At 69.4% G+C, this 50,690-nt stretch carries 36 protein-coding genes and 2 pseudogenes (1 of these 38 only partly in view); 17 read left to right on the top strand and 21 right to left on the bottom strand.

Features of this window, described 5'->3' with window-relative positions; genetic code table 11:
- The first annotated feature begins 816 nt into the window (after nt 1–816).
- From LXN57_RS38550 to LXN57_RS38530, 5 genes are all read left to right on the top strand, one after another.
- Nucleotides 817–1,896: a hypothetical protein gene (locus LXN57_RS38550; RefSeq protein ID WP_251803163.1), complete on the top strand. Its 1,080-nt coding sequence runs from the start codon at nt 817–819 to the stop codon at nt 1,894–1,896.
- A gap of 13 nt (nt 1,897–1,909) precedes the next feature.
- Nucleotides 1,910–3,505: a hypothetical protein gene (locus LXN57_RS38545; RefSeq protein ID WP_251803162.1), complete on the top strand. Its 1,596-nt coding sequence runs from the start codon at nt 1,910–1,912 to the stop codon at nt 3,503–3,505.
- 38 nt (nt 3,506–3,543) lie between these two features.
- Nucleotides 3,544–5,871 (top strand): hypothetical protein, encoded by a 2,328-nt coding sequence (locus LXN57_RS38540; RefSeq protein WP_251803161.1) that lies wholly within the window; start codon nt 3,544–3,546, stop codon nt 5,869–5,871.
- Complete coding sequence (locus tag LXN57_RS38535; protein WP_251803160.1) at nt 5,868–9,149, top strand: right-handed parallel beta-helix repeat-containing protein; 3,282 nt, start codon at nt 5,868–5,870, stop codon at nt 9,147–9,149. The genes LXN57_RS38540 and LXN57_RS38535 overlap by 4 nt, the downstream gene beginning before the upstream one ends.
- A 133-nt stretch (nt 9,150–9,282) precedes the next feature.
- Nucleotides 9,283–10,347: a MinD/ParA family ATP-binding protein gene (locus tag LXN57_RS38530; protein WP_251803159.1), complete on the top strand. Its 1,065-nt coding sequence runs from the start codon at nt 9,283–9,285 to the stop codon at nt 10,345–10,347.
- 263 nt (nt 10,348–10,610) lie between these two features.
- Here LXN57_RS38530 and LXN57_RS38525 read toward each other — a convergent pair whose 3' ends face one another.
- The 6 genes from LXN57_RS38525 to LXN57_RS38500 form a co-directional block, all read right to left on the bottom strand.
- Complete coding sequence (locus LXN57_RS38525; protein ID WP_251803158.1) at nt 10,611–11,777, bottom strand: hypothetical protein; 1,167 nt, start codon at nt 11,775–11,777, stop codon at nt 10,611–10,613.
- A 43-nt stretch (nt 11,778–11,820) separates the two neighbouring features.
- Nucleotides 11,821–13,764: a GDSL-type esterase/lipase family protein gene (locus tag LXN57_RS38520; protein ID WP_251803157.1), complete on the bottom strand. Its 1,944-nt coding sequence runs from the start codon at nt 13,762–13,764 to the stop codon at nt 11,821–11,823.
- 131 nt (nt 13,765–13,895) lie between these two features.
- Nucleotides 13,896–15,563 carry a hypothetical protein gene (locus tag LXN57_RS38515; protein ID WP_251803156.1) on the bottom strand — a complete coding sequence of 556 codons (1,668 nt, stop codon included), beginning with the start codon at nt 15,561–15,563 and terminating at the stop codon, nt 13,896–13,898.
- 342 nt (nt 15,564–15,905) lie between these two features.
- Entirely contained in the window at nt 15,906–21,107 is a 5,202-nt protein-coding gene (locus tag LXN57_RS38510) for a diguanylate cyclase (protein ID WP_251803155.1), read from the bottom strand.
- 185 nt (nt 21,108–21,292) lie between these two features.
- Nucleotides 21,293–23,116 carry an AMP-dependent synthetase/ligase gene (locus LXN57_RS38505; RefSeq protein WP_251803154.1) on the bottom strand — a complete coding sequence of 608 codons (1,824 nt, stop codon included), beginning with the start codon at nt 23,114–23,116 and terminating at the stop codon, nt 21,293–21,295.
- A gap of 54 nt (nt 23,117–23,170) precedes the next feature.
- The gene (locus LXN57_RS38500) at nt 23,171–24,874 is read right to left on the bottom strand and encodes an MFS transporter (RefSeq protein WP_251803153.1); all 1,704 of its coding nucleotides are present in this window, start codon (nt 24,872–24,874) and stop codon (nt 23,171–23,173) included.
- Between the two features lie 153 nt (nt 24,875–25,027).
- Here LXN57_RS38500 and LXN57_RS38495 point away from each other — a divergent pair, with 153 nt between their 5' ends.
- On the top strand, nt 25,028–25,678 hold the full coding sequence (locus LXN57_RS38495) for a TetR/AcrR family transcriptional regulator (RefSeq protein ID WP_251803152.1): 651 nt from the start codon (nt 25,028–25,030) through the stop codon (nt 25,676–25,678).
- A 388-nt stretch (nt 25,679–26,066) separates the two neighbouring features.
- Here the strand turns inward: LXN57_RS38495 and LXN57_RS38490 are convergent, their stop codons facing one another.
- Nucleotides 26,067–26,465, bottom strand: coding sequence for a hypothetical protein (locus LXN57_RS38490; RefSeq protein WP_251803151.1), 399 nt, complete (start codon nt 26,463–26,465; stop codon nt 26,067–26,069).
- A gap of 72 nt (nt 26,466–26,537) precedes the next feature.
- Nucleotides 26,538–27,488, bottom strand: coding sequence for an esterase-like activity of phytase family protein (locus LXN57_RS38485; RefSeq protein ID WP_251803150.1), 951 nt, complete (start codon nt 27,486–27,488; stop codon nt 26,538–26,540).
- 407 nt (nt 27,489–27,895) lie between these two features.
- Here LXN57_RS38485 and LXN57_RS38480 point away from each other — a divergent pair, with 407 nt between their 5' ends.
- The 7 genes and pseudogenes from LXN57_RS38480 to LXN57_RS38450 all read left to right on the top strand — a co-directional run bounded on the left by LXN57_RS38480 (nt 27,896) and on the right by LXN57_RS38450 (nt 33,816).
- The gene (locus LXN57_RS38480) at nt 27,896–28,438 is read left to right on the top strand and encodes a hypothetical protein (protein ID WP_251803149.1); all 543 of its coding nucleotides are present in this window, start codon (nt 27,896–27,898) and stop codon (nt 28,436–28,438) included.
- A 28-nt stretch (nt 28,439–28,466) separates the two neighbouring features.
- Nucleotides 28,467–28,652 (top strand): annotated as a pseudogene (locus LXN57_RS38475) (phospho-N-acetylmuramoyl-pentapeptide-transferase); the annotation flags it as partial.
- 277 nt (nt 28,653–28,929) lie between these two features.
- Entirely contained in the window at nt 28,930–29,367 is a 438-nt protein-coding gene (locus LXN57_RS38470) for an ester cyclase (RefSeq protein ID WP_251803148.1), read from the top strand.
- A gap of 197 nt (nt 29,368–29,564) precedes the next feature.
- On the top strand, nt 29,565–29,993 hold the full coding sequence (locus tag LXN57_RS38465; RefSeq protein ID WP_251803147.1) for an HIT family protein: 429 nt from the start codon (nt 29,565–29,567) through the stop codon (nt 29,991–29,993).
- Nucleotides 29,994–30,202: 209 nt separating this feature from the next.
- Nucleotides 30,203–30,346, top strand: a complete 144-nt coding sequence (locus LXN57_RS38460; protein ID WP_251803146.1) for a hypothetical protein — start codon at nt 30,203–30,205, stop codon at nt 30,344–30,346.
- Nucleotides 30,347–30,407: 61 nt separating this feature from the next.
- Nucleotides 30,408–30,734 carry a hypothetical protein gene (locus LXN57_RS38455; protein ID WP_251803145.1) on the top strand — a complete coding sequence of 109 codons (327 nt, stop codon included), beginning with the start codon at nt 30,408–30,410 and terminating at the stop codon, nt 30,732–30,734.
- Between the two features lie 202 nt (nt 30,735–30,936).
- Nucleotides 30,937–33,816 (top strand): AfsR/SARP family transcriptional regulator, encoded by a 2,880-nt coding sequence (locus tag LXN57_RS38450; RefSeq protein WP_251803144.1) that lies wholly within the window; start codon nt 30,937–30,939, stop codon nt 33,814–33,816.
- Between the two features lie 124 nt (nt 33,817–33,940).
- On the opposite strand, the gene LXN57_RS38445 is transcribed toward LXN57_RS38450, so the two are convergent.
- The 3 genes and pseudogenes from LXN57_RS38445 to LXN57_RS48430 all read right to left on the bottom strand — a co-directional run.
- On the bottom strand, nt 33,941–34,537 hold the full coding sequence (locus LXN57_RS38445; protein WP_251803143.1) for a DUF1345 domain-containing protein: 597 nt from the start codon (nt 34,535–34,537) through the stop codon (nt 33,941–33,943).
- An 88-nt stretch (nt 34,538–34,625) separates the two neighbouring features.
- Nucleotides 34,626–35,150, bottom strand: a complete 525-nt coding sequence (locus tag LXN57_RS38440) for a sigma-70 family RNA polymerase sigma factor (RefSeq protein ID WP_251803142.1) — start codon at nt 35,148–35,150, stop codon at nt 34,626–34,628.
- A 45-nt stretch (nt 35,151–35,195) separates the two neighbouring features.
- A pseudogene (locus tag LXN57_RS48430) lies at nt 35,196–35,654 on the bottom strand (GMC family oxidoreductase N-terminal domain-containing protein); the annotation flags it as partial.
- A gap of 86 nt (nt 35,655–35,740) precedes the next feature.
- On the opposite strand from LXN57_RS48430, the gene LXN57_RS38430 reads away from it, so the two are divergent.
- Nucleotides 35,741–36,031 (top strand): hypothetical protein, encoded by a 291-nt coding sequence (locus LXN57_RS38430; protein ID WP_251803141.1) that lies wholly within the window; start codon nt 35,741–35,743, stop codon nt 36,029–36,031.
- 9 nt (nt 36,032–36,040) lie between these two features.
- On the opposite strand, the gene LXN57_RS38425 is transcribed toward LXN57_RS38430, so the two are convergent.
- A complete protein-coding gene (locus tag LXN57_RS38425) occupies nt 36,041–36,271 on the bottom strand; it encodes a hypothetical protein (protein WP_251803140.1) in 231 nt (76 codons plus the stop codon).
- A gap of 253 nt (nt 36,272–36,524) precedes the next feature.
- Between LXN57_RS38425 and LXN57_RS38420 the strand changes: the two genes are divergently transcribed.
- From LXN57_RS38420 to LXN57_RS38410, 3 genes are all read left to right on the top strand, one after another.
- Nucleotides 36,525–37,778: a cytochrome P450 family protein gene (locus LXN57_RS38420; RefSeq protein WP_251803139.1), complete on the top strand. Its 1,254-nt coding sequence runs from the start codon at nt 36,525–36,527 to the stop codon at nt 37,776–37,778.
- Nucleotides 37,775–38,623, top strand: a complete 849-nt coding sequence (locus tag LXN57_RS38415; protein WP_251803138.1) for a sulfurtransferase — start codon at nt 37,775–37,777, stop codon at nt 38,621–38,623. The genes LXN57_RS38420 and LXN57_RS38415 overlap by 4 nt, the downstream gene beginning before the upstream one ends.
- Before the next feature lie 176 nt (nt 38,624–38,799).
- Nucleotides 38,800–39,378 carry a ferritin-like domain-containing protein gene (locus LXN57_RS38410; RefSeq protein WP_251803137.1) on the top strand — a complete coding sequence of 193 codons (579 nt, stop codon included), beginning with the start codon at nt 38,800–38,802 and terminating at the stop codon, nt 39,376–39,378.
- Here the strand turns inward: LXN57_RS38410 and LXN57_RS38405 are convergent.
- The 9 genes from LXN57_RS38405 to LXN57_RS38365 form a co-directional block, all read right to left on the bottom strand.
- On the bottom strand, nt 39,329–42,100 hold the full coding sequence (locus LXN57_RS38405) for an ATP-binding protein (protein ID WP_251803136.1): 2,772 nt from the start codon (nt 42,098–42,100) through the stop codon (nt 39,329–39,331). The genes LXN57_RS38410 and LXN57_RS38405 overlap by 50 nt on opposite strands.
- A 173-nt stretch (nt 42,101–42,273) precedes the next feature.
- Nucleotides 42,274–42,798 (bottom strand): sigma-70 family RNA polymerase sigma factor, encoded by a 525-nt coding sequence (locus tag LXN57_RS38400; protein WP_251803135.1) that lies wholly within the window; start codon nt 42,796–42,798, stop codon nt 42,274–42,276.
- A 293-nt stretch (nt 42,799–43,091) separates the two neighbouring features.
- Nucleotides 43,092–43,400 (bottom strand): hypothetical protein, encoded by a 309-nt coding sequence (locus LXN57_RS38395; protein WP_251803134.1) that lies wholly within the window; start codon nt 43,398–43,400, stop codon nt 43,092–43,094.
- A 12-nt stretch (nt 43,401–43,412) separates the two neighbouring features.
- Complete coding sequence (locus tag LXN57_RS38390; protein ID WP_251803133.1) at nt 43,413–43,622, bottom strand: hypothetical protein; 210 nt, start codon at nt 43,620–43,622, stop codon at nt 43,413–43,415.
- On the bottom strand, nt 43,623–46,529 hold the full coding sequence (locus LXN57_RS38385; protein WP_251803132.1) for an AfsR/SARP family transcriptional regulator: 2,907 nt from the start codon (nt 46,527–46,529) through the stop codon (nt 43,623–43,625).
- 84 nt (nt 46,530–46,613) lie between these two features.
- Entirely contained in the window at nt 46,614–47,222 is a 609-nt protein-coding gene (locus LXN57_RS38380; RefSeq protein WP_251803131.1) for a hypothetical protein, read from the bottom strand.
- Nucleotides 47,223–47,682: 460 nt separating this feature from the next.
- Entirely contained in the window at nt 47,683–48,573 is an 891-nt protein-coding gene (locus LXN57_RS38375; RefSeq protein WP_251803130.1) for an AraC family transcriptional regulator, read from the bottom strand.
- 334 nt (nt 48,574–48,907) lie between these two features.
- Nucleotides 48,908–50,119: an FAD-dependent monooxygenase gene (locus LXN57_RS38370; RefSeq protein ID WP_251803129.1), complete on the bottom strand. Its 1,212-nt coding sequence runs from the start codon at nt 50,117–50,119 to the stop codon at nt 48,908–48,910.
- Nucleotides 50,116–50,690 carry the final stretch of an MFS transporter gene (locus tag LXN57_RS38365; RefSeq protein ID WP_251803128.1) on the bottom strand. It continues 823 nt past the right edge of the window, so the window shows 575 of its 1,398 coding nt (coding positions 824–1,398); its start codon lies off the right edge, out of view; its stop codon occupies nt 50,116–50,118. Before LXN57_RS38365 ends, LXN57_RS38370 begins: the two co-directional genes overlap by 4 nt.

Genomic DNA, 50,690 nt, shown 5'->3' with positions numbered 1-50,690 from the left:
ACATCGTCACCGCCGCGCTGCACCTCACCCATTTCGAATACAAATACCTAACCGGATCTTGCTGAGATCAGCTCACTACACGCTGCCGACGTCTTTCGACAGAAGCCCCGATCCCCATCCGGTGGCGCCCCGTCCCACAGCCCTCGACGGTGCAGAACGGGACCGAGTCCGTCCGCTACCACCGGTACCGTCCGGCTCGAGACCGGGCGGCGCACGACGAAGAGATCCGGCTCGGGACGTCTCGGGCCGTGATGCGACGATCCGTGAGCTGACGAGTCCCGCGTCGTCGCGGCGGACGGAGTCGCCTGAGGACCGATCGAGCGCTGGACGGCCGGCGCCGTCCGCCCTGCGCCCGCGTGGCAGTCCGATCGGCCGAGGCGGGGCCAGCAGCACGGTCGGTGGCAGAGCCGGCCACAGGGATCGTGGCGGGGACGAGGGCAGCATCCAGCGGCAGGCGGAGGGCGTGGCCGGGGGATGCTCCCGGCTCCTTCGGCGGGCTTTCAGCTGCCGGTGCCAGTCCCGTCGGCCGGGTCTTTTCCGCCCCATGTCCCGCAGGCGGGGTTCATCCCGTACGCCCCGCCCGATCAGCCGGGGCCGTCCTCCGGCGCGGGTCCGTCATCCGCACAGGTGCAGTACCCGGACTGGTACCGGCGGCCGTAGCACCGTTTGTCGGCCGGTGAACTCTTCGTTCAAGGTCTACGCGCGTGCCGTTGAAGAGCCCGCCGTCGCATCCGTCATCAAGGTGTCGGGTCCATACGGCTGGCCGGTAGGCCGGCGGACCGGACCCCGCCCCTCGAACACAGGAAGGCCGCGGCCATGACCCAGGCGGTAACGGCGTCGAGCGATCGGCTCGGCGCCTTCCACCGGTTGCTGCTGCGGCTCGCGGGCCGGACGCCTGACGAGCTGATCACCACCTGCCGGCGCTGGCTCGCCGAGGGCGAGGACCTGGAGATCGCCCAGGCGGTCGTCTTCGCCGCCCTCGTCAGCCGGGTGGAGATGACGGACGACGACGTCGCGTTGCTGACCGCCACGCTGGTCGAGGCGGGGGAGGACACCGCGGGGCTCGACGACATCGAGCGTACGGACACCGATCCGCCACCGCCGTACGGGCTGGCCCCGGTCAGCCCCGCCGACCTTGCGGAGCACGGTGACGCAGTGCCGTACTGCATCGACCTGACCGCGCCATACGACGGGCCCGGAGCCGCGGACGAGTTCGACCGGGCCGCGATCGCCGTGATGGCCGCACAGCACGATAACGGCGTGGCGGTGGCCGCTCTGTGGCGGGCGTGGCGCTTCCCGTCGGCCGCCGCGTCGTGGCCGCCGCCGCGCCGGATGTACCTGGTGCAGGGCGCCGAGGAGGCGCAGCTCGCCGCCCGCACGCAGGCTGCCCTAGAGGCCGTGGGAGAGACGGACCCGCAGGTCGAGGCCTTCCTCGACCCGGAGGAACTGCCGGCCTTCCAGCGCACCGCGCTCGGGTTCTCCACTCTGCTCTGGACGGCCGCGCCGCCGGCCCCGCTGACCGTCGCGCGGGTGTACGACACGGTCTACCCGGAGAGCGGGCCACTTTTCGCCCCGGACCATCCGCTGCTTGAGGGTGCGGAGCGCGACCGGGTGCTGAGCTATCTGAGCGGCAGCACGCCGCTGCTGATCACGGCGGCCCGGAGCCCGGACGTGGTGAATCCGGCCGCCGGTGACGTGGTGCCCGCCGGGTTCTTCACTGACGGCCGGTGGATCTGGACCGAGGCCGTCGGGTACTACCTGGACGTGCACGGGCTGGCCCCCGATCCCGGCCTGCTGGCCGCGATCCGGGCCGCTGACCATCAGCCGCCGCAGGTCGACGCCGTGGTGCTGCACCGAGCTCTGTCCATTTTGTACGCACCGGTAACGGCCGGCTGAGGGAGATCGAACTGTGGCTGTCACATCGCCCGGCAGGGCGCGTCGAGTCTGGGACCGGCTGGATCCGGTGCGGCGCCGGCTCGCCGTCGGAATTCTGGTCGTGGCTCTCGCAGGGGCCGGTATCGTGGCGGGCGCCGGTTTCGGGACCGCCTCGGCGCAGGAGACCGGGCTCGCGGGTCGCCCGGTGCCGGCCGGGCAGGTCGAGGCGATCGCGGCGGCAGCTCACGCCTGCCCGGTGCTGAGCCCGGCCCGGCTCGCCGCGCAGCTCATGGCCGCCTCCGGATTCGACGCGAATGCGACGTCGGCCAACGGCGGCAGCGGCATCTCCGGGCTCACCGACGCGGCATGGGAGCAGTGGAAGCCCCGGACGACGTCGGCGCGCACCGATCCGGCCGCGAACATCGCCGCGCTCGCCCGGCTCACCTGCGACCTGGTCGGTCAGGTGCGGCAGGCCGGGATCGGCGGCGATCTCTGGCGGCTCGCGGTCGCCGCCCACCACTCCGGGGTCGAGGCGGTGCGTGCCGCCAAGGGGATTCCGGGACCCGCCGCCGGGTTCGTCGAGCGGGTCTCCGGCTTCGCCACCTGGTACGCCCGGCTGTCCGGCGCCGGTGCGAAGCCGGCCGCACCGACCGGGCCGATCGGCGTGGTGCCGAGCCCGGGGACGCCGCCGAAGCCGGTGCCGGACAGCTACCTCGCCGCGGTGCTCGCGGCCGGCCGGTCCTGCCCGGGGCTCACCCCGGCCCGGGTCGCCGCGCAACTGATGGCCGCCTCCGCCTTCAACCCGAACCTGTTCGGGGCGCGTTCGGCGCAGGGCATCGCCCAGTTCAGCCCGCAGATCTGGACTCGGTACGCGCCGTCGGTAGCCGGCGCCACGCCGTGGGACCCGAGCGCGGCGATCCCGGCGCTCGGCCGGACCATGTGCGCCCTCCTCGACGGGGTGGACGGCCTGGGCAAGGACCGGTACCGGCTGGCGCTGGCCGCGTTCCGGGTCGGGCCGGACGCGGTCCGGCGGGCCGGTGGGCTGCCGGACGACGCCGACGTCCGGCGCTTCGTCGACCTGACCGCGGCGTACGCCGATCACTACCAGCGGGACCCGAAGCTGGGCGGGCCGGCCGTACCCGCGCGCCCCGGCACGCCGCGGGCCGGCGTGACGCCGGGCAAGCCCGGTCCGGCCGCGGGAGGCGACGTCCCGGGCGCAGGCAAGCCGGGGTCCGGGGCATCCCCCTCCCGGTCACCGAGGGCCCGGCCCAGCACCTCGCCGCCGAAGCGGAATTGGCAGACCCGGGTCGTCAACGCCACGTCGACCCTGCGGCTCGGACAGTCCTGGGCCACCGACCGGCTCACGCTGGTGTTGGCCAACGAGGGCAACGTGATCCTCTACGACCGGGGTAAGGCGGTCTGGCAGACCGGCACGAAGGGCAAGGGCGGACACCATCTGGTCTTCCAGGCCGACGGCAACCTGGTGCTCTACACCGCGTCCAACGCGACGGTCTGGACCTCCGGCACCCCGGGTAACGACGGCGCCATCCTGGTGCTGCAGGCCGACGGCAACGTGAGCATCTCGAACGGCGGGCGTGGGATCTGGCACACCGGAACGATGAAGGGCTGAGGAACTTTGCACGCGAGGCACGAACGTCAGTGACCGCCATGGCAGCCGGAGGATCGCCCGGTGGCGGCGTCCGGCCGGTCGCGCCCGTCGTCGCGGAGTTCGCGGGGGCGACGCTGGTCCTGCGGACCGAGGCGGACGCGGTCCTGCCGCTTCATCGGGTGGCGGGTGGCCTGCCGGCCGAGGCCGGGAGGCGGGCGGTGCTGTGCGCGCCGTCGGTGACGGCTCGGCCGGAGCTGTTCGAGGTGCTGCTGGAGGCGCTGACCGAACACCTGGGCGGTGCGGCGGCGGGGATTCGGCTGGTGCCGCTGGGCGGGTACGCCACCTCGGTCGATCCGCCCGCGGAGGCGGGCATCGTGGCCGAGTGGATCGGTCAGGAGGTCGCCGTCCCGCGGTCGGCCTTCGCGGTGCCGGCGGGCGACGTGCTCGATCCGGCGCCGTGGGTGGTGTCCCACCCGGACGGCACGGTCCGTGCCGAGCCGCCATGGCCGTCGTCGCCACTGCCACCGCCCTCGCCCTCGCCCCCTTCGCCGCCGCCGCCGCCGCCGCCGCCGCCGTCGCCGTCGCCGGTGCCGACTGTGGCGATGCCCGCGGTCGTGACGGCCGGGGGGCGTGCCGTGCTGCGCACCAACGGAGGCTTCGCCGATCTGCCGGTGCGGCGCCCGGGCCAGACCTGGCACCCGCCACGCCCGTGGGCCCGTGACCGGCCCGCGACGCCGGACGTAGCCGCAGGCGCGCTCGCCACGACGCCGGGGCGGCGAACCGTTGCGGGCTGGTCGTTCGTGGACGAGCCGGGGCTGGGCGGCGGTTGTGTCCTGGCCGGATTCCTGGTGGAGATCGCCACGAGTGTCACCGGGTTCCGGGTTGCCGGCCGGCCGGTGACGCCGCGCGCGCTGGCCACCCTGCTCGCCGCGTGCCGGGCGGGGGACACCCGCCCACTGGTGCTCGTGCCCTCCGGTGTGCCGGTCCGCGGGCCCGCCGCGGATCTGCTGTTCGCCGGTCTCGCGGAGGCGATCGCCACCCCGGTCTACGCCCCCGACGGGCCGGTCACGCGTACCGCCACCGGGCTGCTGCGGTCGTCCGGCACGTTCCTGCGCTGGAGCGGGCGGCGAACGGGCGGGCAACGGCGTGGGCAGAACGCCGGGCCCGTGCTCCCGCCCCTTCCGGCGCCACGGGCCCGTCCGCGCTCCTCCGGCCCGGCGCGGACCGACACCGCCGTCCCCGCGGCGCCGTCGCCATCCTCACCCGGCGGCGGCGCGTTGGGACCGGAGGTCGCCGGCTCGGTGGGACCAGCGATCGCCGAACTGCTGGGGCCGGAGATCGCGGCACTGCTCTCGCCCGCACGCTGGACGAGCCTGCTACTTCCCGCCGTGCCGTCACCGGCCGACGCGGCGCCCCCCGCCGTCCCGCAGGAGGAGGGCCAGGCCACCGAGGGCGCCGTTCCCACGGCGGGTCCGCCCCCGCCCGACGCCGCCATGCCGGCACCGGCCACAGCCGCCGCCGACCCGGCCGGGGGAGCCGAGCCGCCCCCGGCGGATCACTTGCAGGACTCCCCGGCCCGCCCGGCGCCACGCCGCCTCGCCGACGACGGCCGGGACCTGACCATGGCGGACCGGGCGGCGCTGCGACAGGCGCTCGGCAGCCGGTACGACGCGCACGCCCGGGTGGTGGTGCGCACCCTGGCCCAGTCGCCCGGCCTGCGGGCGGTGGCCGGAGCCGCGGGAGAGCTCACGACCGGGCTGGTCGCCGTCCGGGCCTACTGCGACGACCAGCGCGAACCCGTGAACGCCTTCCTGCGTGGCGCGGGCCCGGAGGCCGACGCGGACCGGCTCACGGTGGTCGCCCGATCCGTCGCGTACGGGTTGCGGCGGCTGCCGTCGGTGCTCGGGCCGGTCTTCCAGTACGGGCTGGGCGCGACGCCGGCCAGCGCGTACCGCCCGGGTGACCTGGTCGTCGAACCGGCCTTCCTCGACGTCGGCCTGGCAGCGGGCGCGGGCACCGCGCCCGCCGGGACACGGTTCGTCATCTGGTCCGTCAGCGCACGCCGGCTGGACGGCTTGGACGCCGCCGCCCGAGCCTCCGCGATCTTCCCACCGGGCAGCCGCTTCCAGGTGCTCGCGGTCGAGAACGGCGCCGCCGACCGGGTGGCCCGGGTGCTGCTGCGGGACCTCGCCGCCTCCGTCCGGGGTGGCCAGGAGGACGCCGAGCGGATCATCGAGCGACTGCGCGCCGCCGACCGGCCCGCAGCGCCGGCCGCCGGTGCTCCGGCGCCGTTGTCGTTCGCGCCCGGCCTGGACGACGCGGGCCTGCCTTTCCCCGTGCCGGCGGTCGCCGGCACTGTCATCGCTGATGAGGATGGACGAGCGTGACCAACCTGCTGTCGGTCTCCGAGACCGAGCCCGGATGCCTGCCGAGCATCGCGGCGGCGCTGGCGGCGGCCGGTCCCGCCGCCATGATCGTGGTCCAGCCGGGCACGTACCGGGAGCAGCTGCGCCTCACCGGGAACGTGACGCTGGTCGCCGAGGACGGCCCGGGAACGGTGACCATCGACGGCGGCGACGGGGTGGCGGTCTTCATCGGCGGGGGAGACGTGACCCTCCGCGGGCTCACCGTGCGTGGTGGTTCCCCCAACCTGCCCGCGGTCCAGGTCGGTCGGGGAATGCTGCGGGCGATCGGTTGCGCGATCACCGGGCGGGGCGTGGTCGCGGTGCACGTGCCCGGCGGCCAGGTCGACATCCGCGACTGCCAGGTGGCCAACCCGGCCGGCGCCGGCTTCCTCTTCGAGCGGAACGGGGCCGGCACGGTCAGCGCCACGACCGTCCGGGACACGGGCAGCGCGGGAGCGGTGATCGTCGGCGGCGCGGACCCGGTCCTGCGCGGCTGCACGTTCACCGACATCCGCAGCGCCGGGATCCTGTCCACCCGGGGCGGCCGGGGCACCGTGGAGGACTGCGAGATCACCGCGACCGACGGGCCCGCCGTCGCGGTCGAGGAGGACAGCGCGCTCCGCGTGATCCGCAGCCGGATGCACCACCTGCCCGGAGCCGCCGTGGTGATCACCGGTGGCCGGCCGGCGCTGGAGGACTGCGAGGTCCGGGCGGTCGGCGGCCACGCCTTGGTCGTCTCCGGGACGGCCGCCCCGACACTGCGTGGCTGCCGGGTACGCGACGCCGCCGGTCACGGTCTGATCGTGCTGGAGCAGGCGACCGGCACGTTCACCGACTGCGACATCGCCGGCACCGAAGCGGCCGCGGTCGCGGTCACCGGATCGGCCGCGCCGCTGATCGAGGGCGGCACGTTCACCGGCGGGCCGCGTGAGGCTCTGATGTTTCAGGAGGAGGCGACGGGAACGGCGCGCCGGCTGACCGTACGCGGCGGGCCGGCCGGCATCGTGGTCGGCGGCTCGGCCGCGCCCCTGGTCGAGGACTGCGTGATCGAGGACGCCGCAGACTACGGGGTGCGGCTGCTCGACGGTGCGCGGCCGGTGATTCAGGCTACCCGGATCGACCGGTGCGCGGCCGGCGGCTTCCTGGTCGAGGCCGGGGCGACGCTCACCGCCGATCAGACGACGGTGCACGGCTGCGGAGTCGGACTGCAGATCGACGGTACGGCGACGGTGACCGGATCGGATGTCGGTGCTGCCCGCGGTGCCGGGATCATGGTGCGGCGCAAGGCGAACCTGACCCTGCTCCGCACCCGGGTGCATCGCAGCGGCGGACCGGGGGTGTGGTTCGCGGCCGGCTCGTCCGGCCGGGTGGACGGCTGCGAACTGATCGAGAACGCGGGGGAGGGTCTGCTCCGGGAGACGGCCGAACCGATCCAGGTGGACGCGACGACGATGGTCGGCAACGGTGGTGACGGGGCCGGCCGGAGCTTCCTGCCGAGCCCGGCCGTCCCGGCGTCTGACGGCGCTCGGGTCCGCGATGAACCGGCGCTTCCGTTCCCGGCCACTGATCCGGCGGGTCCTGGCGAGGGTCCCTCCGACAGGGCCGCTGCGCTGCTGGGCGAGCTGACCGGGCTGGTCGGGCTCGCGGGAGTCAAGCGCGAGGTGGCGACGCTGGTCGGGCTGCACCGGGTCGGTCAGCGCCGGGCGGCGGCCGGTCTGCCGGCCCCGCCGATGTCGCGGCACATGGTCTTTGCCGGGGCGCCGGGCACCGGCAAGACCACGGTGGCCCGCCTGTACGGGAAGATCCTCGCCGCGCTCGGCGTGCTCACCACCGGTCAGATGGTCGAGGTGGCTCGCGCCGACCTGGTCGCGGAGCACATCGGCGGCACGGCCATGAAGACGACCGAGAAGTTCACCGAGGCGCTGGGCGGCGTGCTCTTCCTCGACGAGGCGTACACCCTTTCCCCGGTGGACGGCGGTGGCAGCGGGCACGACTTCGGCCGGGAGGCGATCGACACGCTGGTCAAGCTGATGGAGGACCATCGCGACGAGATCGTGGTGATCGTGGCCGGCTACTCGCCTCAGATGCGCGCGTTCCTGGACTCCAACCCGGGTCTGTCGTCCCGGTTCTCCAAGACGGTGGAGTTCGAGAGCTACTCGACCGAGGAGCTGGTGACCATTGTGGAGCGGCTGTGCAGCACCCACCACTACTCCCTGGAGTACGACACCCGGCTCGCCCTGGCCCGGCTGTTCGACGGGATGACCAGGGACGCGACCTTCGGCAACGCCCGGGTGGCCCGCAAGGTGTTCGAGGAGATGATCGGGCGGCAGGCGTATCGGCTGGCCGAGGCGTCCTCCTCGGACGGGGTGGAGCTCGCCCGGCTGCAGCCGCAGGATCTCGGCGCCGCGACCACGGGTCAGGCCGGCCAGGCGCGGACGGCCGAGGTCGATCAGCTGCTGGCGCGCCTGCACGGCATGATCGGTCTGGGCGGGGTGAAGCGCGAGGTGTCCGACATGATCGATCTGCTGTCCACCATCCGGACCCGGATCAGCGCCGGCCTCCCGGCCCCGGCCATCTCGCGGCATCTGGTCTTCTCCGGGCCGCCCGGCACCGGCAAGACCACCGTCGCCCGCCTGTACGGGCAGCTGCTGACCGCCCTCGGCGTGCTGCCCGGTGGCCAGCTGGTCGAGGTGGCGCGGGCCGACCTCGTCGGCGAGTACGTCGGGCACACCGCCCAGCGGACCCGGGAGGCATTCCAGCAGGCCCGTGGCGGCGTGCTGTTCATCGACGAGGCGTACACCCTGGCACCGCCCGACGCCCGGCAGGACTTCGGCCGGGAGGCGATCGACACGCTGGTGAAGCTGATGGAGGACCACCGCGACGAGGTGGTGGTCATCGCCGCCGGGTACGAGCAGGAGATCGAGGTGTTCCTCGCCGCGAACGCCGGCTTGGCTTCCCGCTTCTCGCGCCGGATCCACTTCGCCAACTACAGCCCGGACGAACTGGTGGCGATCTTCCAGGGGCTCGCCTCGGCCGGCGGATATGAATGTCCGGGCGGCACGCTGGTCGTGCTGCGGGAACACTTCGAACGCGTGCCGAAGGGTCGAGCCTTCGGCAACGGGCGGTACGCCCGCCAGCTGCTGGAGGACTCCATCACCCGCCAGGCAACCCGGCTGCGGACCGTGGGCGCGCCGACGGTCGACCAGCTGCGGACGCTGCTCGTCGAGGACATCACCCAGGCGGTGGCTCCGGCGATGTGAGAGCTACGCCGAGCCGCACGATCGCCGACCCGCCACCGCCGCCGGCGCGTCGATGCCGGCGCCGAGAGGGAAACGGTCCTGGTTGTAGAGAGCGGCCGGCTCGATGAGCCGACCGGAGGTAAGGGGTAGGCGCATGGGTGACAGGAACAGGATGAGCCTCGGAGACGCGCGGCCGGTCGACGCCGCGAATGGTGGGCAGACCGCGCCGATCACGCTCCCAGCGGTGGCCCCGCCGGCCGCTGCAAATCAGCCTGCCGCGGGTGGTTCCACTGGTTCCACTGGTTCCCCTGGCGCCCCGGGCGGGCCCGCGACGTGGGGCTGGCGTGGGCGCGCGAACCGGCTCGGTCACGGCGCGCTGGAGATCTCCCCGACCCGCGACGAGCTGGTGCACCGAGCGGCCCGCCGGCGGTTGCTCCACTCCTTCAGCCGGACGATGTCGATCGTGGTGGCGAACCCGAAGGGCGGCGCGGCCAAGACCCCGAGCGCCCTCATCGCCGCGGCCACGCTCGGCTTCTACCGGGGTGGCTACTCGCTGGCCTGGGACAACAACGAGACACGTGGCACTCTCGGGACACGCGCCGAACAAGCACCCCACGAGCGGACCGTCGTCGACCTCCTGCACCACATCGACGAGTTTCTCGCCAGCACCGGCAGCATCGGGCAGATGGCGGGGTTTCTGCGGCCGCAGGGCGCGCGGTTCGACGTGCTCGCCTCCGACGACGCGGCCGGCGGCATGGAGATCATCGACGATGTGGCCTTCGGCAAGCTGTGGACCGCCTTGTGCCGCTTCTACCGGTTGATCGTGATCGACACCGGCAACAATGTCAGGGCGCTGAACTGGCGGGCCGCGACTGCGGTGGCCGACTGCCTGGTGGTACCCACCACCGTGCAGCAGGACGTCGCCGAGAGCGGACTCTGGATGCTGGACCACCTTCGCCGTACCGGCCGTGACCACCTGGCCGAGAACGCGGTGGCAATCGTCTCCTGCGCCGACGCGAAGCCGGACCGGGCGCTCCTCGACAACATCGTGGAGCGCTATCGCGCGGTGGTGCGAGACGTGGCGGTCATCCCCTATGACGGCCTTATCCGTGCCGGCGGGCGGATCGAGTACGACCGGCTCGCCGTGCCGACCCGCCGGGCGTGGCTCATGGCGTGCAGCTCGATCATCGACTCGCTCGTCCTGCGCGACCAGGGCTGAACGGCGCCGCGCCGGCCTTCCACCACTGTGCCGAGGTCACGGCGGGCGGCGCAGGGGAGTCGCTCACCCCGGGGCAGCTCGCTTCTGCGAGGCCCGAGGATCCCCCGGCTTCAGCGCTTCAGCGAGATGACCGCGTTCGGCGCCATCGACCAGCCGCCTGGCAGACCGCCGTATTGGCGGAGGTTCATCACCACGGTGTTGGCCAGCCCTGCTGATGGGTCTTGACCAGCTCTTCCGGATCGGTGAGGGCACTGCCAGGACAATCACGTCGCCGGTGCCGGCCAGGCGCCGGCGCCGGGGCTACGCCGGACCGCGCCGACTGCCCGGCGTAGCGCTGTGCGGGCTTGCCGGTCCAGCACCGCGGCGGGGACCGATGCGGCAGTATGGGCGGTCCCGGCGCCGGCATCCGGAGCGACCTCCCGCAGGAGCACGAGCGCCGCATCGTCGCGACCGCGGTGTGCGACGTCGACCACTCTCATCCGGGTGCCGGGGGCGAAACGTACCCGTTCACTTCCCCACCCGGCCTCGCGGAGGCCGTTGACCGACCAGATCACCACCTCCGGGCCCGCGGGAACCGGGTCCCCCGACAGTGGTGGTTCCGGCGCGGTCGTGGCGGTCAGGGCGGCCGGCGCGCTTACCTCCTCCCCGGTTCGCCAGTGCGGCGGCTGCGCGAGGTGCCAGCCGCTGAAAACGGCTCCCGTGTAGAGCCCGGGCCGGCCGAGCCTGGGTGGGTTCGCTTCGGTGGTCTCGCCGCTGCCGTACGGCGTCAGGATCATCCGGCGTCGCAGCGCCCGGGGGAGCGACTCCAGCACCGAGTAGACGGTTGCTTGCGCCAGCTCCCGGCCTGGCCGTCCCAGCATCACGCTCAGTCGCGCGGGGTCCACCGGGGCGGACAACACCTCCGTGGGTAGTGACGACGCCGGTGATGCCGCCTCATAAAGCCACAACCCGGCCGGCACGGTGGTCGCCACGACTCCGTCCGGTAGGGCATGCAGGGTGAGCGGGAGCAGCCGCTCCCAGGGCGGCGCCGGATGCCGCGGACCCTGCCGCTCTCCCGGTTCGCCCGGCCGGAACCGCCACCACTGGCCGTCCACGACGAACACCATCCCACTGGGCAGTAGTACCACCGGCCCGGCCGGGGCGATCACCTCGACACCGAGCTCGCCGGCGATCACCGGTGCGACGCCCGCCCGGCCCGACTCGGAGAGCACGAGGCGGATCGATGTGCATCGCACCGGTAGGTGCCGGCGAAGCAACGCGGTCAGAGCAGCCACGTCCAACTCCGGCTCGGCGGCCACCATGACCGTGTGCCGGTCCTGTTCCCGGGGCAGAAGCGCGGGGGTGAAGCCGGGAGGCAGCACATCGCCTCGAACGATCATGGTGAGCCGGTCGTATCCGTGCACCCTGGGACGATCGAGACGGTTACCCATGACAGTCATCCTCGTCGCACGCGGCCCGGCCATGCGAGACGGGTCAGCGGGAGATCACCTGGAAGGCGTCGATCATGCCGATCCGCGGGACCGCGGCGGTGGACACGATCGTCATCCGGTGTCGCTGCGTGGGGTTCAGTCCCGTCGCGGTGAACACCGTCTGCCGCACCTGCCGGGCGCCGGTGGTGTGCAGGTCGACGACCGTGGCCGGGCCGCCGTCGATGGAGACGTCCATCGTGCCCTCGTCCCCGTTCCTCTCGCTGAGCAGGTGGATGTCGGTGCCGTAGAAGAAGAACTCGGCGGTCGACCCGGGAACCAAGGTGTAGTGGACGTCGTCATCGACGTCGCCGAGTCCGCGGCCGGCTGGGTGCCGCCAGCCGCTGTCGTACTCGGCGCCGGTGTCGTTGACGGTGCGGTCGGACAGGATCCGCAGCGCGTCGACCATGGCGATCCGGCCCGCCGTACCGCTGACGATCCGGATCGTGTGCGTGCCGTGCGCCAGGCCGGTGGACCGGAACACCACCTGCCGCACCTGCCGGGGGCCGGTGCTGCGCAGGTCCACCGTGGACCGGAAGACGTCGTCGACGTAGATGTCCATGGTGCCGCCGTCGCCGTTGGTCTCCGCCCACAGCTCGGCGCCGGTGCCGGTGAAGGTGTGGTGTGCGACGGCGCCGGCCGTGCTGGTGAAGTGGATGTTGTCTTGCCAGTCGCCCAGTCCGCGGTTGCCGGAGGGCCGCCAGCCGGCGTCGTAGGTGAGACCGGTGTCATCGACCATCGGGTTGCTGATCGGGGCCGGCCCGGCCGGGGTTCCGAAGAGGCTGAGCGGGACGGCGTCGGCGATGGCCTGCAGGCCCGCGTCGTTCGGGTGCAGGTGGTCGCCGGAGTCGTAGGCCGGCCGGAACATTTCCGGGTCGGCCGGGTCGCCCGTCGCGGCGGCCTGGTCGACGATGCCGTCGCAGCCACTCGACGGGCTGCGCAGGAAGGCGTTGACGGCCTGCCGCGATGCCTCCTTCGCCGGGGTCCAGGAGGGGAGCCCTTTGACCGGGGTCAGCGTGGAACAGATGAACTTGACGTTTCGCGCGTGCGCTGCGGCGATGAGCCGGCTGAGCCCGTCGGTGAGCAGCGTGACCGGCGGGTTGTAGTTGTTGATGTCGTTGATCGGGTCGTCGGAGAAGATGACCCAGCGCACGCCCGGCTGATCGAGAGCGTCGTGTTGAAAACGGGTCACCGCCGCCGGGCCCCCGCCGTCCCGGAGCAGGTTGTTGCCGCTGATCCCCTGGTTGAGCACGCCGACCTGGTAGCCGGCGTCGTTCAGCCGGGTGGCGAGGCGGTTGGGCCAGCGCCGGTTCAGGTTCTCGGTCGCACTGGTGCCGTCGGTGATCGAGGCGCCGAAGGCCACCACCGTTCCGGTCACCCGGGGGTTGCGGACGTCGAGACCCGACAGGAAGACGTACGAGAATCTCGGCTGCCGGCCGGTCAGCGTGGCCGCGGCGCTCTGGTTGCCGGGCGCGGCGTAGTTGACCTGCCGGGCAGCCCCGTGCTGGGTGGCCACCGCGGTGCCGGGGACGTGGAAACTCACCGAGACGTCCGCGTCCGGGGCGACGGCGAAGGTCGCCGGATCGCTGGCCACCTCCCCGCCGGCCGGGATCGTCACCGAGGCCGAGCCGTCGAAGGTGAGCCGGGTGCTCGTCCCGGGGACGATGTCGGAGGTGTGCAGGGTCTCCGCGACATGGACGTCGGCGAGCGTGACCGGCGCCGGACCGAACCGGTTGGACAGGCGGACACGGACGGCCGGTCCGCCGACGCTCGTGTGCACGATCTGGCGGATGGTCTGGTCGGTCACGGCCGGTCCGGTGCCTTGCATCGCGGTGGCCCAGGTGCCGGCCCAGGGGAGGTCGTCCGCGGCCGCGTGCGCCGGGCCGGCAACCGCGGGTATCACCAGAACGGCCGTCACCGCGGCCAGCACCTGTCGAAGGGTGCGCAACATATGTGTCTCCTCGCCTTCGCGACAGCAACCCGATGGGTGGGTTCATCGCGAATGACGGGCGCGAAGCTCTCGGCTTCAATCGCGAGGGCGATCAGTCTCCGCCGGCGGGGGAGTGCCGGTGCGGCGCGGCGTCACGAGCGTGTGCCGGTCTGCCAGAGCACACGTCCCGGCTTGGTGATGCTCAGGTTGCCGTCCCCGCCGAGCTTCAGGGTGGCGCCGTCGTTGCCCGGCGTGCCGGAGCTCCAGACGGTGCTGTTGTCGTGGGCGTACAGGACGAGGTTGCCGTCCGCCTGGAAGACGAGGTCACGGGCATTCCGGCCCGCGGTGCCGCTCCTCCACACCGGGCGGCCCCGGTCGTGCAGCACGACGTTGCCGTCGCCGGTCAGGGCCAGGCGCAGCCGGTCGGTCGACCACGACTGGCCGACCTTCAGCACCGAGGTCGCGGTGATGAGCCTGGTCTGTCCGGCCGGCGTCGCGGCGGTCCGGGGGCGTGCGGACGCGGAGCCGCTCTTCGACGCCGGGGCCGGCGCCGGCTTGCGGCGGGCCGGCGCCGAGGACGACGTGCGGGGAGCGGCCGGGCCGCTCGCCGGTGCGGTGCCGGCCGCCGGGACCGGTGCACCGGTTCCGGTCGGAGTGGTCGCGGGGGCCGGGATCGACTCGAGAACGCCCCGCGGTCGTTCGGCGGCCGGCGGCGAACCGTACTCGGCCGCGGCTCCGGCGGCGCCCGTACCACCGATGATGATGAGCGCCGCCACGACCAGGACCGACCGCCGCCGGCCGATGCGGCGTCGGGACGTCGCCTGGCCGGCCCGCGACGCGGCCACCGGCCGGTACAGCACGCAGAGTGCCCGGTGCGCGGCGACCGCGTCCACCGCGCTGGGCTGGTAGAAGCGGTCACGGATGTGCGCGAGGAGCGGTCCGGCGGGGTCCTGGCGGCTCTCCCGTACGTCATCGCCGGCGGTCACGGGCCAGATCCACGTGCCGTCGGTGCGGTGGGCCCGCTCGGCCCGTTCACCCAGAGAGTCCTTCATGACGGTCAGCGGCCGGCCGGCGTCGAGATAGGCCGCCACCCAGACCCGGTCGGCCAGGTCGGGGTCAGCCGTGACCGCGCCGGGCGCGATCCCCGGCTCCTCCGCCGGAGTGGCCGCCCATAGCAGCGCGGAGTAGCTGAGGGCCCGTGACTGATATGCCGGTAACCGGCTTTCCTCGACGAAGGACTCCACCTGTGGGGCACGTTCCCCGCAGGTCTCCAGCGTTGCCTGCAGACCGGCGGTCACCGTGCTCAGCGCGGCCTCGGCGGTCACCTGGACCAGGTACAACCGCCGGACCGGGCCCGATGGTGTGCCCTCCGCCGGATATCGCCACGACCGCCACAGGGCGACGGTGTGCTCATCGGCCGTGCACCACGCCACCGCGGCCGAGTCCACCGCGTCCGGCCCACCGGGAACGTCCGTCCGGGCGGACAGGTCCATCCGGAAGGGGATGTCTTCCTCGTGTTCGGCCAGGACGTCGGCTCCGGCCGGCGCCATGCCGTACGGCGGCGCCACGCCGAGGACGTCCCGCCCGGCGGTGACCGGCTCGAGCGCCTCCCTGGTCCCTTCGCCGAGCGCGGCAGCCAGTTGCGCCACCTCGTCGTCGGTGATGGCGACGTGGTGGGCGAGCGCCGCTGACACGACCGCCTGAGCGACCGTCGCGGTCCGGCCGGCGGCCAGCCATGCCCGGGACTCGGTGATCACCTGGTCCGGCAGCCGTCCCGCGAGTGCGAGCAGAAGCCGGTGCCAGTCGGCCACATCGCTCATCTGATTCGTCCTCGCCCCTCGTCCGTACGATCCTGGCTCCCCCCTGGAGGAGACGAACGCGGGCCGTCTTCCTTCACCACCCCGGGTTACAACTCCGCAAACGGGCACCCGCGGCAGATGTTCATCGCCGGACGCGACGAATCCGGACCCGTTCGTGGCCGGGTACGAGGCGCCGCAGAAGGTCGGTGACGATGGATTCGTTGCCCAGCGGTACGCGCTGGCACACCCCGAGCCGAAGGCCGGGCTGATCCTCTACGACACTGCGCACTGACGACACTGCGCACTGACCGGCCCGGAACTGGGCGCGGAGGCGCGCCCGACATCAGAATTCGGCCGTTCACCTCAAAGTTTGGCCATTTCCACGCGATTGCGGCCATTCCGCTTTGCTGAATAAAGTGCCTCGTCGGCGCTTTCCAACAATCCTGACAAGGAGAGTTCGGTGCTGCGTGCGGCGCCGATGCTTACGGTTACGTGAAGCGGTCCGGCAGCGGTGCTGATCGGCGTGGTGGCCACCGTCTGCCGAATTCTTTCAGCAGCTGATGACACTCCCGCCTCACTGGTTTCGGCCAAAATCACGGCAAATTCTTCACCGCCGTAGCGGCTGATCAGATCCGCGTCCCGCAGTACGGAGGTGATCCGATCAGCGACTGCCCGAATGACTTCGTCGCCGATCGAGTGCCCGTACGTGTCGTTGACATTCTTGAAATTATCTATATCGAGCATCAGTGCCGCTACGGCCCGTCCCTCGTGCACGTCGTCGCGCACCTGACGGTCGCCGAGTTGGTGGAAGTGCCGACGGTTGAACAATTCGGTGAGGCCGTCCCGTGCGGCGAGCTCTTGAATGCGGCGGAATAGCAGCGCGTTATCCAGGGCGGCGGCGCCTTGTCCAGCGAGGGCGGCGGTCACTCGCAGTTCGGTGTCGGAGAAGGACCCTGTGTGGCGTACTGCCACGACGAAACCGTGGTCTTCGTCGCGAATCGTCATGGAAGCGGCCAGCCAGGCGGTCGCTCGGGCATCGAGCAGTCGGCGTACTGGCGCGGGGGCGTCGTCCATGCTGCCGGAGAGGAATTCGCTGTCCATGCCCGATCCGGCGGGCAGCACGGTCACCTCGGCATCCGGGAGCGCTGCTCTCAGCCGGGCCGCAAGTACCTCGCGAACGTTATCAGGGTCGAGGCTTGCGGTCAGCGCGGTGAGGCCCTCGCGCAGTGAATCGGCCAGGTCGCGTTCGCTTTCGGCAACGTGCACGGCGAGTTCGAGCTGGGCGACACGGGTGGTTTCGAGAGCGGCGGCGACCTGACTCGTGATGGCGACCAGCAAGTCGACGTCATCGGTCGTGAAGATACCCCTTGCGGTTCGACTGTCCAGGTAGACGACGCCGAGTAGCCGCCCTCGGTGCTGCAGCGGCGCCACCATGATGCTGCGCAGACCGTGCATCATCATGCTGCGAGAACCCAGCGCTTCACCTTGTTCGTCGCCGGTGACCACAAGGGCGGCTCGCTCACGTCGAACGCGATCGACCAGTGTGGAGCCGTACTCGGTCAGCTGGATGACGTCGGCACCGGTATGGTCGCGGCCGACGAATGGTTTCAACCCGTCTTCTTCGACGAGAAAGAGGAAGGCACGTTCGGCCGAGAAGATGCGGTTGATCTCGTCGAGCGCCACGCGTGCGAGTACGTCCGGTTGTAACACCGTCGCAGACGCGAGGCTGACCTGCTGAAGGGCGGCGAGGCGGCGGTTGTCCTGAAGACCGGAAGTGCTTGAGCCACCGGCTGAGGGAGGGCCGATCGAAGGCTCCGCCGGACTCAGGCCGAACTCGCTGCGGATCCAGTCCATGCGTGTCCGCCAGCCGTCGGCGACGGCCAGCGACAGCGCGGTCGACGCCTCTTGCTGTGCCTCCGCGGGGCAGCCGAGGTCACGCCAGGCCCGCGCCCGAACGCGAGCGATCTCGAAACGCAACAGCGGTAGATCCAGACCACCCGATTGTGTGATCAGCCTCGCGGTGCGTTCGATAGCGCGGCGGTGGTCTCCGGTGAGTTGTTCAAGCGATGCTCGGACCAGCTCGTGGAATGCCCTCAGGACGGGACCGCGAGCCCGGGAACGCAACGCTCGGACGGCTTCGCGTGCTTGCCGGGTGCGGTTCGGCAGATCAGCGTCTGATGCTGCGGACAACTGCGCCAGTCGGCCGAACGCGATCCACACCCAGACGGACTGTTGGAAATTCCATAGACCTCGTGTGTTGATGGGCAACTCCATGAACTCATCGATGACGCGGTCGAGATCAGATCCTGTCTCGCCGCTTTCGACGGCTAGGTGAATGGCAGCGATCAGGCAGCTGAGTAGCTGAGGCAGATTTTGTGCGAATCGTTCGGCATGGGCGCGGGCGTCGCGCAAACTTGCGGCGGCGAGAGCATGATCCCCGCTGAGCGCACAGGTTTGTGCCTGGAGCGTGAGGAACATTCCACCCATGTGATCGTGGGCATTGTCGGCAAGTTCCGTTCCACGCCGGTGTATCGCCGCGGCCTCGTCAGTGTGCCCGCGGAGAATCGCTATGGGGCCGACCTGGATGTAGGTCGTCAGCCGCTCACCCATCGACATCGCCGGACCAAACGTCTCCGCGATCCTCCGGGCCAGCTGACCGGACGTGCGGTGCATGGGCGGCGCGATGTCGTTCGCGATGCCGTGAACCCACTGAAGATGGGCGATCACCAGAGGGTCCTTGGTTTCCCCGGCGGCTTGGGCAGCCCGAGACAGCAGCCGATCAGCCCACCTGTGGGCTCCGCTGAGCCGGGCGGCCACGGCCAGGCCACTTTGCACCACGGCGTACTCGGCCTGACGTCCCAACCGACGTGCGTGGGGGAGCCCCAAGAGAATGTAGGCCAGCATCCTGGGCTGCTCAAAGATGAACCCGTATCCATGTGCCGCTGCCGCGAGCAGGTTGCATCGCACGGCGAGGACGTCTCGGCGACCGGCCGCGAGGGTGATCCGCTCCGGCAGCCAGCCGATCAGGACGCCCCTGGCCAGGGCGGACAAGGCGGCGATCGCCAGCCCAGGCGCACTACGGGGCGGCTCGCTGCCGATTTCCGCCAAGCCGCGCCGGGCCATCTCGATGGACTCCACGGCCTGCCAGCGCTCGTGGCGAGACTGGGCCAGCCGGCTGTAGATACGTGCTCGGCGCAGCGGATCTCGCTCAATACGCAGCGCGGTGATGAAGTGTTCGTCACTGGTCGCGTACCGGCCGGTCAACGCGGCAGCCGTCCCCAACGCGACGTACAGGGTGGCGGACGGCGTTGTCTTGGCGGGCCCGGCCAGGTCGAGAGCGGTGCTCAGGTAGTTGAAGGCTTCCGTCGGCAGATGCTCTGCAAGCGCTCGCTCGCCCGCGACAATGGCCGCGACGTACACCTTGCCGGGCGTGCGGTCGACGTTGCCGGCAAGATAGTGGTGGGCGATGGCGTACGCATCCTGTGAGGTTCGGGCATCCGGCGGGGAAGCCGCGGTCAGAGCGTCGGCGACACGCTGATGCACCCAACGGACGTCTCGCCCGGCAAGCAGTGCCTCCCGGATGCGGTCGTGCAAGAAGACCAGGACGCCATCCCGGCCGGTCTCCACCAACCGCAGGGCTGTGGCCTCGGCAAAGGCCTCGGCAACCTCGGCGGGGTGAGTGCTGCTGGCGGCAGCCACGACAGGCACCTGGAACCGTGTGCCGCAGACGGCGGCCACGACGAGCACTTCTCGCGCGTTGCAACCAAGGGAATCGACACGGCGCAAGATGAGCTCGATGACGTCTTCAGGCAATGCGAGGGCGTCGAGCCCGGCCGTGTCCAGACGCCACCGCCCCCAATGCGGGGTGAGCAGCCCCGCGTCGATCACCGAGCGGACGTATTCGTGGGCGGCGAGTGGATTGCCTCCGCTGCGGGCAGCCAGGCGGTCGATCAGCTCGGCCGGGACGACTCCCGCGCCGAGGCGGTCGGCAAGCAGCGCCCGGATGGCTGTCCGGTCCAGCGGGGGGACTGTGAGCCGGGTGTCGAGCGCACTCCCGGTCAGATCGGCGAAGGCGGTGACCGCGGCCGCGCTCGCATGATCATCGCGTGCGGTCGCAGTCAGCAACAGCCCACTTTCGCGCAAGCGTGGAGCTAGCTTGCCGAGGACCTGCAGCGTCGCTTGATCACACCACTGAACGTCGTCCAGGTGCAGCACCGCGGGGCCGAGGCGGGCGAGGAACGCCGCCACCGCGTCCCCGAACTGATTCTCGTCCGCGTCCTGCCCGCCATTGTCCAAGCCCAGCAATGCTGCGAGAGCGGGTGAGAGAGCCTGCAGCATCGGCGCCGTGGTCCCGGCCGCGGCACGTAGCCGCTCAACGGCGACGTCGTGATGCTCTTCCGGACCGAGCCGGCGTATCGAGGTCACGTGCTGGTCGATCAGACGGCGTAGGACCGCCAGCGGGACGTCGTCCGCGGAGGCCTTGCCGTGAAGAACCAGCGTGCCTTCAGCGCTGACAAGGGAGGTGAACTCACGAACCAGTCGCGATTTGCCGTTGCCGGGCGCCCCTTCGACCAACACCACCCCGCCGCGGGCACGCCTCCACCGACCGACCAGACAGGCGAGCTGCTCATGGCGGCCGACCAGGTCGGGGTCTGTCCTGACCGCTCCGTCCTGCGCACCCGGCCTGAAGCGGTCAGACTCGCCGCGGGCGATGGTCAGCAGATCCTGGCGCAGGCCTTCGGCGCTCTCGTACCGGTCGTCGGGATCCTTCGCGAGCAGCCTGCCGATGACGGCAGCGAATGCGGAACTCACGTACGCGGGTAGCTCAGGTGGCCGGCTCGACAGATGCATCCGGATCAATTCTCCGGCGTCTGCAGCGGTGAACGGCAGACGGCCGGCGAGGCATTCGTAGAGAACCACGCCGAGTGCGTACAAGTCGCTGCGGCCGTCGACGGCCCGGTGAAGGACACCGGTCTGCTCTGGCGCGGAGTAATGCAATGTGCCCGCAGCGGTTTCACCCGCGACTGAGCCCGCGTGCCCGGCCAGCCCGAAGTCGATCAGATGCACGTGACCGCCCGGGTCGACCAGGATGTTGTCTGGCTTGACGTCGCGATGCACCACCCCGGCCCGGTGCGCGACCGCCAGAGCACCGGCAACCTCCGCCCCGATCGCGGCGAGATCGGCCTCGCTGTGCTCACCCGTGAGTGGCGAGCCGGCGCTGCGGTCCATGATCAGGTAGGGGCGCCCGTCCACCTCGCCGACCTCGTGAATGCTCGGGAGTGCTGGGTGAACGAGGCAGGCCAGCGTCGCGGCCTCTCGGCAAAAGGCCGTCGCTTCGTCTGGTCCGCCGAGCTCTAGCAGAACCTTGACCGCATACTCGTGACCGTCACGAACCCCGAGATAAACCACCGACCGTGCGCCGCGGCCGAGTTCTCCCCGAAACGTCATACCGAGCACCGCGAACCCTGCCTGCGCATGAACCACACTCATCCGATCGGCTGGCGGCGATCGATTCTGAATCCTGAAGAGGTGCCGGTCGCCGGTCGCCGATCCCATGACGGTCATCCGCCGGAATTTCATCGGATGCCGCGGAAATCTCCCGCCGGGGCGGACAAAAGGTCCGAAAAGCCCGTAATTCTTCACACCGCAGTCTGGCGAACCGCGGGCATCGGAGGCCGCGGTTGATTCCAGCGTCCCGTTCAGATCGGGCCCTCAGCACAGAGGCGCACGATGACCGCCCGCCGGCGCGGTCACATCTGCGCGAGCGAGCCCGCGTACATCGTGTCGATCTGGTCGGCGAAGTTGGTCTCCACGCTGCGCCGCTTGATCTTCATGGACGGGGTGATCTCGCCGGCCTCGATGCTGAGGTCGCGCGGGAGGATCGTGAACCTCTTGACGGTCTCCCAGCGGTTCAGCTTCCCGTTGAGCTGCCGCACGTAGCCGTCGATCAGCTCGGTGGTCTCCGGGGCCGCCACCACATCGGTGTAGGACCGGCCGGTCAGCGAGGTGCCCGCCGCCCAGCCGAGGATCGCGTCCTCGTCCAGCGAGATCAGCATGGTCACGAAGTTGCGGGCCTGGCCGACCACCACCGCCTGGGACGTGTAGGGGCAGACCGCCTTGAACATGCCCTCGATCGCCGACGGCGCGACGTACTTGCCGCCGGACGTCTTGAACAGGTCCTTCTTGCGGTCGGTGATGCGCAGGTAGCCCTCGTCGTCGAGTTCGCCGATGTCGCCGGTACGCAGCCAGCCGTCCGCGGTGAACGCCTCCGCGGTCGCCGTCTCCAGACCGTGGTAGCCCCGCATGATCGGTGCGCCGCGCAACAGCACCTCGCCGTCGGTGTCGATGCGGCACTCCAGGTCGCCCAGCGGATGCCCGACCGTGCCGATCCTGATCTTGCCGAGCCGGTTGACGAAGTTGACCGCGCTGCCCTCCGTGAGGCCGTACCCCTCCATGATCGGCAGGTTGGCCGCGGCGAAGAACTCGGCGATGTCGCGGCTCAGCGGCGCCGAGCCGCAGGCCAGCTTGCGCAGCCGGCCGCCGAGCCGCTCTTGGATCTTCGCGAAGACCAGCCGCTCGGCCAACGCGTACTTGACCCTCAGGAGTGCGGGTAGCGGCTTACCGGCCTGCTCGAGCGCGACCTTCGCCAGGCCGACCGACCGGGCCCAGCCGAAGATCCGGACCGTGGCGCCGCCGGCGCTCAGCGCAGTGGTCACCGTGCGGTTGTAGATCTTCTCGAAGATGCGGGGCGCGGCGCACATCAGCGTCGGCCGGACCACCGGCAGCATGTCGACCAGCTTGTCGACACGGCCGTCGACGTAGGTCGGCACGCCCACATGGATGATTCCGCACAGCAGCGCCTTGCCGAACGAATGAGACAACGGCAGCCACAGATACTGCAGATCGGCGGAGGTGAACATCCCGTCGACCTCTTGGGCGACGCCCTCCCAGGTCCAGCCGCGGTGCAGCAGTTGAACGCCCTTGGGACGACCGGTGGTGCCGGAGGTGTAGATCAGCGTGGCGAGGTGATCCGGGCCGATGGTCTCGGCCACCCGATCGATCAGGTCGGGGTCCTCCCGCAGGACGGCCGCGCCGCGCTGCTCCAGATCGGCCAAGGTCAGTTGCGGCGGGCTGGCGCCCGGGTCGGCCGGGCCGTCGATCAGCACGACGTGGGTCACGCTGGTCCGCGCGCCGGAGATCTTCGAGGCCTGCTGCGGGTTCTCCGCGACGAGGACCTTCGAGCCGGAGTCGGACACGATGAAACTCGCGTCCTCCTGGCCCGTCGTCGGATACACGGTCGTGGTGGCGCCGCCGGCGCAGTTGATGCCGACATCGGCCAGCACCCACTCGAGGCGGGTGCCGGAGAGGATGGCGACCCGGTCCTCCAAGCCCACACCCAGCTCCCGCAGACCGGCGGCGATCGCCGTGGTCCGCTCGGCCACCTGGGCCCAGGTGTACCAGAGCAGGCCGGAGTCGTCGGCGCCGGGCACGGCGAACGCCCGGCCGTCCGGGGTCGCCGCCACGCGCTTCAGGAACATGTCAGGGATCGACCGGTAGGGATTCTCTGTTGTCATCAGCTGCCTTCGTGTTCGGTCCGGATGAGTGATGCGGTCAGCGCGCCGCAACGGTCAGTGCGCCGCAACGGTCGGCTCGGCCGCAGGTCGGGTCGCACCGTGAATCTCGTCCTGAGTCGCCGGCGTGGCGGGTCGCGAGGTGTGCGCACGACGGGGCAGCAGTACTGCCAGCAGCACCGTCCCCACGCCGAGGATCACGGCGCCGACGAGGCTCGTGTGCGCCACCGCCTCGGCGAAGGAGGCGCCGACCGCGTCGGCCATCTGACGCGCGCTCTCGGCGAGCCGGCCCGCCTCGGCGTACAGCGATGCGGCCTGCCCGGCATTGCCCGCGGCCGTCGCCTGCTCGGCCGCCTCACGCGCCAGGTCGCCGGTCTGCTGGGCGACCGCGTAACCGGCGCCGACGGATTCCTGGGCCTGGCTCAGCGCTGCGGCGGGAATCCGGCTGTCTGCCGTCGCGTCCGCCAGACCGGAGGAGTACGAGGTGGACAGCAGCGATCCGAGAACGGCGATACCAATGGCGCCGCCCAGCTCGGTGGATGTGTCGTTGACGGCGCCGCCCACGCCCAGTTCGGACTCCGGGAACGCGCCCATGATCACATCGGTGCAGGGCGAGATCGCCAGGCCGATCGCCAGGCCCAGGATGACCAGGGGGAGGACGAAGTCGCCGTACGACGAGGTCTCGTCGACCGGGGTCAGCAACGCGAGCGCCGTTGTGCCGGCGACCATGCCCGTGAGGATGGTGGTCCTGCTGCCGAGGCGGGGAGTCAGGAGGGCGGTCAGCGCCGAGCCGGCGAAGACGGCGACGGCGAGCGGCAGCATGCGGATGCCGGTCTGCAGCGCGTCGTATCCCAGGACGAACTGGAGGTGCTGGGTGAGGTAGAGGAATGCGCCGAAGACCACCAGGAACAGGAGCACGACGGCGATGTTCGCGCCGGTGAACGCCCGGGCGGCGAAGCGACGGACGTCGAGGACCGGGTGCGGGTGGACCAGTTCCCACAGCACGAACCCGACCAGCCCGGCCGCGGCGACGGCCGCCGCGACGACGGCGGTCGCGTCCCAGCCGGTCTGGGGGACCTCGATGACCGTGTAGACCAGCGCGCCGATGCACAACACCGACAGCAGCCCTCCGACATAGTCGATCCGGTTGTGGGCGGCGGCCTTGGACGGCGGGACGAGCGTGAGGGTGCCGACGATGGCGAGGGCGACGACCGGAAGGTTGATCAGGAAGGTGGACGCCCACCCGTACCGCGTCAGCAGCAAGCCGGCGACCAGCGGTCCGGCGGCGATGGCGAGGCCGGCGGTACTGGCCCACAGGGTGATCGCCTTTGCCCGCTCGGCGCGGGGAAAGGTCGCCGCGAGCAGCGAGAGCGTGGCGGGCATGATCAGCGCCGCGCCGACGCCCATCACGGCGCGGGCCGCGATGACCCCGGCGGAGCTGTCCATCAGCGAGCCGGCGATCGCGGCGGCGCCGAAGACGACCAGCCCGCCGACGAGCGCGGCGCGCCGGCTGTACTTGTCGCCGATCGCGGCGAACAGCAGCATCAGAGCGGCGTACGGGATGGTGTAGCCGTCGATGACCCATTGCAGGCCGCTGCTGGACAGGCCGAGATCGCTGGTCATGGCGGGTGCGGCGACGGTGAGGGCGGTGTTGGCCATCACGATCATCAGCAGGCTCAGGCAGAGCACCAGCAGCGCCCACCATCGGCGCGGGTAGGGCCCGTCCATGTCGTCGACCGGTTCGTTCATCACGAGACGCATGGGTTGGTGACGCCTTCCTCGGTTTACCCAGCTTGCACATGGCTGTGTAATTGCACAACAATGTGCAAGTTACGTCACCGCCCAGAAGTGTGCAAGATCGTGCGACGCCGCACGACGAAATGCGGCGCTTGGAGGTGGGACAGAATGGCAGCCATGACCACGCGTGACACCAGCCGCGCCGCCGCCAACCGTCGCCGCATCCTCGACGTCGCTCTCGCCGAGTTGCTGCACGATCCGGACGCGTCCATGGACCAGATCGCGCGTGCGGCGGGCGTAGTCCGCAGGACGGTGTACGGGCACTTCCCGAGCCGCGAGGCCCTGGTCGGCGCCCTTCTCGACGGTGCCGTGGAAATGGTCGCGGCGGCCCGGGCGACGGGCCTGGAGGGTGTGACGGACCCGGCGGAGTCACTTGCGCGCGCGACGCTCGCGGCCTGGCAGGTCGCCGACCGCTACCGGATCCTGATCGCGCTCGCACAGCGCAGCGTCACCGTGCAAGGCATCCGCGACCGTCTCGCCCCCGTTCGGGAAGCCTCCCTGGAGACTCTTCAACGCGGTCTCGATCAGGGGATGTTCACCTCCCCGCTGTCAGCACGGGCCCTGATGTTCCTCCACGAGCAGATGCTCATCGCCCTCATGGAGGCGGTGAACGACGGCCTGCTCAGGCCCAGCACGGCAGGCTCCGCCGCTGCCGTCGCCATCCTGACCGTCTCGGGCGTGCCGACCACCCGTGCCACCCAACTCGTCGCGAGGCTGGGCGCTGGGGACGGTCTCGGCGCGACCGGGTCGACGGCTTCCTCGGCGTGATCTTCCGGTCGACGTACGGGCAGGGCGCTACCTCATTCAGGCACCGGCCGGGCCGCTACGCAGGATGAAAAACGCTCAGTGAATGGGCCAGCGACTCCGTGGTGGCCCATTTCCCCACCGTCGACGGTTCCTGCACAACCTTCCCCGCGAAGGCCACGGTCCTGATCGGCTGTAGCGGAGTGCTGGACGTCCGCGCTTGGCGCACTGCCGACTGCAGCGGCCAGGAGCACGGCCTCGGCACATCGGTCACCTTCGCGGCCGGCGAGTACCGAAGCTTCAAGGCCTTCCCGCAGCCCTGACAAATGCGGGCCGGCGGCAACGCGGACTCCGCCTCACCGCTGTACTTTTTGGGGCCGGGCGGCAATATTCACCGCCCGGCCGACAAACGTCAGTCTCGATTCCAACGCCAGCTAGCGGTTGCCGCGCTATTCGCCCTGGAGCCGAAGGTGTACACCTTCCAGCCGGGATTGTCCTGGGCGGAGGCCCAGAAACCTCCCATGTTGAAGGTCGAGCCATTACTCCAGGAGCCGACGACGTCGATCCTGGTCGTGCCGGCGGGAATGTCCACCTTCACGCAGGTGCCGGCTGCCGCGATGAAGGAACTGAACCCGCCAGTACCGGCGAATTCGAGTTGAGACGGATAGTCGCCCTGGGAGCAGATCTGCGCGCGGCCTTTACCCATGGCGGCAACGGCGGGAGCAGCAGCCGCCGTCACGATGGCCGGAGTCAGCACTGCCGTCGTGACGATCCCCACGACCGCCCGGCGTGCCACACCTGAAATTTTCACTTTGTTCTCTCCTGTTCCGTCGTTGAGAGGTGCCTTGTTGCGCCCTCGGATCGAGGATTGCGCGCTCTTGCGCTACGCCGGATCCGGGAGTTCGATGCGGAGGCGAAGGAAGCGCGTGATCTGCACCTCGCTGTCATTGTCGTCCGAGGCCACCAGAAGGCGGATCGACCCGTCCGCGAGGTGTTCGGTAACCGCCATCGCCTCATAGTTCTGCATCAGCGGGTTCTTCTGCGGCTGCTTGGCCACCGCGCCGGACGGCGGCAGGTCCGCCAGATCCCCGAGAAGCTGTTTGGGAAGTACCGGCGCGCCGGCCTCCAGCTCGGCGATCTCACTCACATCGCCAACGCCAGTGAAGTCCGTCAGGTAGAGCCGGACGATGTTGCCCGTGGCCTTGTCGAACCCGCGTTCCAGAACGAGCAGACGGCCGTCCCCGGTGGCGGCGATGTCGGACACCAGCAGGCCGGGCTCGACCTGGTAGCAGTACTGCGTGGTGGGCTTGAACTCGGCCGTCGCGTCGCTGCGCTCCCAGCACTGGAATCGCAGCAGGCCCTTCTCGTCGGTGAGCAGCGAGTTCTCCAGCGAAGCCACCAGCGTGAAGTCATCGAGCAGGGTCATGCCCTCGAACACCTCGTTGAGGCGGGCATCCCCGACGGGCGTCACGCGGTACCGGCTCGGCATCGGCAGGATGCCGAGCATCTTCCCCGCGGCGTCGTACCGGAGAATCTCCGGTTTCTCGGTGGCGATCAGAATGTTGCCCTGATCGATGGTGACCGCTTCGCAATCGACACGCTGCCGAAGTTCGTCGCGCAGGCGGATCGCCTGAACCGGATCGAGGGTCTCGGCATCCAGATAGAACATCACCGACCGATCGCTGACCGCACCGATACGGCCGTCCGGTGCCTTGGTCAAGCCGGAGAAGCCACCCACGACTTCTTCCTGGAACGTCGTCTTGTCCAAGTGATCGGTGTAGCTCTCCAGCCTGATCCAGTTCTTGCCGGAGCTGTCCGAGTACGACTGTGACATCTTCCCACCTGCAATCTGCTGTCGGGGTTTGCATCCCTGACAACGGACTGCCGGACCGATGCTTCAAAAACGGATGCTTCAAAAACGGAGCCGCGCAGCAGACAGCAAGGGCTCGATGGGCCAAGAGTCTTGGTTCGTCCGTTCCTCTCCGGGAAATCTCTGCCGTCTCGATGAAGGACACTTGCCGGCATGCGTCCTCAGTGGTCGGTCAACCGGTGCTGGCCGACCGGATTCTACGACGATTCCATTGATCGAAGTGATTGACATCACTCTTTCGCATTGCAGTGACGGATCACGGGAGGTCTGCGTTCTTCCGCATAACGACGCGGTCGCCCGCTGTCATGCTGAGGCGATCTTGACTTTGTTGGCGCAGTGGACAGCTTCATTGATGTGAAGGGGCCTGCTTCATGTCCGAGGACGGCGAGCGTAATACGTTCAGCGAAGGTGAGCGTTATCTGAACGAGGTGAATGACCGGTCGGTGTTCGGAGCCCTCCATGGGGGCAACAAAGTCATTCTCGGAATTCGGCGGGCGCATTTTGCTCGTGCGGGCGACGAGCACGGCATCTACCCGGACCGGTTCATGGTCCTGTGGTACGAAGGGTCCGTCGGCCTTGCCAAGAGCTTCGCCGGTAACACCGATTCATCGGCCGGCGACGGACGTCGCGATCCCGGCCGAAAGCCCGCCGGCGTGTTTCTTTACCGCAAGGAAGTGCCGGGTAGTCGCGATGACCGGGTGTTGCGCCGGGTGAAATCCCTCGACGAGCAGGAGTCCGCATCGGCTGCCAACGGCGGCGACGTGATGACGGCGCGGAATGCCCTGTTCCGCGCCGGACCTCCCGGCCGGAGGGGATCAGCCGGAGGCCCGGCGCTGGATCCCGATCTCTACGACCGGTTCTGGGAGACGCTGGGCGATCAGGACGACTTCATCTACGTGTGCGTCGAGGAGTAGGGCACATGACATGGCCGGGGGTTGGCCCGTGAGGGCAGTCGTCGTCGCGGCTGCGGTCGCGTTCATCATCTCGTTGTTCGGTACGCCGATCGCGATCCGGGTGTTCACCGCGTTGAAGGCGGGGCAGCCGATTCGTACGCTGGGGCCGCAGACGCATCAGGGTAAGCGGGGCACGCCGACGATGGGCGGTGTGGCTTTCATCGTGGCCACGGTGTAGCAGGGCTGCGGTGATCTGGTCGGTGAGGGTGATTTTGGGTCGCCGACCGGCTCCGGGTGCCCGTCGGCGGCCGCTGCCGAGTCGTTCATTGCTGGCTTTCTCTCGCCCCGCCTGCTGGGGTGCGGTAAGGGCAGCGGCCAGTGCGGTCAGCTCGGTTCTTGAGTCCTCAGTGCCGGCGAAGCGCAGTCGAATGACTCATGTGCTCGGTCGGCCGCGGCGGGAGAGTGGTTCTCAGCAAACCCGGCGTTCGCAGGGAACACTGAAAGGATCGAAGATGTCCGACGATAACGCGATCGCGCAGAGCGCGGCGGAGAGCAAGGCCGTTGTCCGCCAGTACTTCGAGGTATTGGACCGGGTGCGTGAGCATCCCGTCTCGATGTGCACGGACGACTACAAGTTCACCGTGCTGGGATCCCCGACCATCGGCCTGCAGGAGTCCATTGACTTCGGGAAGGTCTTCTTCGAGGGTATCCCCGATCTGATGCACCCCCTGGATGAGCTCATCGCGGAGGGCGACACCGTGGCCTTCCGGTATCACTACGAGGGCACACACACGCGCGAATTGATCGGCGCACCGCCCACGGGCAACAAGATTCACTACTACGGAATGGGGTTCATGCGGGTCCGCGACGGTAAGGTTTCCGAGTTCATCGTGTCGCCGGACCGGGTGACCCTGATGCAGCAGATCGGCCTGCTGCCGGCCGAAGGCTGATCACCGGCAGGTATCCGACGCCTCACCTGCACTGCGGCGTCGCCATCGGGGCGACACATCGATGCGTATGGGATGCATCACACATGTTGCGTGCCGCCGCGTTGAAGGCAGTCCTGTGGGGGACGTTCTGGTGGTGGGCGACGGCGTTCTCCCATGGACGCCGCGCCCACATTGTTTCCGTTTCGAGAAGGTGACTGATGGCTAGTTTGTTCTCCCGGATCATCGCCGGCGAGTTGCCAGGCCGTTTCGTCTGGCAGGACGACGAGGTGGTGTGCTTCCTGACCATCGCGCCGCTACGGCCGGGGCACACTCTCGTCGTTCCGCGGCGCGAGATCGACAAGTGGACCGATTTGCCGGGGGAGCTGCTCGGCAAGGTGATGAGCGTGGCTCAAGTGATCGGCCAGGCCGTCGAACGTGCCTGGGACGCGCCGCGGTCGGGGCTGGCCATCGCGGGATTCGAGGTGCTCCACTGCCACGTGCACGTCACCCCGATCTGGGACATGACCGATCTCGAGCTGTCGAACATCAAACCGGAGACCGTCGCGGCGGAACTCGACCAGGCCGCCGTGCGGTTGCGGGCCGCACTACGCGACCTGGGCCAGGGGCAATTCGTACCCGAGGACTGACGAAGTGATGCTCCGTTGCTCCTTATGAGTTCTGCGGTATCCAGCCCAGACCGTTCTCGTCCGTTCGGCCGCCGTCCGCTCGACGGGTGCCGCCGAGCCTCCCGCTGCTCAGGCACGACGGCGTCCGTGCACAATGCTCACGTGGATCTAAGCGATGAGTTCCGGGTGGCCGCTCGTCGACGGAACGTACCGGACGACATCATTGAATGGTGGCTGCAACTCGCGCGCCCCGTGCTGAGTTGCACCGCGACTGCGCGGGTCCGGTGGTCGGCTGGTTCGGCGGCAAGCCGGCCCTGTCCGAGGACGTGGAATGGCCGCTCGGCATGACCTACCTCGCCACGCCCTGCAGGTGATACAGCGGACCCAGCAGCAGCGCGGTTCCCGCTGCACGGTGTGGGTGGGCGGGACATCCCGGTGTCCCGCGCGGACAGCACGTTCGACATCGGCGAGAGTCGCTACGACGAGACAGTGTTCAGCGAGATCAAGTGGTACCTGGACGGCCACGACGACTGCGTGGGGACCATCGGTGGCTACACCGATCGCAGCACCGGCGGTGGTGGTGACCACGGCCTTGACTCGCCCGGCACACAGACCTTCCTCGGCTGTCTGTATCTGGACGACGATCTCGCCGGTGAGGGCTTCGGACGCGACGGCATGATGGTCGGATGGGTGCTCTCGAACGAGGACCTGGCGGCACGTCGGTTCGACAGGACCACGACGGTGTCCGACTTCAACGGCTGACCGCGTCTGGTGCGCACACGTCCGGCACCCCGGACGTGTGCGGAACCGGGCATATCGCCTCAGGGCGCCGTGCCGTGAGCGCCTCCGGTGGCGCGTGGATCGGCGGTGTTGTTGCGCTGGATCAGGCCTGATTGAATGACCATGTTCGCAGGTCAGGCCTACTGAGGGATAGGGATTGGTAGCGGAAGGTAACGAGACTGCGGTGGGGCTGTCGCTTCAGGTGCTGGGCCCGGTCCGCGCGCTTCTCTCCGGCACCGAGGTCGACCTCGGTCCCCGTCAGCAGCGCCTGGTTCTGGCGCTGCTGCTGGCGCGCGCAGGCAAACCCGTCGGGACCGGCGAGTTCATCGAGCTTCTGTGGGATCAGGATCCTCCGGCCAGCGCGATGAACCTGCTTTACCGCTTCGTTGGAGCGATCAGGCGCCTGCTGGAACCGTCGCTGCCACCTGGTGCACAGAGCACGCTGTTGGTCGGCGACGCCGCGGGCTATCGGCTGGGGGTTGACGGTCAGAGCCTGGACCTGGTCGCCTTCCGGGACCTGGTGGAGCAAGCTCGGACTGAGGAGTCCGCGGGTCGTCCTCGCCCGGCTCTCTCCTGTCTTGTCGATGCTCTGAGTCTTTGGCGTGGACCTTGTGCGGGTGCACCTGAGCTTTTGCAGCGAGCACATCCGACCTTCGTCGCGGTGGATCACGAGTGTGCCGACGCAGCCCGCCGGGCCGGTGAGCTCGCGGTGCGGTGCGGCGAGGCGCGCGTTGTGCTGCCTGTTGTGCGGGCTTTCGCAGCGCAACACCCGCTTGATGAGGCACTTCAGGCGCAGCTGATGCTGATGTTGAGCGCGGACGGCAAGCAGGCCGAGGCCATCGCCCAGTACGGGCAGACCGTCACTCGCCTGCGGGAGGATCTCGGTGCGAGCCCGGGCGCCGCATTGTGCCGGGCACACGAGAAGGTGCTGCGCGGGACGGAACCTGATCCGGGGCACGAGCCGCCGCGGTCGTTTCCGGACGAGCCTCCGCACAGGTACGCGCCGGCTTCGACGACGACTCCGAAACAGCTTCCGTTGGATCTTCCCGTCTTCAGTGGCCGGCAAGACGTCCTGCGCCGCGTGCTGAGCCTGGTGCGGGCGCACGTCATGACTCAGGCGGCCATGCCGATTCTGGCTATTGACGGCATTCCCGGGATCGGCAAGACGACACTCGCGATCCACGCTGCGCATCAGTTGGTCGACTCGTACCCGGACGGCCAGTTGTATGTCGATCTCCAGGGCTTTCACCCGCACGGTAACGTGCGGGAACCGGAGGACGTGCTGCAGGGATTCCTCAATGCCCTCAATATTCCGGACGCCCAGATCCCCGATGGTTCACACGCGCGGTCAGGATTGTTTCGCAGCGTCCTGGCCGGCCGCCGGGTGATGGTCGTTCTTGACAACGCCCGTGACCTGGAGCAGGTGCGGCCCCTGCTTCCTGGCACACCCGGCTGTCTGGTGATCGTGACCAGCCGGAACCCCTTGGGTGGGCTGGCCGTCGCGTACGGCGCGCACATGAACACCCTCGACGCGCTCTCACCGGACGAGGCTCAGGAGTTCATCGTGACGCGCGTCGGCGCCGCGGCGGAGTCGGCCGACAAGGATGCCCTGAACGACATCGTGCAGCGATGCGGCGGGCTTCCGCTGGCCCTGGCCGTGGTAGCCGCTCGCGCCTCGGCCGGCTCTGGTCCCCAATTGGCCGGCATAGCTCGAGAGTTACGCGACGCCGAAGGCCGGCTGGACGCCTTCTCCGGCTCTGACATGGACAACGCGCTGCGCGCAATCTTCTCGTTGTCCTACCGGATGCTCAGTGAGCCGGCAGCTCAGATGTTCCGCTTGATATCAGTACATCCAGGCCCTGATCTGACCCTGCCTGCCCTCGCCAGCCTCATCGGACTTCCACGGGCGCAGGGCCGGGCCCTGCTCGGTGAGCTGGTGCGTACCCGCCTGATGACCGAGCAGACACTCGGCCGTTACCAGGCACACGATCTGGTCAAGGCGTACGCCCACGAGCTGAGCACCGAAGGTGATTCCGACGCGGTTCGCCGCGAGGCGCTTGATCGTCTGTTCCACCACTATCGGCTGAGCGCGAACCAGGCGACTGCGATCCTCGAACCGCATCGCAGCCCGAAGCTCTTCCGGGCTCGCGAAGGGGTGATCGGGCTTCAATCCATGCAGACCGCTGATGCGGTGAGGTGGCTCGATGCGGAGCGGCACGTCCTGACACCAGTCCTCCGGCAGACCTTGAAGGACCCCGCGGTCCTTCAGGAGACCATCAACGACGGCCATACCTTCCTCGCTTGGCCGACGGCATCATCGGTCTTGCTCTTCTATCAGATGCAACGGTACTGGGTCGATCTGGTCGCGGTGATGACGAAGTGTCTCGACGTCGTTGTCGCAACGGGAAACATCAGCGGTCAGATACGCATGCGCCGAGGGCTTGCCGGTGCCCTGAATGTTCGCGGTGAACACGTGCGTGCGCTGCAACATCTCGACGATGCGCTGCGGTTGTCCATCGAGTTGAACGACGTTAGCCAGCAGGCGTCGTGTCACGGGAACAGGGGAGAGGTAAAAGCGGCTCAAGGCGATCATCGGACCGCCCTCGAGTATTACGAACAAGCCATCCGGACGTTCGAGGCGGCAGGCGACGAGGACTCCTGCGCCTACCTTCGTCGATGCTCCGCCACCAGCCTGGCGTGGATCGGCGAATACCAGCGATGCGCCGAGATGGTGGCGGCAGTTTTGCCCGCTCGGGAAGCGGCCGGGGATGTGGTGGGTGTCGGTGAGTGCTACGAGATCCTGGCCTTCTCCCTCGGCGAGCAAGGCGACTCGGAGGCAGCATTGGCGTCCTGGCAGCGGGCACTGAACCTGTACCGCGAGGTGAACCTCTGGACGCTCACAACGAGATGCTTGATCGGCATCGGTGACATAGCGTGGTTTCAGCGTGACTCGGCGGCTGCCCGGCGTTCCTGGAATGAGGCGGGCGCGATGCTCCAGGGCTCGGACCTCTCCTTGCTGCGGCAGGTGCAGGAACGCCTGAACCGGCGTCCGGATCCGTTGTAGGTTGCTGTGGCGCCCCGATGCTCGGCCGGTGACGGTGAGCGCAGGGGCGCCTAGCGCCGGAGTCCTCGTGTACCCGCCGATTAGGGCCGATCGCGGACCTGACCGGCACGTGGGAGGTAGCCGCTCAGCCGGTGATCACGCTGACCGCGATACCGATGGTTGCGGTGTTGTAGATGAAGGACAGAATGGAGTGAGACAGGATCTGCAGACGGATCGCGGAGGTCTGCGTCTCCACATCGGACACCGAGAAGGTGGTACCGAGGGTGAAGGAGAAGTAGGCGAACTCCACGAAGGTCGGGGTGTCCGTGTTCGGGAACTGCAGAGGTCGTTCCGCGGCGTTGTAGAAGGTGGCGGCGTAGCGTTCGGCGTAGCCGAAGTGCAGGATCGCCCAGGCCAGCAGCACGGCAGGGATGCCGATGGCGGCGTTGATGAACTTGTCCTCGTCGCTTTCGGCCAGGGTGATCGAGAGACCGGCGGTGATGCCGATGAAGCTGGTGACGATGGTGAAGATCAGGCCGAGGCGGCCGCTCAGACCGCGAGTGAGCCACTCCATGCGCCCCTTGTGGCTGCGACGCAGGCGCGAAACGCGGATCGCCACGTAGACGATCGCCAGCAAGGTCCAGAGCAGGATGTAGGGGATGGCGTCGTCCGCGGTGAGGATGGGAAAGGCGATCAGGATGAGGAGCGCTTCGATGAAGCGTGAGATGATCAAGCTGGTCATGGCTGATATAACGGCCCACACAGTGATCGCTTCAAATGCCTCCGCTTAGCTGCCGTCGTGGTGTTTTTCACTCGCGTCGGCTGCCGCATTATCCCTCGATCACCGCGACACGCAGGGCTCGCTGTGCGTAGTGAACTCGGGAACGCACCGTGCCGACCGGGATGCCGAGGTCGGCGGCCACCTCGTCGACCGTACGATTGCGAAAAAAGATCTCGTGCAGCACCTGGCGGTGAGCCGCGCTGAGATCATCTACCGCCTGACGTAGCGCTTGATTCGCGACCGCAATGCCGCTGGTCTCGTCACCGGTCGCGCCGAGTTTCGGGTTCGCCTCGGCGGCGACCTCGCATGGTCGGGCCTGACTGCGGCGAACCTCGTCGATGACCAACCGCCGCGCGACGGTGAACAGCCAGCGGCGGCTACGCCCGTCACTGCCCGGGGGCAGCGCATCGAGGTTGTGCCAGGCCCGGATCATGGTTTCCTGTACCAGATCCTCGGCATTCTGGCGGTTGCCGGCGGTCAGCGCCTTGACGAACCGGGTGAGTGGACCGCCGTGTTCGGCGAAGAGCTCGCGAATGCGCGTTTCGACGTCGGTCTCGGATGCCGTGCAGGTCACGAAGATGTCCTATCGTTCGGGCGATGCGTCGGACGAGAAACGACGCTAGGAAAGCCCGCTTACTTCGTGGTGACGTTCCGCTGACGTGCTACGGCGCACGTCATCAATGAGGGAACGGGTGACCGGACCGCAGGCCGGAGATGTTCTGGCGGCGACCGCTGAAGGCTTCCGCATTTCTTGCGTCGAACAGGGTGGGGTCTCGAACCCTGTCGTGTTGACGGCGAGCTGCGCCGGTCTTTCCGCGGCGAACAGGGTGACCTCACGAACGTACTCGACGCCGATGGCGCGAGTGCCGTCGAAGAGGACGCGGGTGGTGTGCGCTCCCATGCGGACGACAAGGTTCTTGCGACGTCGCGCCGCCTTGAGATAGCCGTCCACCGCGCTGAACCGCGCGCCCCTTCGCTGGGTGACCATGGTCTGGCTCGCACCGTCGTGGCGCGGCCCATTCGCGACGACGGTCTCGATGCCGATCTCCGCGGCGGCACGCAGATAGGTCCCGCACCTTGCCTCTCGGCCAGTAGATCGTCCGGTTGCTCAGTTCCGGTTGCGGCACCGTGGTGTAGTTCCAGTCGACCGACGTACGGAAGAGCTTGGAGAACGCGGGCTGGTATGTGGAGGTTCATGCCCGAGTCGCGTTGTCCGGCCTCGAGGAGCAGCACGCGGTGTCCTCCGCAGCCCTTCTTGGGGCCGTTCTGGTGCAGATCCTCGCGGACGGCGTCGAGCAGGGTCCTGTGGTGGTCCACGGTCAGTCGGTGGGTGGTGCTGTTCACGCGCAACGAGATATCGCTTCTGATCGCGTTGGTCATCGCTTCCCTCTCGCCTTCGGCGGGGCGAACAAGATCTGTTACGGAATCAATTCGATCAGCCGACAGAGGGAATGATGTTGACGATCAATCGCGAAGGGTCGTCTGATCCTGCTCGTCAGCGCCAGGGGGTGCAGGCCTGCGTTCCGGGCCCCATTCGCGTTCGACGATCGCATCGAAGCCCGCCCGCATCGCCGCATCGTTCAGGTCGGCGGTGACGGGCAGATGCGCTGCGTCGTGGTGGAGGGTCCCGGTCGCGTGGAAGGCTTCTCCCACCGACGCGAGCCCCTGCAGCAGATAGCCGATCCAGCGGTTCATGCCGTCATTCACTTCCTCACGCGTGCGGTGCCCGACAGCCGCCCGCCGTCGAGTTCTCCGGAAACGTACGGGTGGCGTGTGACGAAATTGGTAGCTCGTTGTGCATCGACAGACGGCGATGTCGTTCACCGGCCTCGGCGGCACGGTCGGCCGGGATCCGCATGCCCGCGAACCCGGCAGTGACCCGGCCGGTTGAAGAATCCGCAGGCAGGTCCGTTAGTCGGGGTGATACCAACCCGTTCTGGAGGCTCTCATGACCAGCACCGATCGGCAGTACTTACCCGGCGCGGGCGAACAGGTCCCGCAGACGTTCGCCCGGTTCCGTACGCTCGGCCCGGTGATCCCGGTGGAGCTCCCCGGCGGCGTCGCAGCGTGGGCGGCCACCACCTATGGAGCCGTCCGTGAGGTGCTCGATGCTGACAAGACGGCGTTCGGCAAACACGTCTCGCACTGGGCGGCCTACCGCGAGGGCCGCGTTCCCGCCGACTGGTTGCTGATGCCCCTGGTGCAGGGCGAGCACATGCTGATGCAGGACGGCGACAGCCATCTGCGTCTGCGCCGGCTGGTGGGCAAGGCGTTCACCCCGGCACGGGTACGCGCCCTGCACCCGTTCGTCACGGAGCTGGTCGACGGCCTGCTGGACCGGCTCGCTGACGGTGACGGCACCGCCGACCTGGTCCCGTCTTTCACCGAGCAGTTGCCGACCGCGGTGATCTGCGAATTGTTCGGCGTTCCGGACGCCGACCGGGCCCCCATCCGGAACTGGACCCAGGCGCTGTTCGCACACACCAGCACGCCCGAGGTCACCCAGGCCGCCGCGGTCGGCCTGATGGGTTACCTGCACGAGCTGATCGCGACCAAGCGGCTTACCGGTGGCGAGGATCTGACCGCCGCGCTGGTGCGGGCCCACGACGAGGACGACCAGCTCACCGAGCAGGAACTGCTTGACTCGCTGTGGCTCCTGCTGATCGCCGGCCACGAGACATCCGTGCACATGCTGGGTCACGCCATCGTCAACCTGCTGACCAACCCGGCGGAACGCGAGACGGTCGCGGCCGAGGACCGCTGGGAAGCCGCCATCGAGGAGACACTGCGGCTGAACCCGCCGGTGGCCGGCTCGCTCTTCCGCTACGCACTCGCCGACATCGACGTCGCCGGCGTGACCATCCCCGCCGGCGATCCGGTGTTGCTCTGCATCGGTGGCGCAGCGACCGACCCGGTCCGCTACGGCGCCGACGCCGACGAGTTCTCCGTCGCCCGTGCGCAGCAGGGACACCTGGCGTTCGGGCACGGCCCGCACTTCTGCATCGGCGCTCCGCTGGCCCGTCTGGAGGGCGAGGTCGCGCTGTCCCGGCTCTTCCGCAGGTTCCCCGATCTGAAGTTGTCCACCTCGGCGGACGCCGTGCCGTACTCGCCGTCGTTCCTCACCTACGGTCCGCTAGCCATCCCGGTCCAGCTCGGCACACCGGGTTCCGGCACCACACTGATGAAGGAGACACATCGATGAGCCGTGATTCTGCGCTCGTTTCTGCCGACTGGGCTGAGAAGAACCTGGACACTCCGGGTGTGGTCTTCGTCGAGGTCGACGAGGACACCTCCGCCTATGACGGTGGGCACATCCCGGGCGCGATCAAGATCGATTGGAAGTCGGATCTGCAGGACCCGGTCCGGCGGGACTTCATCAACCAGGAGCAGTTCTCGCAGTTGTTGTCCGAGCGGGGCATCAGCAACGACGACACGGTGATCCTGTACGGGGGGAACAACAACTGGTTCGCGGCGTACGCGTACTGGTATTTCAAGCTGTACGGCCACGGTGATGTGAAGCTGCTCGACGGTGGGCGTAAGAAGTGGGAGCTGGACGCGCGGGCGTACACCACGGATGTGCCGCAGCGGGCGAGGACCGGTTACACGGCGTCCGCGCCGGATCTGTCCATCCGGGCTTTCCGTGACGAGGTGGTGCAGGCGATCGGGGCGCAGAACCTGGTCGATGTGCGTAGCCCGGACGAGTTCGCCGGTCGGCTCCTCGCGCCGGCGCATCTGCCGCAGGAGCAGGCTCAGCGGGCGGGGCACATCCCGACGGCGATCAATGTGCCGTGGAGCAAGGGTGCGAACGAGGACGGCACGTTCAAGTCCGACGAGGAGTTGGCGGAGCTGTACTCCGAGGCGGGTCTGGACAACGGCAAGGACACCATCGCGTACTGCCGTATCGGTGAGCGTTCCTCGCACACCTGGTTCATCCTCAAGGAGCTGCTGGGCAAGGACAACGTCAAGAACTACGACGGTTCGTGGACCGAGTACGGCTCGCTGATCGGTGTGCCCGTCGTGCTCGGCGACGAGCCCGGGAAGGCCTGACCCCTTGGCGCCCCGGCCCGGCGTGGAGGTTCGCGACGAGATACCGATCGCATCGTTCATCGCACCTCACGCACCGGGTCCGGGGCGCTCTCGACTGGGGCTGGAACAGCGGGCGGGACGGCGATTGAGTCATCTGACCGATGTGCCACCGTGGCGGGTGTCCGACGATGGCAGGCGTGACAGGTCCCCCAGGGCGCGGCCGCGGTGCCCCGCTGCACCGGCGCGAGGCCCATGACCGAGCCCTCCTCGACCTGGAGGACGGCGCGGTGACGCCGTCGAACCAGGCCGAACTGGTCAAGCTGGCCGAGCTGATGAACGTCTTGCTGGCCGGGCTGGTGGTGTCGTCGTTGCAGTTCGAGCAGCACGCTCATCTGGTGCGCGGGGCGTCGGCGCGGCCACTGGCCGGCTTCCTGCAGGACTGCGCCGCCCGGGACCGTGCCGGTGCCTGGTCGGTCGCGGAGCGGGTGCATCAGCTCGGCTTCCGGTCCGACTACGATCCGCAGCACCTGACGGCCCGCTCGCACGTGCCCTTCCGGACGTTCGAGGAATGTGACCTCCTGGCCGTCGTGACGCAGAACCTGGTGGGTGTCCGGGTCCTGGTGCAGACCCTGCAGGAGGCGGTGCGGTGGCTGGGCGACGCCGACCCCACCACCCGGCGGCTGCTCGAGCGGCTGCTGGAGGACAAGGAGTGGCAGGCGGACACGCTCAGCGCGGAGCGGACCGGTGTGCCTCGGGCGACGACAGCGCGTCCCTGAGCCCGGCGCGCGAGGTCACCCCGAGCTTCGGGAAGATCCGGTACAGGTGGGAGCCGACCGTACGATGCGACAGGAAGAGACGCGCGGCGATCTGCTTGTTGCTCAGGCCGACCGCCGCCAGCTCGGCGATCTGCATCTCCTGAGCGGTGAGGCCGGCCGGGCCCTGCGGGGCCGGGTCGGTGAGGCGGTGCCCGGTGGCCCGCAGCTCGCCGTCGATCCGGGCCAGCCACGGTCCGGCGGCCATGGCGGCGAATCCGTCCCGGGCCTCCAGCAGGTGCCGGCTCGCCTCGGAGGTCGATCCGGTACGCCGCAGCTTCTCGCCGAGCGCGAGCCGGACCCGGGCGGTGTCGTACTGCCATTTTTCCATCGTGGGATCGCTCAGCACCTGCGTCACCCGGGAGGTGGCCGCCACGTCGTCGCCGGCGACGAGCATGTCGACGCCGGCCTGGATCAAGGTCATCCGGGGCGACAGCCCGGCCAGGTCCGCCGCCCGCATCGCCCGGGCGTGCGCCTGGGCCTCCACCGTGCGCCCGATCCGGGTCGCCGCCTCGACCAGATCGAATATCACCCAGGTGCAATGCGGCGCGTAGGCGGCGAGGGCACCGGGCGGGCTCATCGCCGCGGCGTGCCGGAACGCCTCGTCGAACCGGCCCTGTCCCAGGGCGGCCAGGGCGCGCGGGTGCTGGGCGAAGAGGGCCGCCGCGGTCACGCCACGGGGACGGGCCCAGTGGGTGATCTCGTCGGCCAATGCGTAGGCCTCGTCGAAGCGGCCGCGGCCGGCGGCGACGATGGCGAGGTTGTAGTGGAAGTACCAGGCGAAGAAGGGAAAACCGGCGGTTTCGCAGATGTGCTGACCCTCGCGGGCGAGCTCCTCGGCCTCGTCCCACCGGCCGACCAGGAAGCTGTCGAGGCACAGGTGCATCAGGGCGCCGAGGTGCCGGCGTGGTGGCCCGCCGTCGCGTCCCTGGCGGACGACCCGCCAGGACGGCTCGCGAATGTCGGCGAGCCGGTCCAGGTAGACCGACGCGGTGCCGAGGCGCACGATGCGCGTGGGGTCCGTCTCACCCGGAAGCCGGCTGAGCAGCGCCTCGGCCTCGGGGAGGGCGGCTGCGGCCGTCCGTACCGGATCGGGAAAGGTCTTGCTGGCCAGCGACAGCACGTCGAGGGGTTCCGGTTGCATGCGGCTCAGCGCGCGGTGGAACGGCTCCCAGTACTCCGGGGTGCCGCCGTACCAGCTCAGCAGCAGCAGGGTCTGCATCGCCTCGATCAGGGCGGAATCGTCGGCGCGGTAGCCGTGGTCGCCGGTCTCGATGGCTCCGGTCAGCAGGCGGTGCGCGGTGTCGACGTCGCCGTCACCGTTGAGCATCAGGAAGGCGGCGGCGCTGGCCGCATGCAGGGACCCCGCGGAGTCCAGGGTCGCCTGCCGCGCGGTGGTCAGCAGGGTCGCGGCGTCGGCGGAACTGCCACCGGCCTCGGCGCCGATGTACGCGGCCTCGGCGAGACGCCGGGCCCGGTCGTGGTTCGTGGTGCTCAGCTCGGCGGCGCGGGTGAGAGCGGCGGTGGCGGCGAACGAGTCGCCGCGCAGCATCACCCGGTGTGCGGCCTCTTCCAGCAGTTCCGCCACGGACTCGTCGGGGCCGGTCGCGGCCGCCGACAGATGCCAGGCCCGCCGCTCGGGCCGGCCGCGCAGGGCGGCGGCCAGGGTGAGGTGGGCGGCGCAGCGTTCGTCATGTGTGGACATCGCCACGATCGCGGATCTGATCAGTGGGTGGCGGAAGGCGATGCGGCTGGTGCTGTCGTCGATGCGGACCAGTTGCGCGCGTTCGGCGGGCGCGAGGTCGGCGAGCCCCGGCGCGTTGTCGTCGGCGGCTCGCAGGTGCTGCAGGTCGCCGGTGCCCTCGAAGGTGGCGAGCAGGAGGATCTGCCGCGTGGCCTCCGGCAGGTCGCTGATCCGGGAGGCGAACATCGCCTGGAGGCGGTCACCCAGCGGCACCACGTCGGTCTGCGGCATCGGGCTCTGCGCGGCGCCGAGCAGCGTCGGGGGCAGTTCCATGAGGGCGAGCGGGTTGCCCTGGGCGAGGTCGAACAGTCGTCGGCGGGTCCGATCGGGCATGGCCGGGAAGTGCGTGGTGACCAGTTCCGCCGCAGCCTCGTGATCGAGGGGCTCGACGGTCATCTCGGAGAGCCCTCGCCGGTCGAGGAAGTTGCCGGTCCCGGTCCGTGCCGACGCCAGCAGACCGGCGCGGCAGCCGTCGAGACGCCGGGCGATGAAGCCGATCACCACCGAGCTGGCACGGTCGATCCAGTGCAGATCGTCGATCACCAGCAGCACCGGCTGATCAGCGCTGACCGACCGGATCAGCAGCAGGGTCGCGTTGCAGATCAGCAGTGCGTCCGGCGTGGTGCCGGCGTCGAATCCCAGGGCGACGGCCAGCGCCTCCCGTGGACCGGGCGGCAGCCGATCGAGCTGGTCGTGGACCGGCAGGAGCAACTGGTTGAGGGTCGAGTAGCTGACATCGGCCTCGAACTCCGAGCCGGACCCGTGCAGCACCCGCATGCCGGATCGCTGGGCCAGCTGGGAGGTCGCGTTGACCAAGGCGGACTTGCCGACGCCCGGGTCGCCCCAGATCAGCCGTACCTGACCGTTCTGCCGTACGCCGTCGAGGAATGCGGACAACCGGCTGAGCTCGGCACGGCGTCCGAACAGGTCTGAGGTGGCCAAACTGGGCTCCGCAACGAGGTACTGGTCGGCAAGGCTGCCCGCACCTTAGCGGCCGATTTTTGGACCTTGCAATGGCTGTTGTGCCGTCCCGGCCCAGATGGGCAGGATCAGGCAAGACAACGCCAAGATCGAGCATGAGCCGGGTCACCGCTGCCGCGATCAGAGGCTGCCGCTCAGCCCTCGGAGACCGCGGCGCGGATCGTCCTCAGCGCGTAGTGGATCCGCGAGCGCACCGTCCCGACCGGGATGTTCAGGTCGGCCGCCACGGCCTCGACGCTCCGATCACGGAAGTAGACCTCGTACAGCGCTTGGCGATGGGTGTTGCTGAGCCGGCCGACCGCCTGGCGCAGCGCGTCGTTGGCGATCGCCTTGTCGGCGGTCTCGTCGCCGAGCACGGCGTACTCCAGGTCGGGGTTCGCGGTGACCTCGACCGGCCGGACCTGGCGCCGGCGCGCCTCATCGATGACCAGGCGGCGGGCGACGGTGAACAACCAGCGGCGGTTTCTGCCGTCCTCCTGCGGAGGCAGCGAGTCGAGATTGCGCCAGGCCCGCACCATGGTCTCCTGCAGGACGTCCTCGGCGGCCTGCCGATTGATCGGGGTGAGCCTCTGGACGAACCGCGCGAGTGGCGCGCCGTGCTCGGCGAGCAGCTCACGGATGCGGTTGTCGGCGTCGGTCTCGGTGGCCGTACAGGTCACAGGATGTTCCTATCGCTCGGGCGGCGCGTATGTCGCAGACGACGCTAGGAACACGCTCTGACGTGTTGGTGACGTCGCACCGAGGATCACTGACTCGCTTGTGACCTGCGACGTCACTATCACCAGCCGCTGTCGGCGGTGTCACTGTGCGTATCGGGATGCGTCGGGCCGCCGGCCGAGAGGACAGTCGTTCCTTCCTCCGGAGAGACGTGCGCGGGCGACCGTCCTTCACCGCCCGCGCTGTCGGATTTCATCGAGCCGGTGGCGCGTTGCCCCGGCGCTGAGCGATCCGGTCAGGGCCGGGGCTCGGCGCCGGCACCCGCGAGCCGCCGCGTCAACGATGCGGCGTCTTTGTCGAAGCCCAGTTCGATGTACGTCTGCCGGGCATCCCGCCAGGCCTGGATCGCTTCCGGCAGCCGTCCCGCTCGCACGTACCGCTCGCCCAGCGCCCTGGTGCAGTGGCTGATGGCGGAGGTGTTCCGTCCTTGGAAGTCCTTCGCGCCGGCGACCACCCGGTGCATGCGGGCGAGACCCGCACCGTCATCGCGGCGCCGGGCGGTGTGCAATGCGGCCGCGGCCGTTGCTTCCCAGGCGCGGAACATACCGCAGCGCTGTTAGAACGGGACCATGCTCTCCACGAGTTGCCAGGTCGCGAAACCGACGACCGGCGGATCGGCGACGACCGTCTCCAGCGTGTTCCGCTCGGTGGCGAACCAGCGCATCGCGCCGGCCACGCCGTCGATCGGCTCGGGTGTGACGCCGTCGAGCGGGGCCGGGGGTTCGCGGTGCAGGCCACTGCCGGGTGTCACTTCCCGGTCAGCCATTCACTCCCTCCGATTGTCCCTCCACCGGTCCGGCAGTGCGGCCTGCGGATCGTCACGCATCGACTGGAGCCGCTTCTCGGCGTCCCTCAGCATGACGAGATCCGAGCCCTGCAGCAGGGTTCGCGCCTCGCCCCAGAACCGGCGGGCACTCGCGACGTCACGCTGCTCCCACGCTGTGTCGCCGATGCCGAGCCAGCATCGCGCCGCGCGGATCAGCAGGCCCGCCCCGAGATACACATCCAGGGCCTGGCGCCAATGCGTGATCGACGCGTCGAGGTCTCCGCGCTGATGGGCGGACGCAGCGAGAATCTCGTGGCACTCACCGCTCCCGACCGTGTCGTCATGCGCCGCGAACGTCGGCGCCGCGCGGGCGAGGAGTGCGGCACACCTTTCGTGGTTGCCGAGAGCCACCTCGCTCGCGGCCATGTAACACAGAAGGTGGGCGCAGGAGAGGTCGTCGTCGTCGGACTCGAAGATGGCGAAGGCCCGTTCGTAGTGGCCGACAGCCGCACGGTAGTCGCCTTGAGACGCCTTGACCTCGCCGCGGTTCTCCTCGCAGGCGGCCGCATGGTGGCGGTCACCCAGCTCGATCGCCAGTCGCATCGCCTCGTCCAGGTGCCGCAGCGCCTGGGTGTAATCCCCGCGCGCGCTCAGCGCCCCCGCCAGCCCTCGGCGGATGCGGAGCTCTCCGAGCTTGTCGCCGGCGGCGACGACGGCGTCGAGGCAGACCGTCATCGTGGCGGTCCACTCGTCCCAGCCTCCCCGCATCTGATAGAAGGGAAGCAGGGCCGCCGCCGCCTGCCACGCCAGCGCGGTGTGCCCGGTGTCGATCGCCCACTTGATGACGATCCTCAGGGCGTGATGTTCGGCGTCGAACCACTGCACCGCTGCGCCGGCGTCGGGCGCTTCCGTGACGGTCACCCGGCCGGGATTCACCGCGGTCGTCGAGGACCGATAGGAGATGATCATGGAGCCGGCCGCCTCGGCGCTCAGCACGTAGTGGTGGAACAGGCGTTGCACGGCGTCCTGGCGGATCTGCTCGTCGTCACACTCCAGGCTCAATTCTTGGGAGTACGCCCGGATGAGATCGTGTGCTCCGTACCGGTCGAGGCCCTTTCCGCTGATCAGGCGGGTACGGATCAGCTCGGCGAGCAGAAGCCGGCTCTCCGGCAGGGTGAGGCCGGCGAGGCTCGCCACGGCAGCCACGGTCATGTCCACGGCGGGCAGCAGCCAGAGCAGCCGAAACAGGTGAGCGGCCGGTTCGCTGAGCATCTGGTAGGACCACGAGAAGATCGTCCGCAGGCCGTTGTCCATGTCGTCGCCGCGGAAGCCGTCCAGGCGGCCTTGAGCGTCACTCAGCTCGTGGGCGATGTCGGACAGTCGACGACCGGTGGCATCCGCCGCCCGCGCGGCCACGATGGCGAGCGCCAGGGGAAGCCCCGCGCAGCGTTCCACGATCTCGTCCAGCGCGTCGCGATCGCCGGGCTCGGCGCCCCGGCCGGTACGGGACAGGAGGAACTGCCGCGCATCGTCCCGGGTCAGCGGCTGCAGGGTGACCATGTGCGCCCCGTAGGCGGTGGCCAGGCCACTGAGCCGGTTCCGGCTGGTTACCAGCACCAGGCAACCCGCTGAACCGGGAAGAAGGTGCCGCACCTGGTCCACGTCCCTGGCGTTGTCCAGGACGATCAACATCCGGCGGGTGGCCAGCACACTGCGGAACAGCGCCGCGCGCGCGTGCAGCGCGGCCGGAATGCCGGCGTCCTGGACGTGCAGGGCGCCCAGGAAGCTGTGCAGGACGTCGGCCGGGTCGAGCATCTCCCCGCGCGGGTGAAAGCCCTGCAGATCGACGTAGAGCTGCCCATCGGCGTACGCATCGGCAAGCTGATGGCCCGCGTGGATCGCCAGGGTGGTCTTCCCGATGCCGGGCAGACCGTCGACGACCACAATGGACGTGGACGTCCCGCTCATGGTGTCGCCGTTCACGACGCCGATGATGCGGCGCACGACGTCATCGCGTCCGCTGAAGGCGGGCAGATCCGGCGGCAGCTGTGCCGGGGCTTGGGGGCCACGCCGGGCCGGGTCGTCCTCCGGTGCGGTCCGGCGGCCCTGCGGCGTCTCCCCGGTGCCGGCCCCGACGCCGCCGCGGAGGACGACCTGGTGCGCTTGGCGCAGCTCGAGGCTGGGATCGGCGCCTAGTTCCTCCATCAGCCGAGCCGACAGGCGTTGATACAGCTTCGTTGCCTCTGCCTGCCGGCCCTCCGAGCTCAACATCAGCATGACCTGAGCCTGCAGTGCCTCGTCCAGCGGGTGCATGGTGGCGATCGTCTGCACGATGCCGAGCACGGAGCGAACCCTGCCACTCTCCAGCGCCGACTCGGCCGATCGCCGCGCCACCTCCGCGCACTCGCGGTCGACCGCCATGAACGCCGGATGATCCCGGTTCAACAGCTCGGGCGCTCCGGCACACGGCCCGCGCCAGAGTTGTAGTGCCTCGACCAGCAATGCCAGCGCCTGCTCCGGTACGTCCGCCGTCCGGCTCCGCCGCACCAGGTCGCGGAACCTGATCAGGTCGAGGCTGTTCGCGTCGGCGGCCAGCCGGTAGCCGGCAGCGCCACCGAAGAGCCAGTCGCCTGGCGAACGGAGCGGGAGGGACGGCTGCAGCAGGCGGCGGATGGCTCCCACATGGCGGTGGACGACGTTGACCGCGCTCGCCGGCGGGTCGTGATCCCACAGCAGCTCGACCAACTCGGCGACGGAAGTCGATTCGCCGGCCCGTGTCGCCAGGATCGCGAGCACCAGACGCTGTTGCCGGGTCCGGGGGTCGACGTCCTGACCGGCAACACGCACGCGCACCGGGCCCAAGACCTGGATCCACAGGTCGGCTACGCCGGGTCTGTCTTCTGCCACCGGTCCACTCCTCAGTTCCCTACCTCTTGAGCCAGACACGGTCAGGGCCACTACGCGTACGCATGGCACGCCGTCGACCGCGCGTCATCCCGGGCGCATGTCCTTGCCGCTTTCCGGGTGCGGACGGGCCGGCACGCTGCCCAGCCCGGCACGGAAGACCCGAACGAACCGGCTCAACTCGGCTGTCATGTCGAGGGCGGCCGGCCGGCCGAAGGAAGCCGGCGAGGACTGCTCGGCGTAGCGAGCCCGGACCGCCGGCGGCGGGTTGGCCGCCTGCCACAGCCCGGCCGCGATCAGCGCGGTCGCCCCCACCAGCTCGAGACATGACTGCCGGTCGAGGTCCGGGAGCAGCCGGTGGATCGCCTCCGCCACGACGTCGGTCGACCGGACGGCCGCGGCCTTCGACCGGCGAAGGGCGTGCGGCGAGACGTTGCGCTCCAACGTCAGCGAGGCGTGGGTGAGCAGCTGACAGAGGAGCGGCCGCTCGGCGAGGGACCGGGCGAGCACGCCGGCCATCTCGTCGGCACCGGTCACCGTCGCCAGCCGGGCGACGGCTGCGTCGGCCCAGTCCAGCCACTCGGCCTCGGCCAGCCGCAGGAAGATCTCCGCACGGGTGCCGAAGTACTTGAGCTGCTTCTGCTCGGGCCGCCGGGCCCGCAGGAATGCGGCGCTCTTCCCTGCGCCGGCGCTCACCCGTGCGCCCTGTTCGCCCATGAAATGACCTGAGGATAAGAAGAAACCGTTCTCGTGGCGGAAGTGGTCTGGTGAGGTGTGAAGGCCGATGGTGGCTGGCCGCTCGATCGTCCGGCCTAGGCGTCGGGGCGGACCCGCCACCGGTCGCCCGGCTGGGCCGGAGATCGACGACGCTACGCCACCGTCGCCGGTCCGAGTTGCTCATAAGTACCGAATTCCCACACGATCCTCCGAGGCCTGCCCGCTCCGGACACGCGGCGTCAGCAGCGCGCCTTCTCCGAGCATGCCGAAACCTCGAGCCGGCGTTCGCCTGTCAATACGTACGGCGTCGCTCCCGCTTCAACGGAGCACTCGAATTTTGAACGCGCCGTGAACGCTCGGGGTGTACGTACGTCATGCGGGGTCGGCTACGCCGGTGGGACACGATGACCGGGGCGTTCTCCGCGGTGACCGGAGGGCATCAACCCTCGGCGGACGCGCCGACCCGGGTCAGGTGCTCGCGGGGGGAGACGCCGAACTGGCGGCGGTACTCCCGGCTGAACTGGGAGGGACTGTCGTACCCGACCCGCCGGCTGATGCCGGCGATGTCGCCGGCATCGGCGGCGAGCTGCAGGCGCGCCTGGTGGAGGCGGATCTGTTTCTGGAACTGGATCGGGCTCATCGCGGTGACCGCCTGAAAATTGCGGTGGAAGGCGGAGACGCTCAGCCCCGCCTGCTGGGCGATCTCGTCGATCCGGAAGCGTTCGGCATAGTTGTCCCGGATCCACCGGACCGCACCGGCGATCTTGCTGAAACCGCTGTCCGGCAGGCCGAGCTGGCGCACGATCGCCGCCTGGTCGCCGGTGATCAGGCGCCAGACGATCTCGCGCAGGATCAGCGGTGCGAGCGCCGGGATGTCGCCGGGCCGGTCGAGCAGCCGGAGCAGCCGAAGGATGGCGTCGAGCAGTTCGTCGGACGCCGTGCTCATGGCGATCCCCGACGCCGGGGAACTCTCGTCGGCCGGCGGTTGACCGTTGGGGTGCAGCAGCCAGAGCATCTCGGCGACGATCGCCGAGTCCAGGGTGAGGCCGACGCCGAGCCCTGGCTGATCGGGGCTGGCGCGGGTGAAGTAGCTGGTGACCGGCAGATCGACCGAAGTCAGCAGATACTGCCCGGGACCGTAGTCGTAGACCCGGTCACCGACCGAGCACCGTTTGATGCCCTGACCGACCAGAGCGAACACCTTGTCGTACACCGTCGGCCGTGGCGGGTACGGCTTGTCGGCCCGGAAGATCAGGACGCCGTCGATCGCGGTCCGCAGGTCCGGCCGGGCGTGGCGGCTCAGCAGATCTCGGATCTCAGGCAGGGACATCCGGCCATTGAAGCATCCCGGCTGATCACCGCACAACGACACCGGTGGCCGGCGAAAATCCGGAACGGTGGATCGGATCAGACGCGAATTCGGCATTATCGGGTTCCGTCGCGGACGGCGGCCACCGGCTTCCTGTCGTCCCTGAACGGAACCCGTCGAGGTCCGTTGAAGTGGGTGTGAGGGTCCGACGGAAGTGGCAGCCGGCACGCTGATCATCGTGCTCTCTTCGAGCGCCTTCTGCCGGGATCGAGACAAGCGGAAACGGGAACGGCAGGTGCAGGATACCGAAACTATTCAACTGCGCTGGGGAAGAACCGCGCCGGTGGATCGGGGCTCAGGGCATGACCTTGGGCAGCGTGAGCGCCGAATGCGCCGGTCGTCCGCCCGCGGGGGGCATGACGCTGAGACTGCGCAGTCGGTTGTTGCGCTGCTGCAGTTCCTCGTTGGTGGTCGGGAAGAGGGTGGCGCCGCCCCGGCCGGCCAGCCCTTGGTTCGCGGTTACGAAGTCACGGGTGTCGCGCTCGTAGGCGGCGAAGCCGGCGGCGTGATCCCGGTCGGCCAGTGAAGCGGCGAGCATGTAGGCGCCCACGAGCGCGAGGCTGGTGCCCTGCCCGGTGAGGAACGAGGGCGCGTACGCTGCATCGCCCAACAAGGCCACCCGGCCGCTGGACCAGCGGGGCAGGTGGATCTGGCTGACCCCGTCGAAGAACAAGTCGTCGGCCTTGTGCATGGCGGCCAGCATGCCGGGGACCTCCCATCCGACGTCGGCGAAGACCGAGGTGAGCAGCTTCCGCTGGATATTCGGGTCGGAGAAGGCCTCGAACGGTGGTTCCGTCCGGGCGAAGTTCAGGAAGGCGTGCACGTCGCCGTCGCCGGCGGCGTAGAGCGCGGCGGCCCGGCCGGGGCTGTTCCACATCACAGTCTCGTCGCAGAGCCCGAAGGTGTTGGGCATGGTGAACACGGCGAAGCAGTAGCCGAGGTAGCGGTGGAACTGTTGTTCGGGGCCGAGGACCAACTGCCGGGTGTGTGAGTGCACACCGTCGGCCCCGACCACGACGTCGAAGGTTCGCCGGCCGCGTCCGCGGAAGGTGACGTCGACGCCGTGGGCGTGGTCGTCGAGGGTGTCGATGGAGTCGCCGAACAGGAACTCCACATCGTCCCGGACCGCGGCGTAGAGGGCGTCGGTGAGATCTCCCCGCCGCACCTCCAGATCTCGTCCCCCGACACCGCCGGTGACGGCATGCGGGTGCAGCGAGACCACCTCGCTGCCGTCGCCGTCCAGGAAGGTCAACCGGCGCACGTCGATGTGCACCTCCTGCAGGCGCTCGAGGAGGCCCATCCGGCGGACGACCTCCAGCGCGGTGCCGCGGACGTCGATGGGATAACCACCGCTGCGGACCGAGCCCGCCTTCTCCACCACCGTGACCGCGTACCCGTAGCGGTTCAGCCAGAACGCGAGGGCGGGCCCCGCGACGCTGGCTCCGGATATCAGCACCGTGCGTTTCGGCGTGGTGCTGGTACCGCTGGTCGGCTCAGCAGGGATCAATTTCTGGCTCCTTTGCTCATGGTACGGAGGGCAAGCAGGGACAGTGTCGTCACGACACTGGCGATGACCAGGGCGGTGACGTAAGCCGACTCGGCCGGGATGTCAGTCCCGGCCGGAGTCCCGGCGGTGAGGACGGCGCCGCCGATCTGTGCGCCGGTGGCGAAGCCGAGCACCCGGATGACCAGGACCATGCTGGTGGCGGTGCCAGTGTTGCCCTGGTCGACCGAGGTGGCGGTCTTGATGACCAGCGCCGTGATGCAGGCGCCGTTGGCCAGGCTGATCAGCGCCTTGCCGACGACCAGATGCCAGACCTCGGTGTGGACGAGAGCCATGCCGATCAGGCCGGCCGTCATGAGCACGATGCCGGCGGCGACCACGGCGGTCGAGCCGAAGCGCCGCACCCCGAGCCCGCCCAGGGGTCCGCTGATCGCCGCCATCGCGGCGGCAGGCAACAGGTAGCGCCCGATGTCGGTGGGACTGGCTCCGAAGCCGTACCCGTCGCCGGACACCGCGAACAGCTGCGTAACCAGGTAGATCGACAGCGCGGCGCCGACGCAGGTGGCGAAGGTGA

The organism is Paractinoplanes hotanensis (assembly GCF_023717965.1).
Classification (GTDB): Bacteria; Actinomycetota; Actinomycetes; order Mycobacteriales; family Micromonosporaceae; genus Actinoplanes; species Actinoplanes polyasparticus.
Note: the sequence above shows the minus strand (reverse complement) of the source record. Positions and strands in the feature narration are given on the sequence as shown.

Bases quoted from the DNA above. Each gene is read 5' to 3' on its own strand.
- LXN57_RS38550 (WP_251803163.1), top strand. From the start codon at position 817: ATGACCCAGGCGGTAACGGCGTCGAGCGATCGGCTCGGCGCCTTCCAC.
- LXN57_RS38530 (WP_251803159.1), top strand. From the start codon at position 9,283: ATGGGTGACAGGAACAGGATGAGCCTCGGAGACGCGCGGCCGGTCGAC.
- LXN57_RS38505 (WP_251803154.1), bottom strand. From the start codon at position 23,116: ATGACAACAGAGAATCCCTACCGGTCGATCCCTGACATGTTCCTGAAG.
- LXN57_RS38445 (WP_251803143.1), bottom strand. From the start codon at position 34,537: ATGACCAGCTTGATCATCTCACGCTTCATCGAAGCGCTCCTCATCCTG.
- LXN57_RS38375 (WP_251803130.1), bottom strand. From the start codon at position 48,573: ATGTCCCTGCCTGAGATCCGAGATCTGCTGAGCCGCCACGCCCGGCCG.
- LXN57_RS38495 (WP_251803152.1), top strand. From the start codon at position 25,028: ATGACCACGCGTGACACCAGCCGCGCCGCCGCCAACCGTCGCCGCATC.
- LXN57_RS38500 (WP_251803153.1), bottom strand. From the start codon at position 24,874: ATGCGTCTCGTGATGAACGAACCGGTCGACGACATGGACGGGCCCTAC.
- LXN57_RS38485 (WP_251803150.1), bottom strand. From the start codon at position 27,488: ATGTCACAGTCGTACTCGGACAGCTCCGGCAAGAACTGGATCAGGCTG.
- LXN57_RS38465 (WP_251803147.1), top strand. From the start codon at position 29,565: ATGGCTAGTTTGTTCTCCCGGATCATCGCCGGCGAGTTGCCAGGCCGT.
- LXN57_RS38540 (WP_251803161.1), top strand. From the start codon at position 3,544: ATGGCAGCCGGAGGATCGCCCGGTGGCGGCGTCCGGCCGGTCGCGCCC.
- LXN57_RS38425 (WP_251803140.1), bottom strand. From the start codon at position 36,271: ATGAACCGCTGGATCGGCTATCTGCTGCAGGGGCTCGCGTCGGTGGGA.
- LXN57_RS38520 (WP_251803157.1), bottom strand. From the start codon at position 13,764: ATGTTGCGCACCCTTCGACAGGTGCTGGCCGCGGTGACGGCCGTTCTG.
- LXN57_RS38515 (WP_251803156.1), bottom strand. From the start codon at position 15,563: ATGAGCGATGTGGCCGACTGGCACCGGCTTCTGCTCGCACTCGCGGGA.
- LXN57_RS38395 (WP_251803134.1), bottom strand. From the start codon at position 43,400: ATGTTCCGCGCCTGGGAAGCAACGGCCGCGGCCGCATTGCACACCGCC.
- LXN57_RS38525 (WP_251803158.1), bottom strand. From the start codon at position 11,777: ATGGGTAACCGTCTCGATCGTCCCAGGGTGCACGGATACGACCGGCTC.
- LXN57_RS38470 (WP_251803148.1), top strand. From the start codon at position 28,930: ATGTCCGACGATAACGCGATCGCGCAGAGCGCGGCGGAGAGCAAGGCC.
- LXN57_RS38390 (WP_251803133.1), bottom strand. From the start codon at position 43,622: ATGGCTGACCGGGAAGTGACACCCGGCAGTGGCCTGCACCGCGAACCC.
- LXN57_RS38480 (WP_251803149.1), top strand. From the start codon at position 27,896: ATGTCCGAGGACGGCGAGCGTAATACGTTCAGCGAAGGTGAGCGTTAT.
- LXN57_RS38415 (WP_251803138.1), top strand. From the start codon at position 37,775: ATGAGCCGTGATTCTGCGCTCGTTTCTGCCGACTGGGCTGAGAAGAAC.
- LXN57_RS38510 (WP_251803155.1), bottom strand. From the start codon at position 21,107: ATGACCGTCATGGGATCGGCGACCGGCGACCGGCACCTCTTCAGGATT.
- LXN57_RS38420 (WP_251803139.1), top strand. From the start codon at position 36,525: ATGACCAGCACCGATCGGCAGTACTTACCCGGCGCGGGCGAACAGGTC.